Origin of the sequence: Chitinophaga sp. S165 (genome assembly GCF_003182155.1) — a bacterium.
Classification (GTDB): domain Bacteria; phylum Bacteroidota; class Bacteroidia; order Chitinophagales; family Chitinophagaceae; genus Chitinophaga.
In genome coordinates this window covers 1-57,671 of record NZ_QGTG01000008.1, presented here as the reverse complement: position 1 = coordinate 57,671, position 57,671 = coordinate 1, and the positions used below count along the sequence as shown (strand labels likewise).

At 45.6% G+C, this 57,671-nt stretch carries 47 protein-coding genes (1 of these 47 running past the window's edge); 24 read left to right on the top strand and 23 right to left on the bottom strand.

Annotation, left to right across the window (positions count from 1 at the left end; genetic code table 11):
* Together sprA and ruvA are read right to left on the bottom strand one after the other, a co-directional pair.
* Positions 1 to 4,163, bottom strand: partial view of a cell surface protein SprA gene (sprA, locus tag C7475_RS25210; RefSeq protein ID WP_110056191.1) — the 5' portion only. 3,079 nt of this gene lie to the left of the window's left edge; only the first 4,163 of its 7,242 coding nucleotides appear in the window; its start codon is at positions 4,161 to 4,163; the stop codon falls past the left edge of the window.
* Between the two features lie 38 nt (positions 4,164 to 4,201).
* On the bottom strand, positions 4,202 to 4,789 hold the full coding sequence (ruvA, locus tag C7475_RS25205) for a Holliday junction branch migration protein RuvA (RefSeq protein WP_110056190.1): 588 nt from the start codon (positions 4,787 to 4,789) through the stop codon (positions 4,202 to 4,204).
* 137 nt (positions 4,790 to 4,926) lie between these two features.
* Between ruvA and C7475_RS25200 the strand changes: the two genes are divergently transcribed.
* Positions 4,927 to 5,925 carry a beta-ketoacyl-ACP synthase III gene (locus C7475_RS25200; RefSeq protein ID WP_110056189.1) on the top strand — a complete coding sequence of 333 codons (999 nt, stop codon included), beginning with the start codon at positions 4,927 to 4,929 and terminating at the stop codon, positions 5,923 to 5,925.
* Positions 5,926 to 5,989: 64 nt separating this feature from the next.
* On the opposite strand, the gene C7475_RS25195 is transcribed toward C7475_RS25200, so the two are convergent.
* The 4 genes from C7475_RS25195 to C7475_RS25180 form a co-directional block, all read right to left on the bottom strand.
* Positions 5,990 to 7,867 carry a tetratricopeptide repeat-containing sensor histidine kinase gene (locus C7475_RS25195; protein WP_110056188.1) on the bottom strand — a complete coding sequence of 626 codons (1,878 nt, stop codon included), beginning with the start codon at positions 7,865 to 7,867 and terminating at the stop codon, positions 5,990 to 5,992.
* Positions 7,864 to 9,795: a tetratricopeptide repeat-containing sensor histidine kinase gene (locus C7475_RS25190; protein ID WP_146217646.1), complete on the bottom strand. Its 1,932-nt coding sequence runs from the start codon at positions 9,793 to 9,795 to the stop codon at positions 7,864 to 7,866. The genes C7475_RS25195 and C7475_RS25190 overlap by 4 nt, the downstream gene beginning before the upstream one ends.
* Before the next feature lie 91 nt (positions 9,796 to 9,886).
* Positions 9,887 to 10,582, bottom strand: a complete 696-nt coding sequence (locus tag C7475_RS25185) for an NUDIX domain-containing protein (protein ID WP_110056186.1) — start codon at positions 10,580 to 10,582, stop codon at positions 9,887 to 9,889.
* Between the two features lie 47 nt (positions 10,583 to 10,629).
* A complete protein-coding gene (locus tag C7475_RS25180; protein WP_110056185.1) occupies positions 10,630 to 11,124 on the bottom strand; it encodes a DinB family protein in 495 nt (164 codons plus the stop codon).
* Positions 11,125 to 11,210: 86 nt separating this feature from the next.
* Here C7475_RS25180 and C7475_RS25175 point away from each other — a divergent pair, with 86 nt between their 5' ends.
* Positions 11,211 to 11,675 carry a GNAT family N-acetyltransferase gene (locus C7475_RS25175; RefSeq protein ID WP_110056184.1) on the top strand — a complete coding sequence of 155 codons (465 nt, stop codon included), beginning with the start codon at positions 11,211 to 11,213 and terminating at the stop codon, positions 11,673 to 11,675.
* Between the two features lie 70 nt (positions 11,676 to 11,745).
* Here the strand turns inward: C7475_RS25175 and fabD are convergent, their stop codons facing one another.
* Complete coding sequence (gene fabD, locus C7475_RS25170) at positions 11,746 to 12,639, bottom strand: ACP S-malonyltransferase (RefSeq protein ID WP_110056183.1); 894 nt, start codon at positions 12,637 to 12,639, stop codon at positions 11,746 to 11,748.
* Between the two features lie 190 nt (positions 12,640 to 12,829).
* Here fabD and C7475_RS25165 point away from each other — a divergent pair, with 190 nt between their 5' ends.
* From C7475_RS25165 to C7475_RS25155, 3 genes are all read left to right on the top strand, one after another.
* The gene (locus C7475_RS25165) at positions 12,830 to 13,264 is read left to right on the top strand and encodes a hypothetical protein (protein WP_110056182.1); all 435 of its coding nucleotides are present in this window, start codon (positions 12,830 to 12,832) and stop codon (positions 13,262 to 13,264) included.
* 168 nt (positions 13,265 to 13,432) lie between these two features.
* Positions 13,433 to 13,606, top strand: a complete 174-nt coding sequence (locus C7475_RS33055; RefSeq protein ID WP_158286614.1) for a hypothetical protein — start codon at positions 13,433 to 13,435, stop codon at positions 13,604 to 13,606.
* Positions 13,590 to 14,108, top strand: coding sequence for a DUF6169 family protein (locus tag C7475_RS25155; RefSeq protein ID WP_110056180.1), 519 nt, complete (start codon positions 13,590 to 13,592; stop codon positions 14,106 to 14,108). Before C7475_RS33055 ends, C7475_RS25155 begins: the two co-directional genes overlap by 17 nt.
* Positions 14,109 to 14,158: 50 nt before the next feature.
* On the opposite strand, the gene folE is transcribed toward C7475_RS25155, so the two are convergent.
* Both folE and C7475_RS25145 read right to left on the bottom strand, forming a co-directional pair.
* Positions 14,159 to 14,746 (bottom strand): GTP cyclohydrolase I FolE, encoded by a 588-nt coding sequence (folE, locus tag C7475_RS25150; protein WP_110056179.1) that lies wholly within the window; start codon positions 14,744 to 14,746, stop codon positions 14,159 to 14,161.
* A gap of 67 nt (positions 14,747 to 14,813) precedes the next feature.
* Complete coding sequence (locus C7475_RS25145) at positions 14,814 to 15,227, bottom strand: 6-carboxytetrahydropterin synthase (RefSeq protein ID WP_110056178.1); 414 nt, start codon at positions 15,225 to 15,227, stop codon at positions 14,814 to 14,816.
* An 85-nt stretch (positions 15,228 to 15,312) separates the two neighbouring features.
* On the opposite strand from C7475_RS25145, the gene mqnB reads away from it, so the two are divergent.
* Together mqnB and C7475_RS25135 are read left to right on the top strand one after the other, a co-directional pair.
* Positions 15,313 to 15,963, top strand: coding sequence for a futalosine hydrolase (gene mqnB / locus C7475_RS25140; protein ID WP_110056177.1), 651 nt, complete (start codon positions 15,313 to 15,315; stop codon positions 15,961 to 15,963).
* Positions 15,954 to 16,739, top strand: coding sequence for a 1,4-dihydroxy-6-naphthoate synthase (locus C7475_RS25135; RefSeq protein ID WP_110056176.1), 786 nt, complete (start codon positions 15,954 to 15,956; stop codon positions 16,737 to 16,739). Before mqnB ends, C7475_RS25135 begins: the two co-directional genes overlap by 10 nt.
* 108 nt (positions 16,740 to 16,847) lie before the next feature.
* On the opposite strand, the gene C7475_RS25130 is transcribed toward C7475_RS25135, so the two are convergent.
* The 9 genes from C7475_RS25130 to C7475_RS25090 form a co-directional block, all read right to left on the bottom strand.
* A complete protein-coding gene (locus C7475_RS25130) occupies positions 16,848 to 18,125 on the bottom strand; it encodes a deoxyribodipyrimidine photo-lyase (RefSeq protein WP_233259957.1) in 1,278 nt (425 codons plus the stop codon).
* Positions 18,126 to 18,293: 168 nt separating this feature from the next.
* Positions 18,294 to 19,130 (bottom strand): aminotransferase class IV, encoded by an 837-nt coding sequence (locus C7475_RS25125; RefSeq protein WP_110056174.1) that lies wholly within the window; start codon positions 19,128 to 19,130, stop codon positions 18,294 to 18,296.
* 730 nt (positions 19,131 to 19,860) lie between these two features.
* Positions 19,861 to 20,520: a 3-oxoacid CoA-transferase subunit B gene (locus C7475_RS25120; RefSeq protein ID WP_110056173.1), complete on the bottom strand. Its 660-nt coding sequence runs from the start codon at positions 20,518 to 20,520 to the stop codon at positions 19,861 to 19,863.
* A gap of 39 nt (positions 20,521 to 20,559) precedes the next feature.
* Positions 20,560 to 21,255 carry a CoA transferase subunit A gene (locus C7475_RS25115; protein WP_110056172.1) on the bottom strand — a complete coding sequence of 232 codons (696 nt, stop codon included), beginning with the start codon at positions 21,253 to 21,255 and terminating at the stop codon, positions 20,560 to 20,562.
* Between the two features lie 29 nt (positions 21,256 to 21,284).
* On the bottom strand, positions 21,285 to 21,860 hold the full coding sequence (locus C7475_RS25110; protein ID WP_110056171.1) for a DUF4296 domain-containing protein: 576 nt from the start codon (positions 21,858 to 21,860) through the stop codon (positions 21,285 to 21,287).
* 27 nt (positions 21,861 to 21,887) lie between these two features.
* Positions 21,888 to 22,862 (bottom strand): DUF4835 family protein, encoded by a 975-nt coding sequence (locus C7475_RS25105; protein WP_110056170.1) that lies wholly within the window; start codon positions 22,860 to 22,862, stop codon positions 21,888 to 21,890.
* Between the two features lie 21 nt (positions 22,863 to 22,883).
* Entirely contained in the window at positions 22,884 to 24,146 is a 1,263-nt protein-coding gene (gene coaBC / locus C7475_RS25100) for a bifunctional phosphopantothenoylcysteine decarboxylase/phosphopantothenate--cysteine ligase CoaBC (RefSeq protein ID WP_110056169.1), read from the bottom strand.
* 80 nt (positions 24,147 to 24,226) lie between these two features.
* Positions 24,227 to 24,568 (bottom strand): DNA-directed RNA polymerase subunit omega, encoded by a 342-nt coding sequence (locus tag C7475_RS25095; RefSeq protein WP_089779550.1) that lies wholly within the window; start codon positions 24,566 to 24,568, stop codon positions 24,227 to 24,229.
* 23 nt (positions 24,569 to 24,591) lie between these two features.
* The gene (locus tag C7475_RS25090) at positions 24,592 to 25,536 is read right to left on the bottom strand and encodes an outer membrane protein assembly factor BamD (protein WP_110056168.1); all 945 of its coding nucleotides are present in this window, start codon (positions 25,534 to 25,536) and stop codon (positions 24,592 to 24,594) included.
* An 899-nt stretch (positions 25,537 to 26,435) separates the two neighbouring features.
* Here C7475_RS25090 and mraZ point away from each other — a divergent pair.
* The 13 genes from mraZ (at position 26,436) to ftsZ (ending at position 42,662) form a co-directional block, all read left to right on the top strand.
* Positions 26,436 to 26,903, top strand: coding sequence for a division/cell wall cluster transcriptional repressor MraZ (gene mraZ, locus C7475_RS25080; protein WP_089828277.1), 468 nt, complete (start codon positions 26,436 to 26,438; stop codon positions 26,901 to 26,903).
* Between the two features lie 6 nt (positions 26,904 to 26,909).
* Entirely contained in the window at positions 26,910 to 27,818 is a 909-nt protein-coding gene (gene rsmH, locus C7475_RS25075) for a 16S rRNA (cytosine(1402)-N(4))-methyltransferase RsmH (protein WP_110056166.1), read from the top strand.
* 77 nt (positions 27,819 to 27,895) lie between these two features.
* Positions 27,896 to 28,273 carry an FtsL-like putative cell division protein gene (locus C7475_RS25070; protein ID WP_233259956.1) on the top strand — a complete coding sequence of 126 codons (378 nt, stop codon included), beginning with the start codon at positions 27,896 to 27,898 and terminating at the stop codon, positions 28,271 to 28,273.
* Positions 28,274 to 28,293: 20 nt separating this feature from the next.
* Positions 28,294 to 30,399, top strand: a complete 2,106-nt coding sequence (locus tag C7475_RS25065; protein WP_110056165.1) for a penicillin-binding protein — start codon at positions 28,294 to 28,296, stop codon at positions 30,397 to 30,399.
* 4 nt (positions 30,400 to 30,403) lie between these two features.
* Positions 30,404 to 31,870: a UDP-N-acetylmuramoyl-L-alanyl-D-glutamate--2,6-diaminopimelate ligase gene (locus tag C7475_RS25060; protein WP_110056164.1), complete on the top strand. Its 1,467-nt coding sequence runs from the start codon at positions 30,404 to 30,406 to the stop codon at positions 31,868 to 31,870.
* A gap of 75 nt (positions 31,871 to 31,945) precedes the next feature.
* Positions 31,946 to 33,196, top strand: a complete 1,251-nt coding sequence (gene mraY, locus C7475_RS25055) for a phospho-N-acetylmuramoyl-pentapeptide-transferase (protein ID WP_110056163.1) — start codon at positions 31,946 to 31,948, stop codon at positions 33,194 to 33,196.
* A gap of 2 nt (positions 33,197 to 33,198) precedes the next feature.
* Positions 33,199 to 34,539: a UDP-N-acetylmuramoyl-L-alanine--D-glutamate ligase gene (gene murD, locus C7475_RS25050; protein ID WP_110056162.1), complete on the top strand. Its 1,341-nt coding sequence runs from the start codon at positions 33,199 to 33,201 to the stop codon at positions 34,537 to 34,539.
* A 56-nt stretch (positions 34,540 to 34,595) separates the two neighbouring features.
* Positions 34,596 to 35,789: an FtsW/RodA/SpoVE family cell cycle protein gene (locus C7475_RS25045; protein ID WP_110056161.1), complete on the top strand. Its 1,194-nt coding sequence runs from the start codon at positions 34,596 to 34,598 to the stop codon at positions 35,787 to 35,789.
* 26 nt (positions 35,790 to 35,815) lie between these two features.
* On the top strand, positions 35,816 to 36,910 hold the full coding sequence (murG, locus tag C7475_RS25040; RefSeq protein WP_110056442.1) for an undecaprenyldiphospho-muramoylpentapeptide beta-N-acetylglucosaminyltransferase: 1,095 nt from the start codon (positions 35,816 to 35,818) through the stop codon (positions 36,908 to 36,910).
* A 22-nt stretch (positions 36,911 to 36,932) separates the two neighbouring features.
* Positions 36,933 to 38,324, top strand: a complete 1,392-nt coding sequence (murC, locus tag C7475_RS25035; RefSeq protein ID WP_110056160.1) for a UDP-N-acetylmuramate--L-alanine ligase — start codon at positions 36,933 to 36,935, stop codon at positions 38,322 to 38,324.
* Positions 38,325 to 38,341: 17 nt separating this feature from the next.
* Positions 38,342 to 39,427, top strand: coding sequence for a cell division protein FtsQ/DivIB (locus tag C7475_RS25030; RefSeq protein WP_110056159.1), 1,086 nt, complete (start codon positions 38,342 to 38,344; stop codon positions 39,425 to 39,427).
* The gene (gene ftsA, locus C7475_RS25025) at positions 39,424 to 40,827 is read left to right on the top strand and encodes a cell division protein FtsA (protein ID WP_110056158.1); all 1,404 of its coding nucleotides are present in this window, start codon (positions 39,424 to 39,426) and stop codon (positions 40,825 to 40,827) included. The genes C7475_RS25030 and ftsA overlap by 4 nt, the downstream gene beginning before the upstream one ends.
* Before the next feature lie 143 nt (positions 40,828 to 40,970).
* The gene (gene ftsZ / locus C7475_RS25020) at positions 40,971 to 42,662 is read left to right on the top strand and encodes a cell division protein FtsZ (RefSeq protein ID WP_110056157.1); all 1,692 of its coding nucleotides are present in this window, start codon (positions 40,971 to 40,973) and stop codon (positions 42,660 to 42,662) included.
* Between the two features lie 78 nt (positions 42,663 to 42,740).
* Here the strand turns inward: ftsZ and C7475_RS25015 are convergent, their stop codons facing one another.
* Positions 42,741 to 43,121, bottom strand: a complete 381-nt coding sequence (locus C7475_RS25015; RefSeq protein WP_110056441.1) for a YidH family protein — start codon at positions 43,119 to 43,121, stop codon at positions 42,741 to 42,743.
* Positions 43,122 to 43,260: 139 nt separating this feature from the next.
* On the opposite strand from C7475_RS25015, the gene C7475_RS25010 reads away from it, so the two are divergent.
* Entirely contained in the window at positions 43,261 to 44,124 is an 864-nt protein-coding gene (locus tag C7475_RS25010) for a pirin family protein (RefSeq protein WP_110056156.1), read from the top strand.
* Positions 44,125 to 44,159: 35 nt separating this feature from the next.
* On the opposite strand, the gene C7475_RS25005 is transcribed toward C7475_RS25010, so the two are convergent.
* Together C7475_RS25005 and C7475_RS25000 are read right to left on the bottom strand one after the other, a co-directional pair.
* Positions 44,160 to 46,115 carry a KUP/HAK/KT family potassium transporter gene (locus C7475_RS25005; protein WP_233259955.1) on the bottom strand — a complete coding sequence of 652 codons (1,956 nt, stop codon included), beginning with the start codon at positions 46,113 to 46,115 and terminating at the stop codon, positions 44,160 to 44,162.
* A 138-nt stretch (positions 46,116 to 46,253) separates the two neighbouring features.
* Positions 46,254 to 47,795, bottom strand: a complete 1,542-nt coding sequence (locus C7475_RS25000) for an OmpA family protein (RefSeq protein ID WP_110056155.1) — start codon at positions 47,793 to 47,795, stop codon at positions 46,254 to 46,256.
* A 313-nt stretch (positions 47,796 to 48,108) separates the two neighbouring features.
* Here C7475_RS25000 and C7475_RS24995 point away from each other — a divergent pair, with 313 nt between their 5' ends.
* Together C7475_RS24995 and recJ are read left to right on the top strand one after the other, a co-directional pair.
* Entirely contained in the window at positions 48,109 to 49,074 is a 966-nt protein-coding gene (locus C7475_RS24995; protein ID WP_110056154.1) for a polyprenyl synthetase family protein, read from the top strand.
* Between the two features lie 68 nt (positions 49,075 to 49,142).
* The gene (recJ, locus tag C7475_RS24990; RefSeq protein WP_110056153.1) at positions 49,143 to 50,849 is read left to right on the top strand and encodes a single-stranded-DNA-specific exonuclease RecJ; all 1,707 of its coding nucleotides are present in this window, start codon (positions 49,143 to 49,145) and stop codon (positions 50,847 to 50,849) included.
* Between the two features lie 45 nt (positions 50,850 to 50,894).
* On the opposite strand, the gene C7475_RS24985 is transcribed toward recJ, so the two are convergent.
* Both C7475_RS24985 and htpG read right to left on the bottom strand, forming a co-directional pair.
* The gene (locus tag C7475_RS24985) at positions 50,895 to 51,701 is read right to left on the bottom strand and encodes an alpha/beta hydrolase-fold protein (RefSeq protein ID WP_158286613.1); all 807 of its coding nucleotides are present in this window, start codon (positions 51,699 to 51,701) and stop codon (positions 50,895 to 50,897) included.
* 105 nt (positions 51,702 to 51,806) lie between these two features.
* On the bottom strand, positions 51,807 to 53,642 hold the full coding sequence (htpG, locus tag C7475_RS24980) for a molecular chaperone HtpG (protein WP_110056151.1): 1,836 nt from the start codon (positions 53,640 to 53,642) through the stop codon (positions 51,807 to 51,809).
* Between the two features lie 557 nt (positions 53,643 to 54,199).
* Here htpG and C7475_RS24970 point away from each other — a divergent pair.
* A complete protein-coding gene (locus C7475_RS24970) occupies positions 54,200 to 57,463 on the top strand; it encodes an Ig-like domain-containing protein (protein ID WP_110056149.1) in 3,264 nt (1,087 codons plus the stop codon).
* Positions 57,464 to 57,671 lie beyond the last annotated feature (208 nt).

Here is a 57,671-nt window from a genome sequence, read left to right as displayed (position 1 = left end):
TTTGGATCATTGGAAGGTTCAGCGTGCAAATACATCTGAATACGTTTATACTGGCGCAGGTCCATATTCAGATTCTTGGATACTCCGCGGGTATCACCGTCTGCCAGTTTACATACCTGAATGGACATAGACTGTTCATTCAACTGTAACACGGTACTATTGGTGCTCACCGTATTCTGACGCACAACTCCCGGAGGCAGCACATAAGGGATTGGCTTACGGGAAGAGTTCTCTTCGATATTTACAGCGGAAGTATTGAAAGTAGTTGTTTCGTCATTCGGAATAGGATCGCCGGGTTGCAGCTTATAGTTATACTGACGCCATTGGTTACGCACCAGTTGCAGTTTAGCGAAACGAACAACCACAGAGTCCTGGAAGCCGGTCAGGAACATACGCATGAAACGGATGGACTTGAAATCAGGAATATTTCCCACCTTCTTGCTAAACTGGCTTACCGGCACTTTGAACTGGTACCAGTTCTCTATTGTTTTCTGTCCATCTGCCAGGGTCACTTCTGCAGGGATCTTATCCACAATGTAATTAGTACCTACCGTCATGTTCGGTCTCAGGTTCACGCGATACTGGAAATACTCTTCCGTTTCGTTCAGCGTATTATCCCTGTTAAGGTCTTCCGATTCTGGAATGTTGGTTGCTGCAGAGGAGTAGGTGGTATTTTGTGAAACCGGGGAGTTACCTTCCGAATTGCTGAACAGTTTATAACGTTGCAGGATCGGCGTATTGGCATAATCCCTGTAGTGCTTGTAGTTATCGGCAGACGGGTCAATCACCGCAGCCTTGTAAACATCTGAATTTGTTCCAAAGTTTGCCGCCAGCTGATCAAGATATGACTTGCGGAAAGTCAACTCATCACTATTAGGTAAACCATCATAACCAACGTCCTGATACCCACGGATCTCCGGATCGTTATCGAAAGCCTGTGTGATCTGTTGCTGGAACTTTGGAATACGCCCCCAGCGGGAAGAGTCAGTTTTATTCAGCTCCGTAGTCGGATTTGGCAACCCGTTCTCGAAGAACTTACGGGAATCTTTCAGGATATCTTCAGATACGTTACCCAGGTTAAAATACAATTGCCCACCGGTACTGTTAGCATTATCTCCCAGGAATGGATCCTGTATCCAGAACTCAATGAACTCTACGTTCTGTGTCTCGAAGTCACTGTTGTCGATCGCACGCATGATACCACCCCATTTCTTCTCAGGATGTGCCAGGCGGCCCTGTGCGTTAATGCTGTCTCTGCTGGCTACAAAATTGTAAGGGCCTCTTTCTTCCGGATAATACGCCAGATCGAGTGTACTTAGCTGGCTCTGACCGAAGTCGGTGGAGCGATTGGCAAATACTTCTTTCTGATACACCAGGCGTACACGCGGATCGGATTGTTCCCGTTCGGTAATACCGTCAGGTAATGCCGGCGATTTCGGGATCTGAAGGGTAGGTTCAATAATATACCAGGCCAGTCTTGCCCTCTGAGAGCCATAGCCGAGATCATTACTTCTGTCGGCTTCAGGGAACAGTATATTTCCCGCACTGTCACTTGCATCTTTTGGAGTAGAAGCCAACGCCCAGGCTGTAGCCGGGAATTTCAAGTCGTAACCACTCTGGGAACCTTCGAAATCATCTATGAATATCTGTCCCTGACCACTACCTGCAGCATTTACCAGTTTACTGTGCCCCGGGAACAACTTGGCCACCTCACCGGTGAACATGATATTGGAAGGGGTATTGCTCTGGTAGTTAGGTAGTTTGTTCAGGAAACGCGTCAGTCCTTTCCATTCGGAGTTATAGTTCGCGTCGAAACCTACTACCGTGTTCTTGATAGGATCTTCGCCATAGTTCACTTTCTGATAGTAAGGCCTTTCACTCATTCTGGCGATGGTAGAACCCAACGTCAGTTTATCATTTACCACATAATCGAAGCGGGTACCGAAGTAGTTCCTCACCTGCGTACCAAAGGCTGCATTGTTTTCAAACTGCACATTAATAGCTACCCCGGAGTTCAGGATACCAGCATTGATGATCTTGATACGACCCAGGTTATAGTCGATGATGAAGTCCACATTCTCACGCAGTTGCTGTCCACCGGCAGTCACCGTTACAGACCCCGGAGGAATATTATAACCTCCCAGCTGGATCTCGGACGAGTTGCTGGATTTATAGGATCCTTTCAGGATATATCGGTTCAGCTGTGGGAACTGTTGGGCCACTACTTTAATGGAGTCATACAGTACACGGTACAGGTACTGCCGTTCCAGGGCGGCATCGCCTCCGAAGGCTTTCTGAATGCCCTGGGCGAATGGTTCCAGTTGCGGGAACATGATACGCCCCGTCTGGGAATTGATGGTATAGCCTTCAACATAGTCAAACACACCATCCGGCTGCGGGTCGTTCTGGTTATTCAGCCTGTCCAGGTTCAGAATGGAGATGAGCGGTGCTCCTTCCCACACTCCCTGTGCATCCGGTATGTAACGTTTATCACTCGGTGCACGGGAATCGGTGCCCGGGTCTTTATAATATACGTCCAGTTTAAAATCCGCCCTGTTGATCTGATAAGCGCCTGTTGAATAGATGTTCTTCATCATCAGGTCCCAGATAGGCAGGTGCGGACGGGCGGAAGTAGCTTTCAGCAATTTCAGGAACAGGATACGCTGATTGGCACTGTTGGTCTGATCTGGCGGAATATCCTGTGAAAACTCACCCACCTGGTAAACACGACCATTATAAGTGTACTGGTATGCAACGGCCAAAACTTCATCCGCCTGCAATTGTTGATTGAGCGAGATGAAGCCTAACTGCCTGTTAATAGTATATTCTGTAGAGTCCAGTTTTCGGGCGAAAGTCTTTTCATATTCCTGGACGGCCTGTAGGCCCAGACCTTGCAAGCGGCTGACGACTGTTCCCGTATAACGGCTCATAGGGTCTGATATGATCTTGGAATAGAGATCATTCACCTTATTGTCCGTAAGCCTGGAATTAGTTAATACGTTAATGGAGGTATTAAAAGGGCGGTATTCTCCCAAATCCATCAAACCGACGATATCTCTTGCATTAGTCGTAGCACCTGTTTTATTGGTCACCCAAACCTCTATTCTGTTTACATAGGCCAGTGACCTGATGATCGGCAGGTTACTAACAGCGTTATTGAAAGTATCACGGAAGAACTGCCCCATCAGGAAGTGACGGTTGTCTTCGTACTCGTCTGCTCTCAGTGTAAAATCCTGTACCTGGGTACCACCCTTGATCAATAGGTTCTGTTTCTGCGACTTCTGGTTAGACAGTACAGAGGTGACCGTCAGACGACCGAACTGCAGTTGGGTTTTGATACCAAAAAGAGATTGTACCCCGGAAATAAGGGAGCTACGCAAAGGGAAGCTAACGTTACCGGCCTCTATCTTTTTGATGATCTCGTCGTCGTAACCAGTATATTCCAGTTTGATCTGGTTCTCAAAGTCAAAGGTAGACTGCGTATTATAGTTGGTGATGAGTTTCAGCTTGTCCCCTATCTTACCGGTCAGGTTCATATTGATATTCATATCAAAAGCGAAACCTCCCGTTCTACGGGCCTGTTCTGTGAGCACAGGGTTCTTGATATTCTGACCTTCATAACCGAAAGTCAACTCCAGGCTTCCCTGGGGCTTGATATCCACTTTATTACCACCGAAGATCCTGTCAAACAGTTTGCTGCCTTTGTACAATTCGGGTCCGTCTCCTTTCTGGTTCAGCGATCCGAGGGTGCTGGCTCTTTTACGCCAGTAATCCTCTTCACTCTTAGCAGACTGAAGTTTATAGAATTCGTCGAAGCTGAGATATGTTGGATTGCGGTAGTAGTGGTCGCCTATCTTTTCTGTTACTGTATATTGCTTGGTGACGGGATCATAATCAACAGTACGGGATAAGCCTGCAGGATCTTTTAAATCAATCTGATTCTTGACAGGATCTGTAATACTGGTACCGTAACGGTCTTTTATCGGAAACTTCAGCGTATCCTTTTTAACGGTATCTAATGCCGCCGGTGTGATGTTTGGTTGCCAGTATTTCTTAGTATAGTTGTTAGAATAACCCGAACGATTCCTTGCCGCAGTATCAAAAATAAACAAAGAAACAACTCCTATTACTGCAATAGCACCATAATATGTCTTTCTTGACAAGAGAAATAGGTTTTTATAGAGGTCAGGGTAATAAATATTTATAGACCTTTCAGCGACTTTTTAATGAGCGCCTCGAGGTCTTGCAATAGTGGTTCAGCTTTTAGCACTTTATTAATAGCCTGTTCGGCCACGTTTCTGGCTATTCCTAATGTGACTAATGCATTTAACGCATCTTCCTGAATTGTATTGTTTGGTGTTACAGATATTTGGTGACCGGTATCTTTCTGTTTACTGATCTTGTCTTTTAATTCCAGAATTACCCGTTTTGCCGTTTTAGCCCCGATCCCTTTTATACTTTCGAGCATTTTTTCATTCTCCATAGCGATAGCCCGTTGAATATCTTCAGGTTGCAGGGAAGATAACATCATCCGGGCGGTATTGGCCCCTATTCCTGAGACGCCTATCAATAACAGGAACATCTGACGTTCCGCTTCGTCAAAAAAGCCATAAAGCGTATGTGCATCCTCCTTGATATGCAGGTAAGCCAGCAATTTGCAGCTTTCCAATCCCTGTATGCGGGAATAGGTATTAAGACTGATCTGCACTTCGTATCCAACCCCTTGAACATCAATATGCACCATAGCCGGGGATTTATAGGACAGTTTTCCGTTGAGGTAAGCAATCATACAGGAAGATAAAGGTTTCTAATGTTTGGCAAACCTAGTAAAAATTTAGCAAGAACGGGGCAGTAAGTAACCTTATACTTACATTTACAAATTCTTATGTATTTTTACGCCTCGTTTAAAACATCTATTTTATTAATATGAACAAAATAACGGCCGCTATTACAGCGGTAGGTGGTTATGTACCTGACTACGTGCTCACTAACAAGGAACTGGAAACACTGGTAGATACAACAGACGAATGGATCGTTACCCGTACGGGGATTACAGAAAGAAGAATACTGAAGGGAGAACGTAAAGGAACTTCTGAGTTATGTGTACCGGTAGCCCAGGAAATATGCCGTAAAAGAGGGATCAGCCCGGAAGAGATCGACCTGCTGATCGTGGCCACGGTTACGCCAGACATGGTGTTCCCGGCTACTGCCAACATTGTAACTGATAAAATAGGTGCTAAAAACGCCTTTGGCTTTGATATCAGTGCTGCCTGTTCCGGCTTCCTGTATGCACTGGATACAGGTGCGCGTTTCATCGAAAGCGGACGCTATAAGAAAGTAATGGTGATCGGAGCTGATAAAATGAGCTCTATCATTGACTATACTGACCGTACTACCTGTATCATCTTCGGTGATGGCGGCGCAGGAGTGTTGCTGGAACCTAACACAGAAGGTCTGGGCGTAATTGACAGCATCCTGAAAAGCGATGGTCATGGTCGTGAGTACCTGCACATGAAAGCCGGCGGGTCAGCACAGCCTGCCAGCATTGAAAGTGTGACCAACAGGGAACATTACGTATACCAGGAAGGTAAAATGGTGTTCAAATACGCAGTAGCCAACATGGCTGATGCCGCACACGACATCATGCAGCGTAACCACCTGACCGCCGATGATATCTCCTGGCTGGTACCTCACCAGGCAAATAAGCGTATCATCGATGCTACCGCTGCCCGTATGGGTTTGCCGGAAGATAAAGTAATGATGAACATTCAGCGATATGGTAACACTACCGCCGGTACGTTGCCACTCTGCCTGTGGGATTACGAAAAGCAACTGAAGAAAGGTGACAACCTGGTACTGGCTGCCTTTGGCGGCGGATTTACCTGGGGCGCCAGCTATCTGAAGTGGGCCTACGATCCGAAATAATTTATAGTCAGGAATTAGGGATCCGGACGAACTAAACTCCGTTCCGGTCCTTAATTCCCCTATATCAGTTGAATGAAGGCAAACTATACCCCAGCCTCAGTTGCACTCCCTCTACTTCTGCACTGATATGTCCTCCCATTTTGTCCATAAAGTCCTTACAGATCACCAGCGTTACCGACATATCATCTCCCCTTCTGTATTCAAATAAGTGAGCTGCCATTTGCTGCGTAAACGATCTTACCGTAAGAATGATTTCCACCTTCACCAGGTCGTCCTCTATAGCCCTTACCTGTATCCGCTCATTACCGGCTGAAAGCTTTACTGCACAATGCAACAAACTGCGATTAATGAACAATAACATTTCCTGATCGCCCGCCAGGTAAAGACCGGGAGGTATATCCAGCATTATCTGCCGGTGATCAATATGATGCATGGCATCTTCAAAAAGCAAGGACAGATCACAGGGCGCCGGACTATACACAAACCCGGACAGCTGGGCCTTGATCCAGCGCAGGATATTATCAAAAATGATCAGCGTCTTCCGGGAAGAGATCACCGCCTCATCAATGATCTGCTGCATAGAAACCTGGTCCATATCCTTATTTCTGAACATAACAGATACGCGGATAATATTATTCAATGGCTCCCGGAAATCGCGCGCCAGAATAGCTATAAGTTTGTTCTTGAAGTCATCATGTATATTCAGCTGCTGATTCTTTTCAGAGATGGCATCGTTCATTTCCCGCAACAGGCTTTCCTGCTTGCGTAACTGCTTATAAGACCGATAACGGGCATACGTGAAACCCGCCATCAGCAACAGTACTCCCACCATAAACCCAATCAGTTGCTGGCGGCTCTTGCGCTTCATATTGGCTTTATTGATCTTCTGCTCCTGCACCTTATTACTCAACTCCCATTCATTCAGCTCCTGCTCTTTCATGAAATAATCCAGGTAGTTCATATGGTTGCTGGATTTCAATTCCAGCTGCTTTCTCACCAGTTCCCACAGGGCTCCGCCGTAATAAGCTTTCTTTGCTTCATTGCTGCCGGAAGCATAGTGACGGTATAGACTGGCAACCGTAGGTAGCATCATGTTCAGATAACCCGCCCGGTTGCCTATCGCAAATGCCTTTTCTTTAGCTGGTACAGCGTTGGCCGGATAACCGTTCTGCTTATATATGTCAATATGTTCCAGCATATCTATGGCCACTACAACCAAACCCTCCTTCAACGCCTTATCTGCCAGTTCGTTGATCTTCTGCACTGCCCTGGCGCCTTCGCCCTCCTTCATCCACTCGTCGGCTTCTAATGCCTGTATGTAATAGGCTTCCCGACTGCCGGGATATTTACGGATGATGTCGTTTGATCTTTCCAATGCCCATCTCACCGAATCCTTACGGGTACTGTCACCCTCAAAACGAATGGCATAATTGATCAGTACCAGACTATAAATAGAATCCTGCGTCAATGTTTTTCCCAGTTCCATGGCCTGGTACAAATACTGATTTGCTTCCGGTTTCATGCCATTGTAAAGATGGAACACACTGAGGTTCATGAGGACCTGGCAAATATTAGGCTGGTCACCCAGTTCCCGGTATAGTAACAAGGCCTTGAAGCTGTACTCGATAGCCTGTTCTGTATTGGCCTTCAGTGCATAAAAAATACTCAGGTTATTCAGGGCGCCAGCTAGCCCTTTTTTATCACCATGCCTGGAAGCAATATCCCTTGCTTTCACTCCATACCAGAAGCAACTGTCCGTATTACTCAGGTGGTACTGCATTCCCAGCTGGTTCAATACATTGGTGTAGCCGGCACTATCCTGTTGCTGCAACAGGCTGGTGCGCAGCTGACGGATCACATTATCCTGCGCACGGAGCTTCTTGCCGGCCAGCAGGCCTGCAACCAGGAAGAGTATAATATGTATCCATCTTCTTTTGATCATGCTTCTTTTGCGAGTGGTAAGGTGTAAGAGAACGTGCTTCCATTCACAGGATTATTCACTGCCTGGATAGTGCCCCCCATCTTATCCATAAAGTCTTTACAAATGATGAGCGCCAGCCCCGCTCCACCGTTTGTTCTGCCACGGTCCTTTTCTCTGCTGCGGTATTCGAATAAATAAAGAAGCGTTTCAGGGTCTACCCCTTTTCCTTCGTCGCTGATGGAAATGGTGGCCTGGCCTTCTTCTACAATAGCTGAAATATGTAATGTTCCTTCCGGCGGACTAAATTTCACGGCGTTATGCAGGAGGTTCCTATGTACAAACTGCAACATCTCTCTGTCGGCCAGCAGTTTCAATCCATCAGGAATATCCAGGTGTATCGTTAACTGTTTCTCAGTACAGTTATCCCTCAGGATCTCTAATGCCTCCCGGACCATAGTAGCCGGTGTGCAAACAACTGGCATGTAAACAAAGCCGCTTAACTGTGATCTGATCCAGCGCAGGATGCTGTCAAAAATATGCAGGGTATGCTGGGACTTTGTTTCCAGCTTCCGGAAAAGGGTTGTCGCCTCTTCATATCCCAGGGACTGGTCTTTCAGCAGGTCTGTAATATCAATGATGTGATTAAGCGGAACGCGGAAGTCGTGTGCAATAAGGGAGATAAGTTTATTTTTAAAGTCATCATTTGTACGCAGTAACGCGTTCTTTTCGCTGATCTCGCGATTCTTCTCACCCAGTTGACTGGCATTGAGGCGGGAACGGCGGTGAGAGCGGTTTACATCAGTCAGTAACAATACCGTCAGCACCAGCATTATGGTCAGAAAGATGATAATAGCATATCTGTTACGGCTCTCCATGGCCTTCTTATCCAACAGTTGCTGCTGGTAGTCATGCTGCAACTGTAAGGCACGCAGTTTCTTTTCCTGCATGTAATAATCGATATAATCCAGCTCTCCCTGTGTCTTGCTTTGTTCTTCTTTTTCGACAATATCCAGCATGATTGTGCCATATATATGGGCAGAATCACTCTGATTATGGCTACCGTACCAGGCATATAGCTTTGATACCACCGGCAATGCCAGTTCCCGGTAACCGCCCTTCAAAGCCAGCCTTACCATTTGTCGCTGGAAGATCAGGGAATCGGCCTGGTGGCTGTGCGCCTTGTTATAAGCCAGGTGCGATGAGCCGTACATAGCATGATAAACATATCCTTTCCTTTCGGCGTCTTCCACGAGGCCAATGAGTTTCGTCAGGCCTTCTGCTGTTGCAATTTTGCCATATATGAGCTCCTGCGCCTGCAGCATGCCAGTGTAAAGCAACAGCCGTTCATCACCGGCTCTGGTGGCCATATGCCGTGCAGCGTCCAGTGCCCGGTAGGCCCTTTTTTTATCTACCAGGTCACTGCTGCGTCCCGCACGCAGATCGCTTACATACATAAAATAGTAGTTAGCCTGCAGCGCCATGAGAATGGTATCGTTTTTTAGTCGCCGCCCCAGGTCCAGGGCCCGCTTCATATATTCGCCAGCTTCCTGGTACTGTTTTTCATACTGGTAATATACCCCCAGGTGCATACTGGTCTGGCAGATACCGGCGCTATCACCCAACTCCCTGTACAGGTTCAGGGCGTCTATGTAAAAGCGGAAAGACAGGTAGCTGTTGTCACGATAGGCATAATAGCTTCCCAGTCCGCGGTAAGCGGCAGCCTCTCCCCTGGTATACCCTTGCCTTTGGGCGGTTTCCCGTGCTTTGCAGAGGTAAAGGAAGCAACTATCCAGCTGCCGGTGCTGGAACCACCCTGCCAGCTGATTCATGACGTCCACATATCGGGCGCTGTCTGTGGCTTTGGCGGCAGCAGCCTGCAATTGACTGACAGTTGCTGTCTGGCCATATAGCATTCCCGGCCGGGCAATGTACCCGGAAAGGACTATCATGAGGTAGATGAGTACGTTCTTATTACGGAAGATGTACAATAATAAACAGATGTAGTGTAATGATTTACCGGCTTTCTTCTACAAGATACGGCTATATCTCAAACACTAGTCCTCTCCTTTTTAATTCTTCATATTTCTGTTTATCGAAACGATACAAGTGCGCTCCTTTCTTTGAGGTGGTTTTATCCTTTTCTTCCAGTTTTTCCAGCACATTCATGGACAGGATCTTCTTACGGAAATTGCGTTTGTCCAGCTCGTGCTGGTATATTTCCTCATAAAGGCTGCGTAATTGCGAAAGAGTGAACTTTTCGGGCAGCAGCTCAAAGCCAATGGGGTGAAAATGAGCATTCTCCCGTAATTTCTTTAGTGCATCCGCTATCATCTGGCGGTGGTCAAAGATCAAGTTGGGGATCTGGTGCAATTCCAGCCAATGTGCGCTGAATTGCTGAGTGGGATTGTGTTCATGCTCCCTGATGCGGATCAGGGCATAATAAGCCATGGAAATTACCCGGGCGCCTGAATCACGGCCAACATCCCCATAGCAGGACAGCTGGTCCATGTATATATTTTCCAGTCCTGTGGTTTGTTTTAATACCCGTGCGGCTGCCTCGTCCACACTCTCATCTTTCTGGAGAAAACCACCCATCAGAGACCATTCGCCCTGCATCGGGTCGACCTTTCGCTGCATGATCAGCAGCTTCAGTTTACTGTTTTCGAAACCAAAAATAATACAATCTACTGCTACCAGGTGTTGCGGTACATTAGCATAAAATGATTGTGCGCTCATTGAAATATTGATTGTCTGCCTTGTGCTGACCAGCTGCCAAGATGCTGTTATTTCCTGCCTCTTGCGAAATCGCTGTAATCAGTAACGGGAATTTTAGTAATACCGGCCTGCCTTAACATAGTTACGAGCTGACCGCGATGATACGTAGCATGATTAAATACCTGCATCAGTATCTCTATAACGGTTGATTTACAATATTGTTTCCGGGTATCGTAATAAGCCACTACGTGCCGTAGCCTGACAGGCTGCACCTGTTTTACCCAGTCTGCCAGCGCCTGCGATTGTTGCTGCCAGCGGGCGCACGCTTCTGCGAACGTGCCTTCAAAACCGGTGGAAGGCTTAACTGCCTGTTCTACCAGGTGCAAACGCTGGTACCACAAGCTTTCCACATCCCACATATGGTACGCCGTTTTACGTAAGCTTCCAAAGCTGCTGCCTGTTTCCTGGTCCAGCTGTGTATCCGGCAACTTTTTCAATACATCCGTTATCCTATTGTTAGCCCAAATGTTATAAGCTGCATAGCTGAGCAGGATATCCTTCATGGATATAATTTTAGTTACTATCTTCACCAAAATACCAAAAATTATGTCACCTGCGAGCAGGAGCAGGGAAATAATCCTGAAGGACCATGGAAAAAATTACTATAAGGGACGTACGAAAAGAAGATTGTCCGAGAATAATGGAGTTGATACAGGAACTGGCGGAATATGAGAAAGCACCTGAAGCCGTTACCGTAACACTTGCAGAATTTGAAGATGCCGGATTTGGTAAGGATCCGGTCTGGAAAGCATTTGCAGCCACTCATACAGAAGATGGAAAAGAAACTATTATCGGTTTTGCCCTTTACTATATCCGTTATTCCACCTGGAAAGGGTGCAGGCTATACCTGGAAGATCTGGTAGTTACAGAAAGCTTCAGAGGCAGACGTATAGGCCACATGTTGTTTGAAAGATTATTCGAAGAAGTAAGGGCAAAAAAACTGAAAGGTATGAACTGGCAGGTATTGGAATGGAATGAGCCAGCTATCAACTTTTATAAGAAACTAAACGCCACCTTCGACCCTGAATGGTGGAATGCCAGCATCGACTTTTAAAAGAACAGGAATTAAGGATTGAAGCTGTACAACGATCGTGTAACACCTTCAATCCTTAATTATTACTTCTTTAGCTGATCCCGTTCACCACGGCATCCTTCTGTATCTTCGCGATCAGTCCCTGTAATACTTTACCAGGACCAACTTCTGTAAATGTAGTTGCACCATCTGCTACCATTGCCTGTACGGATTGTGTCCAGCGTACTGCACCTGTTAACTGATCGATCAGGTTTTGTTTGATCTCGGCCGGATTGCTTACCGCTTTAGCTACCACGTTCTGATATACCGGGCAGGACGGTGTACTGAAAGTCGTTGTCTCAATAGCCGCTTTCAACTCTTCTTTAGCAGGCGCCATTAACGGAGAGTGGAATGCACCACCTACGGGCAACACCAGCGCTCTTTTTGCACCAGCCGCCTTCATCCTTTCACATGCTACATCGATCCCCTTAATGGAACCGGAAATCACCAGCTGACCGGGACAGTTGAAGTTGGCAGGTACCACTACCTCTCCTGTCTCAGCGCTAACAGCCGCACAGATCTCTTCTACTTTTGCATCATCCAGCGCCAGTACCGCCGCCATTGTGGATGGCTGCAGCTCACAGGCCTTCTGCATGGCAGTAGCACGTATAAATACCAGACGTAATGCATCCTCGAATGTCAGGGTGCCATTGGCTACCAGGGCTGAAAATTCACCCAGTGAATGCCCTGCTACCATATCCGGTTTTGCCGCAGGTTCAGCACATAGGAAAGCGATCACGCTGTGCAGGAATACTGCCGGTTGCGTCACCTTAGTCTGTTTCAGGTCTTCTTCAGTACCGGAAAACAGAATGTCTGATATACGGAAACCCAATATCTCATTGGCTTTCTCGAAAAGCTCTTTTGCTTTAGGATTGCTATCGTACAGATTCTTGCCCATACCCGGGAACTGAGAACCCTGTCCTGGAAAAACGTAAGCGTGTTTCATCTGATTTGGTTTACTCTACCTGACACATGCATTAATAATTCTGCATATATCTTGGTAATTGGATTGCAAATATTCATACTCTTCGTGATATATCAAAATCCGGCCTAAAAAAGCCTACCTTGCCGGGGTTGTTCAAATAACTTAAGCCTCAACTGTTTGTTGTAATTCCGGATCCAAAATAAGTACTACGATGGTAACAGGAAATGATTACACCCTTATCTCAAATAAGGAATTCAGGGAGTTCTTCCCCGCATTTGTTGAGCATCTAAAGCGTCACGATGCACAGCTTATCGTGGAGGACGTAGAAATTGCCGAAGAGGAATTATATGAATACCTCCTGGCTAAAGATCAAAAAACATATGATGAATACCAGGAGAATGGTTATGCCGCTAACGAACGCGGTGAAGGATGTTTTGTATTACTTGCCAGAAGAATTGACAGGCTGGAATATAATGTCGAGGTCACAACTAAAATAGAGGACGATGTAGAAGAGGCAATTGATCCTTATTCATCTGTATTATTATTGCGGAATACATGGAGTTATACATTGATCTTACCGGCTGTTATTGAAGATAGTGAGTATTGCCAGCGGATTTATGATACAGCGGTTGAAATGTTGCGGTAAAATACATAATGGATAAAATGAACATCGATACAAAGTACGATGCAATAATTTAATTACCAATTACTTACATAACAAGTAAGATGAGAGATCACCATTGAGGGCACACTAGGTTTGAATATTTCCCAGATAGTTTTTGTTAGCTTCGATTTATTAAAAAACAAGCTTATTATGAAAAACAAGTTAATTATGGAAGACAAAAAAGTGTACACCTCTACCGGAACAAAAATGCCTTATAATCTCCTTGTCAAAATGCAGGAAGATCAAAACCGCATAATGGAGGCTATTCATAACGGACAACCACTATCCACACTTAAAGGCATTGAAATTGTTAAACCTTTATAGCCTCACCCCCACAGAAGATGGCCACAATTTTACGGCAGTTTCCGGCTTAACATATTCTTTATACTTTGGTTGTCACTATTTAAAAGATGATAACGGTAAAGATATCAAGACGACGTCATTCGGATTTTCTCACGAGCCTCGTGCAGTGCGTAATAGGATATACGATGAAAAAATTAAAAATACTATCCAGTATGTAGTTCTTGAATTCTTTCAAAAAAATCCTGATACCGGACTTATATTTGTCTGTAATAACGCGGATAGATACGGTCGCCACAGGTATATTACATTCAGTAAGTGGTTTAAGGAAGTCGATGCCCCAATTGAAAAATTTGATTGCGGCGAGATTCATACTAAAGGTGGATTCTATACGTCATTCCTTGTACGGCCTGATAATCCTTTAAAGGAGTATTACGTAGATGCTTTTTATTTGACAATTTACGAGTATTTTCCTGGCATAAGCCAATCCGAATTTGAATCAACTGACATCGTTTTCTTCCAATAAAAAACCGTCTGGCTCTCACCAGACGGTTTATATTTCTATCTTAAACTCTCTTACTTCGTGATCAATCGCATAAACTCATTCCTCGTTCTGCCATCTTCAAACTGACCTGAAAACGCAGACGTTGTCGTTACTGAGTTCTGCTTCTGTACACCACGCATCATCATACACAAATGCTGCGCTTCTATCACCACGCCTACGCCTAACGGCTGCAACGTTTCCTGAATAGCGTCCAGGATCTGATGCGTCAGACGCTCCTGCACCTGTAACCTCCTGGAATACACATCTACTACGCGGGCAAGTTTGCTCAGACCGGTAATATATCCATTGGGGATATAAGCAATATGCGCCTTTCCAAAGAACGGTAACATGTGATGCTCGCAAAGAGAATACAACTCTATATCTTTCACGATCACCATCTCACTGTATGCCTCCGTGAACTTGGCGCCTTCCAGGATAGCTTTCGCATCCATCTGGTAACCCTCTGTGAGGAATTGCATTGCCTTGGCCACACGCTCAGGTGTCTTCTGTAATCCTTCTCTATCCGTATCCTCCCCTAATAACTCGATGCTGCTCTTGTAATGATGAATAAGATCATTCGTTATCTTTTCATCATACATTTCTATCTTATTGTAAGCCATTACTATAATTAACTTAGTCTAACAATCAACAATTCCTGAAAGTACCAGGTATGGGATATATAATCGCTTATTTACCTCCAAAGTACTCAACATAGATGCGAGGCGTCTCATACAGCTTAATGCAATGTAATGCCACGCCAGCAGGCAGATGAGGTGTTAACTGGTCCCAGATGCCTATAGCGAGATTTTCGGCAGAAGTGAATTTACCCACCATAAAATCAACATCCATATTCAGATTACGATGGTCCAGCTTCTCAACTACATAATCCTTGATAAGTACACCGAGTGTCTTTGCATTAAATACGAATCCGGTTTCCGGATCCGGCGTTCCCTTTACGGTTACGTGTAATTCGTAATTATGACCGTGCCAGTTTTCGTTAGCACATTTACCAAACACTTCCTCGTTCTTTTCCTTACTCCAAGCGGGATTGGATAACTTATGCGCCGCATTGAAGTTCTCCACACGCGTTAAATAGATCATTATTAACTCTATATTTTCCGCAAAAATACAATAATTCAACCACAACCTATCCTTATAGAAAACCAAAAGCGCCTACCTTTGCACCATGAAAATACTGGTTACCGCTGCTACTCCCTTTGAAATCCAGCCTTTTATGGACCATCTGGCCGGAAAGAACTACCAGAATTGCCAGGTAACCACCCTGATCGGCGGCATCGGCATGATGCATACCGCTTACCAGCTGGGCAGGCAGTTTGCCTTATCACGCCCCGATTTTGCTATTCAGGCCGGTATTGCAGGCTGTTTTGACCATTCCTGGGAAATGGGAAAGGTGGTGATCATCGAGAAAGAGCAGCTGGGCGACCTCGGCGTAGAAGACGATCAGGCATATAAAGACCTGTTCGACATACAGTTATGGCAGCCCGACCAACCGCCTTTCATTAATAAACAGCTCATCAATCCGCTGAAAGACATACCCTACCTTCCGGAGCTGCCAACTGCCACGGGTGTGACCATCAATACCGTCAGCGGTAGCGAACGTACCCGTCAGTTATTGGTCGACAAGTATGATCCGGGTGTTGAAAGTATGGAAGGAGCCGCTTTCCATTATGCCTGTCTCCAGGAAAAGATCCCTTTTCTGCAATTACGGAGCATCTCCAATTATGTAGAAGTAAGAGATAAAAGCAAATGGAAGATCCAACTCGCTATTAAAGAATTGAATGATACATTGATTAAATATTTTGAACGATGGAACTAACATTAGGATTCTCACCATGCCCGAATGATACATTCATTTTTGATGCGATGGTGAACAACAAGATCGATACGAAAGGTCTCACATTCAATACGCAGCTTGAAGACGTTGAAACACTTAACAAGTGGGCGATGCAGGGTAAACTGGCTGTTACAAAACTCAGCTTCGGCGTATATCAGAAAGTGAAAGACCAATATGAGTTACTCAATAGCGGCAGTGCTTTAGGCAGAGGTTGCGGACCATTGCTCATTGCTAAAAAAGATATCCCGCAGGAAAAGATCAAAGACTGTAAAATTGCTATTCCCGGAGAAAATACAACTGCTAACTTACTCTTCTCAATTGCATTTCCTGAAGCAAAACAAAAAGAGGTGCTCGTCTTCTCTGATATTGAAAATGCAGTGTTAGATGGCAGAGTAGATGCCGGTGTGATCATTCATGAGAACAGGTTCACCTATCAGCAGAAAGGTCTTGTTAAGATCATTGATCTTGGCGAATACTGGGAAAGCACGACTGGCAGCCCTATTCCTTTAGGAGGGATCTTTATCCGTAAAGATGTTCCTGATCATATCAAACAACAGGTAGATCAGCTCATACACGACAGCCTTCAATATTCTTACAAACACTATCCCGCATTATCTTCCTATGTAACTGCTCATGCGCAGGAAATGGACGAATCTGTAATGCGTCAGCACATCGATCTCTATGTAAATGATTTCAGTCTTGGTCTTGGCGATGCTGGTAAAGCCGCCGTTGACAGACTGATGTCAGTATATGCATAAAAAATAATACGCTGAAATAAAAATAGCCCACAGATGACTGGCAATTGTCTGTGGACTATTCATATCTCAATGGTTATACTTCTTCCGCGCTTCTCTTATTACGATGACCTAAGAAGCTAATGCGGCCTTATAAACTTCGAGCACTCTTTTGCGGGCCTGTTCATGTACAACCATTGGCTTCACATAAGTCAACTCCTGAAACTCAGGCACCCATTTTTTTATATATTCAAAAGAAGGATCAAAACGTTGTGTTTGTAATGTTGGATTGAACACGCGGAAATAAGGTGCAGCATCACACCCCGAACCTGCGGCCCACTGCCAGTTTCCATTGTTTGCAGCAAGATCGTAGTCAAGCAGTTTCTTTGCAAAATAAGCTTCTCCCCAACGCCAGTCAATCAACAAATGTTTTGTAAGAAAACTAGCTGTGATCATACGCACGCGGTTGTGCATAAATCCCGTTGTATTCAATTCACGCATACCTGCATCTACAATAGGATAACCTGTTTGTCCGTCACACCACTGCTGAAATTCATGTTCATTATTCCGCCATTGTATATTATCATATTCACGGCGGAAAGAATGTTGTACAACATGCGGGAAATGCCATATGATCATCTGAAAGAAATCACGCCAGATCAATTCACCAAGAAATGTTTCATTCAACTCATTGGCGCGGCCAGCCAGTTCGCGTATGCTAATAGTACCAAAACGCAGATGCAGTCCGATATGTGTCGTCCCTTCAATACCAGGCAGGTCGCGGGTCTTATCGTAGTTCTTTATCACGCTGTCCTTTATTCTGACGGATGGGAATCCTCTATCTCCTGCCATGAATCCGATAGCACGCAAACTGGGCACCTTCTTAATTTTCTGTTTGAAGAAATTTCTGAAATAGTTTTCTGTGGGATAAGCTTGTAAAGAATAATCATTCAGCAATGTTTTCCATTTTTTACTATACGGTGTAAATACCGTATATGGCTGTCCGTTATCTTTCAAAATTTCATTCCGGTCAAAGATGACCTGGTCTTTGTACTGATGGAAGCCGATATTCTTTTCCTTCAATTGCTTCGCAATATCTGCGTCACGTTTAACAGCATACGGCTCATAGTCAATATTGGTGAACACTTCCTGCACATCATACTGTGTAGTCCAGTGCTCAAACGCCTGTTGCGGTGTACCGTAATAAATATCTAATGTGCTACCAAGTTTACTGAGTTTCACTTGCAGATCTTCGAGCGTGTCATGAATAAAAGTGACACGTCTGTCATGTTTATCTTCAAGGTCATTCAGGATGTTTGTATCAAACACAAAGACAGGTACAACAGGAGCCGCAGATTTCAAAGCGTGGTACAACGCTGCATGGTCAAGCAGACGTAAGTCACGTCGCAACCAGCATAAGTTTATAGTTGGAGGCATAAGAGTGGTTAGTTTTGCATTCTCAAATAAACAATCGCAGTACAAGATAAATCGGATGGAACAAAAAAAGTGCTGCTAAAAATGTGCCACTGCCATGCAGGTTCAGTAAAGTGTAGTAAATAAGTAATCGTATATTTTTATCTATAATCCTTCATGGATCAGTTCGTGTAATATTACCGCAGTAGCGTTCCCATAACTACTTTCACGGAATGAACCGACCCAGCGGATACCGGTTACAGCATTGGTAAGAAATATTTCATCCGCAGTCTCAAGATCTGCTACCGTAACGGGCTTTTCAGTAACTGAAAAAGGAAGGTCCATCCGCAGTAAGTTTCTGCGCATTACACCACATACACCTCCTTCAGATAATGGCGGCGTGATGATCTCCTTTCCATGCACAATAAAAAGATTAGCAATTGTAGTATCAGCTACCCTTCCACATGGGTTCAACAGCACTGCTTCATTAACGCGGTGTTGTTTTGCATACATGGCAGCCATTACATATGGCAGGCAATTATTCGATTTTATATAAGAGTATTTATCGCTAGCCTTTCTCACATCAGGGAAAATATCCAACTTCAGTCCCTTTTCATTTAACTCCAATATTTGCCGGTCCAGTTCCCAACTCTGGATAATGAAATTCGGAAGGTTATTAACAGGGTCATATAGCCCTCCGTCTGACCTGAAAACTGTCAGCCTTACCCTGGCCAGCCGCTCATGACCATTCCTGCTGCAAAGCTCTGTAATGAGCCTTGTAAAATATGCTTTGGTGAACTGCTGGGGAACATCAAAATGAAGCAGGTTCAGACTGGACATCAGCCGTTCAAAGTGTAGGTCGGACAATAAGACACGTCCCTGGTAAACCCGCATAGTTTCGAAACAACCATCTCCATAACGGAAGGAACGGTTATCGGCCGTTAAGATAGGTTCGGACGCCGCAATAAATTTACCATTATAACATAGAAACCCTGATTGCACTTCGAACTCTTTAGCTTTTGATTGGACTGTTAAGGTACGGAAAATTAATGGGGTAAAAATGGGTAGCGGTTACCCGGCCTTACGCCGGATAACCGTCTTTTTTCACATAGGACAGGGGGTCTTCCCCGCTCGGCAGGGATGAACACCTGTTAATACTGACAACCCAATATTTGGATATTGCTGATTACAGAGACCTTTCCGGTTTACGCACAAAGCCTGATGATAGCCTGGACGCCACGACATGTGGCACCGTATTCTTTCATAATTAAAATGGTATAGGATAAATAGGACACTTCGAACAATCACATGACAGGAACTATACGTTCCAACCGGCACTATACGGCGCCTGTAATCATTCAGTATTCTTTTCCCTTCGGGATAGATACGTACGTGGTCATAGTTTCATCAGGTTGCTTGATTCTCTAAACGTCAGCGACAATTTTCACAATGCTATTTTAATATGTCGACTTAGATGTTGGATTTTCCTCACAGGAATTTAATATTCTGATATCGGTATCTCTGCTTTCGAATGCTGTTTACGATCTTTTCTGTTATATAAAATGCTAACAGTAATGACATCGCAAAGATGCTGATTTTGTTTTATTCTACAATAGCAAGTTAAGGGTATTGTAAATATGAGGGATAATACTTATGAAAAAATAAAAAGCTAGGAATTAAGAATTGAATGCTGAGATCTGTTACAGCTTTTCAATACTTAATTCCTGATGTATTAACTGAGTTTCATCTCCGGTATCTCTCCTTCAACAACCAGCCTTCCCGCTGTCTTGGCAACGATCTCCTCTACGCTTACCCCCGGAGCTCTTTCAAGTAAACGGAAGCCTTGCGGAGTAATATCCAATACAGCCAGCTCGGTTACCACTTTCTTTACACAGGAAACGCCCGTAAGAGGTAACGTACACGTTGGTAGTAATTTGCTTTCTCCCTTCGGATTTGTATGCATCATTGCAACGATTATATTTTTTGCTGATGCTACCAGGTCCATTGCCCCTCCCATTCCTTTTACCATCTTACCTGGTATTTTCCAGTTGGCAATATCGCCTGCATCAGATACTTCCATAGCGCCCAATACAGTAAGGTCGACCTTTCCTGCCCTGATCATGCCGAAGCTTTCAGCAGAATCAAAAAACACACCGCCTGGCAGCACTGTTACCGTTTCCTTTCCCGCATTGATCAGGTCTGCATCTATCTCCTGTTCCTCCGGATAAGGGCCCATACCTAACAACCCGTTTTCAGATTGTAACATGATAGAAATGCCTGACGGGATGAAATTGGCTACCAGCGTCGGGATACCGATACCGAGATTCACATACATACCATCGCGCAGCTCCTGTGCTATTCTTTTGGCAATGCCATATTTATCTAAAGACATAATGATTTTCAGATTTGAGGTTGCAGTAGCAGTGAGGGATCAACCCATTTTTACGGTTTTCCGCTCTATACGTTTTTCATAATTACTTCCCTGGAAGACACGGTGTACATAGATACCCGGTACATGGATATGGTCAGGGTCCAGCTCTCCCGGTTGCACCAGGTGCTCTACTTCGGCAATAGTGATGTTGCCTGCCTTTGCCATAGAACTGCTGAAATTACGGGTGGTCTTGCGGAATACCAAGTTACCCATTGTATCGCCTTTCCAGGCTTTAACGATGGAGAAATCTGCATGTAATGCCAGCTCCATCAAATACTGCTTGCCGTTGAATTCGCGCGATTCTTTTCCGGCAGCTATTTCCGTACCGTAACCTGCGGGCGTAAAAAAGGCAGGAATGCCCATGCCTGCCATCTGTATACGGGTAGCCAACGTTCCCTGGGGTATCAGGTCCACCTCCAGTTCACCGGAGAGCAGCTGACGTTCGAATTCAGCGTTCTCTCCTACATAAGACGAAAGCATCTTTTTGATCTGCCTTGTTTTCAGCAGCAGTCCGAGGCCAAAATCGTCCACGCCGGCATTATTGGAAATACAGGTTAATTGTTTAATACCCTTGCGTACTAAAGCGGCAATACTGTTCTCGGGGATGCCGCATAAACCAAATCCGCCCAGCATCAGGGTAGCGCCATCGCGGATGTCATGCAATGCTTCGTCAGCATTAGCTACAACTTTGTTCATGTTTTGGTGATGTTTTAAAAAGGGCGGCTTCAGCGCTTCGGTTTGGCCAATCTGTTCAAGGGTACATGCTTCTTTGGCGAATTGTCTTTAGGCATGGACTCAAGCTTCTTTGGCAGATTATCGAAATTGATGCCTCTCTTATTTTTCTTAACAAATGGAATTAATGTATCCTGTTCAATTGAAATTAGGCTATTATTATTAACCGGCAAAAGGTTACGCCGGTTTGTCACATACTCTTTCCGCCGCTCGTTGATGTCAAGCATGTTCTTATCATTTGACACAATTGCAAACATCATATCGTATATCACCTTGAATGCATTAGGATGCGCCTCGTAATACTGGTAGCTGTGATTGAACTGTTCGGGGGTCAGTTTATGCATATCAAGCACCTGACGAAAATATACTTTCACACGTTTCTGACGTATTGAATCATGGACAAGCAGGTTCGCCTGATCATCTGTAATACCACTATATGCGTCCGCCAGATTTAAATCCAGCAGCACATCACGCATTTGTTCTTTGGATATTACGTCCTTTGGCACTCTGTCCGCTTCCCCGCATGCCGTTATCAGCAACAGCAGGCAAACTGCAATAATTCTATACATAATTAAGTCCTTCTTCAAAAAGCAAAGCTATTTCATATTCTGGTATTTCGCCGCATTAGTGACGTCCATCTGGGCTAGCAATTGTGCGGCGCGGGATCTTTCCTGCGGAGGCGATTTGGCAAAGATCTTCTGCAGTTCATCCGCTTTGGCAGTAAAGAACGTTGCCATCAGCATAGAATTGGGTATATCCTGGTATATGGCATACAACATGTTCAGGCAGTTCATCAACGTATTGCGCCCCTTATTCATATCCTCATACATCATGTCCAGTCCCTGCCGGTGATATTGATACATCACATCATGAAAGCGGGCGAATTTCACATTTAGCAGATTGTCCTGCAACCAGTAGCGGTTCCTGTTGCCCTCGAAAGGCTTCCATCCTGAGATTTCCTTCCCGTCGGGTGCACTGGTCACTATATTCAGCGCTTTCTTGAAGAAATCATCGCCTCCCCTCGCGGCAAAAGAATCTGCATCCAGTCCCAGGATGATGTAAGTATAATAAGCCAGGATCGCAGTCAGGTTAGACGCCAGCGGATCATTTCCCACTACGCGGTTATCACTGAATTCCAGCGGTTGAAATTCTACATAACGGAATACCACGTTCGGGTCCTGCGTATTCAGGATACTGCTTAAGTATCCGGCGTTGTATACCGGCCTGGTAGCCTGTATTGTCAGGGTCGCCTTAAAAGTATTGTTGCCAAGATCTTCAGTAATATTGAGCAGGAAGTTACATTCAATGCGTTCAGCCGGCGTATATGACTCATCGGTCCACCTGCGGCCGTTCAGGAATTCCCTGATAGAATTCTGAAGGGTAGTAAATACCTTCCTGCTGGTATTATTATTTACCAGCCTGCCGGTGGTGACAGTGACATTTGCACGAAGCTCCTGTGCCTGTGCAGGCATCAGGGCCAATAAGGTTCCTGCTATTAACATGATGAGCGCAAAACACCAGGTCCTGTGTTTTGCAAACCATAAGTGGGCGTTATTTACCATTGTGATCATTCTATTATATAGAGCACGTGTTTAAACTACCAGGGGAACACTGTTATGGTGAAGGATATCCACAATAGCAGTCACAATATCCTGCGCCACCTCCAATTTTGATTTCAGCGGCAGGTCCCTTGCATCTCCTTTCTTGTCGAACAAGGTCACCTTGTTGGTGTCATGATTAAAGCCTGCACCTTTATCATTCAGGGAATTCATTACCACGAGGTCCAGGTTTTTCTCACGGAGCTTCTTTAATGCATATTCCTTTTCGTTATTCGTTTCGAGCGAGAATCCGACCAGCACCTGTTTATCGGTACGGGTAGCACCCAGCGTACGCAGTATATCTTTCGTTTTTTCCAGCTCCAGCGTCAGTGCATCTCCCTCTCCTTTCTTCATCTTTATATCGGCCACATGTTTCGGACGATAGTCTGCTACTGCTGCTGCCATTACAATAACGTCGGCCTGGGTAAAATGGGCGGCGGCGCCATTGAACATATCTTCAGCAGTAACTACCCGGATGGTATTTACAGCAGGGTTACCCGCCGACAGTCCCGTAGGACCAAGTACCAGGGTCACATCAGCTCCGGCAGCTGCCAGTTCATCAGCAATAGCGATCCCCATTTTCCCGCTGGAATGGTTACTGATATAACGTACAGGGTCCAACGGTTCTTGCGTAGGACCGGCAGTTACCAGCGCTTTTTTTCCTTTGAGCGGAAGATCGGTTTTACCAACCTGTTGTTGATCAATATGCTGTGTAGTGAGGCCGCTAAAATGTTCCTGCAGATACTTCACAATATTTTCCGGCTCCGCCATACGGCCTTCACCGAACAAGCCACTGGCCAGTTCCCCTTTTTCAACCGGCAGCTGCCGATGCCCGTATGACAACAGTTTACTTATATTGTTCCGCGTAGCGGGATGATGCCACATATCTTCGTCCATCGCCGGGGCAAAAAGCACCGGACAGGTAGCGGAAAGATAGGTGGCCATCAACAGGTTATCGCATGCACCATTGGCCATTTTGGACAGGGTGTTGGCTGAAGCTGGTGCTATCAGCATCACATCCGCCCAGCGCCCCAGCATCACATGATTGTTCCAGCTCTGGTTATCACTGATGGTTACGGGCACTTCATGTTTGGACAATGTAGCCAGGGTAAGCGGCGTGATAAAGTCGCAGGCGGACGGGGTCATCACAACTTTCACGTCTGCACCTTCTTTTACCAGCAGGCGTACAAGTGTAGCTGCTTTATAGGCAGCAATACTGCCGGATACACCCAATAATATTTTCTTTCCTTGAAGCATAACCGATGGCTATTAAGCAAAAAAGGCGGCAGAAATATGTTCCTGCCGCCATGAAGTTAGATATTTTTCAGTCAAACTACTTAACTATACAAGTCGTCGTCGTTCCTGCGGAAGTAGATCTTATCTTCCAGGAATTCCTGTGTAGCCTGGATAGCCGGATTAGCCATCCTCTCATAGAAACGGGAGATCTCGATCTGCTCTTTATTCTCATGCACTTCCTCCAGGTTATCTGTGTGGCTGGCAAATTCTTCCAGCTTGGAGTGCAGTTCTTCCTTCACAGATATGTTGATCTGGTTGGCGCGTTTCGCGATCACTGCAATAGATTCATACAGGTTACCAGTTTTGCTCTTGATCTCGGTAGTACTTTTGGTTTCTACCATCGGATTGATGCTACTGGTGAGACCTCTTTTTATTTTGCTCATTCTCCAGGGAATTATTGTGTTTATTAATTGTTTTTAGTTTCTGTTTCGGCTTTTTCAGATTTCTTTGATTTCTTCTCTGATCTGTCCGATTTTTCTGCCTTGTCAGCCGCTTTTTCAGCTTTCTTAGCTTCTTTTTTCAAACGCTCCGGTTTTGTAGTTGTATAACTTTCAAGCGTTTTGATATTGCCTTGTGCTAAGGTATAATATTTTTCGGCATCCCCCTTTAACTTACTGGACGGGTAATGGTCGGCAAAATCCAGGTATTCTGACAGCACATCATCGTAACGTTCCTTCTGCTTTTCCCAGATGCTGTTCTTGGCGTATTGGTAATAAGCCTTGATAGCCATATACTTATACTCATCGCTCTTATCCGAATCAGGGTAGTTACGCTGCAGGCTCTTAAAGGAGATGGCTGCTGCTTTGTAATATCCTAAGTTATAATATAACTCTGAGTTGTTGTATTCTTTCTTTTCCAGCTTCCTGCGGCACAGTTCGATCACGAGGTTAGCCTCTGGCACTTTATCGGAAGTCGGATAGTTGTTGATGAAGGTCTGCAGGGCAGCGATCGCTTTCTGGGTATTGGTCTGGTCCAGCTGTACCTTCGGGGACTGTTTATAATAGCAGTAAGCCTGCATGTAGTCCATTTCAGTCGCTCTCGGGCTGTTCGGGAAGTTGTCCAGGTAGTTCTTGAAGTAGAATCCTGCCTGTACATAGTCTTTCAGCTTATAGGAGCAGTAGCAGTAGTTATAATAGATAGGCTCATACTTGTCAGTTCCTTTATATACCTGGAACAGAGACTCGTACAACCCCTGGGCTGCGGTATACTTCTTTTTAGCATATAACTTGTCAGCATATGCCAGCTTGGCTTCGTAGTCTTTGCTTTTTTCAATTCTGCGTAGCTCGGCATTACAAGATACCATAGCTGTTGCTGCCACAAAGAGACTGATGTATAAAACTAATTTCCGCATAAAGAGGGCAAAGTTAAGAATTAAATGTAAATGTAAGATTGGGCAGGAATCGAAACTGTTAAAATTTTGTAAAAGCCGGGGCCGGCAGAAAGGCATTTTCTGTTCTAAGACCTCCACTTTTTACCACCGGGATCAAAATCCTCCACTTTTTACCACGAAAACCTTTCCCCCCACTTTTTATCACGGAAAAAGGAAAATGGGCCGGATCACCACTTTATATTGTGTTTTACCTCTTGAAGTCCACCTTAAAGGCATGGATAAAGCATATATAAGGTATGGCAAAGGCATATTTCTGATACCGGAATAGGTTTACACTGTTTTAAGGTGTAAACCCATTTCAGGACTATACAACAAGCTTTATACAAGCTTTATCTTACGTTCATCCTACGTCTTTGAACGTAAGATGAACGTAAGTTAAGCCTTGTATGACCCTTATATAATCCTGGTAAAATGAGGAAACAATTGGAACGGGATTAAGCCCGGACTATACCGGGATTAAAAAGATTATCAGGCTTTCGCGTCCTGAACGGATTCCAACCTCTAGAGTAGAAATCATACTAAAATAGTTATTAATCAACATTTTACGAGAAATAAAACATATATTGATAAAATATTATATAAAGCATACATAGATATTATTTCGTCGTCGCCAGATGGTATAAAAGCCCCCTCTACAGAATGGCTACTAGGTTACAAACACAAAACCCACACTTATAAACACATTATTAACACAATATCCACATCAATTCACACTGATTGCACAATAAAACTCACACAATCCAATATTATAGGCAAAAATCCACTGTGGAAAAAATTTATATTTCATTTTTTCGTTAGAGAGTGGGAAAAAGTGTTATTTTGTGTTAGAAAATGTTTTTCAAGGACTTTCGCCCCCAAGTATGACAGGCTTTCTCGGTGAATATGAGGCTACGCTGGATGCAAAAGGGCGCTTTCTACTACCCGCTGGCTTTAAAAAGCAGCTGGCAGAGAGCGCAGGGGAGCAGTTTGTACTGAACCGGGGGTTTGAAAAATGTTTGTCTTTGTATCCCATGAATGAATGGCAGCCAATTTTCGAGCGTATCAGTAAGTTGAATGACTTCGATCCGAAAGTTAGGGAATTCCGGCGCTATTTTCTGAATGGAGCTACAATATGTGAACTGGATAGTGCAGGAAGGTTATTGGTACCGAAGAACCTGATGTCATATGCCTCGCTTGAAAAAGACATTGTACTGGCGGCGGCAACCAACAAAATAGAGATCTGGGATAAAGGTAAATACCAGGAGTTCTTTGAAAATTTCTCACCAGGATCATTTAGTGACCTGGCCCAACAAGTAATGGGAGGCGGAGATAATAATATTTCGATTTAACCGAGTATGGAAGAAGGTTCAGCATATCATCTGCCCGTGTTACTGCAGGAAGTGATCACAAACCTGCAGATACGCCCCGACGGTGTATATGTAGATGCCACTTTTGGTGGAGGGGGTCATTCCAGGGCTATCCTGGAACAGCTAAATGAAAACGGCAGACTGGTCGTATTTGATCAGGACGAAGATGCATACAACAACCGGATAGATGACCCCAGGGTCACCTTCGTTCAACAGAACTTCCGGCACATGCAACGGTTCTTGAAATTATACAAATCTGTCCCGGTAGATGGAATTCTGGCTGACCTGGGAGTTTCTTCCTGGCAGTTTGATACAGCAGAAAGAGGATTCAGCACCCGCTTTGATGGTGATCTGGACATGCGGATGGATAAGCGTACCACGCAAACAGCCGCCGCACTCTTACAATCATCTACCGAAAAACAACTGCAACTGATCTTCCAGGAATATGGCGAAGTAACGAACGCCAGGACCCTTGCAAAGATCATTGTAACGGAACGCAAGGCAAGACCAATGCGTACCATTAGTGAATTCAAATCTGTAATTCAGCCGATAGTAAAAGGCAATCCACAGAAATACCTGGCACAGGTTTTCCAGGCACTGCGAATTGCTGTGAACGATGAACTTGGCGCCCTGAAAGACATTCTGACACAGTCAGCGGAAGTGCTGAAACCAGGCGGTAAACTCGCCATCATCACTTTCCACTCACTGGAAGACAGACTGGTGAAAAACTTTATGAAGATGGGACAATTTGAAGCACAGGAAGATACTTTCTCCTTCGAAACACCCCCGAAACTCTTCAAGTTAGTGACGAAAAAGCCGGTTACTGCCAGCCCCGAAGAGCTGAAGCGCAATACAAGGTCCCGAAGTGCAAAACTCCGGGTAGCCGAAAAATTATAAGACTGATTATGAATCCGCTATGCCAATGTGCTTGTTTGACAACAGGTAACATTGGCTTAGTAGCATAAATAACAAAAGTGTTGCAGGAAGAAGAAGCATACATATCAGAGCTTGACGAAACCCCGGAAGAACAACAACCGGAACAGCACGAACACAAGAAGGAATGGCGACTCCGTATCAACTACAGGGCCATTACGCAGAACATGCCCTTCATACTGTTCCTGTCTGTACTCGCGCTGATATATATCGCCAACAGTCACCTGGCAGAAAAAAAGATCCGGCGCATCAACAAACTTGGCAGGGAGATCAAGGAACTCAAATGGGAGTACCTCAACGTAAAAAGCGAATTGATGTTCCGTAGTAAAATGAGCGAAGTAGGCAAAGCAGTAGATCCCCTGGGACTAAAACCGCTTAGCTCTCCGCCACAGAAAATTGAACTGGAGAAAAAGGAATAACCTTTTATACATAACAAACAGTGGAAGTAAAGAAAGACATATTGTGGCGTGTGTATCTGTGCTTTATCGGCATGGGACTGTTTGGTGTGGCAATCCTCGTAAAAGTGTTCATGGTACAGAACATTGAGGGCAACTACTGGCGCAGCATGGCCGACAGCCTGCACACCCGCTACGTTTCCCTGGACGCTGACCGCGGCACTATTTACTCGGAAGAAGGCAGAATGCTTTCCACTTCCATTCCTTACTTCAACCTGAGGGTGGATTTTGCTGCTGATGGCCTGAAGGAAAATAAAGGAAAGATCTTCAAAGACAATGTTGACTCATTGTCTATCCGTCTTTCCGGCCTGTTCGGCGATCATACGCCTGCTGAATACAAACGTATCCTGCAGGACGCATACAAGAACAAGGACAGGTACTTCCTCCTGAAAAAAGATGTACAGTTTGTCCAGTATCAGGCAGTCCGCGACTTTCCCATGTTCAGACTCGGAAAGAACAAAGGCGGCCTGATCGCAGAAACAAAGAACAAACGCATCAACCCCTTCAAACTATTGGCTAACCGTACAATAGGATTGTCAAGGGAAAATGCTCAGAACGTAGGTCTAGAAAGGACCTACGATAACTATTTAAGAGGCGTTACCGGTAAAAGACTGATGCGCCGTATCGCCGGTGGAACATTTGTTCCCGTGGAAGGATACGATATCGAACCTGAAAACGGACGTGATATCGTCACCACCATCGACGTCAACATGCAGGACATCGTAGAAACAGCGCTCATGAACATGATGGTGAGCAATGAAGCGCAACACGGCACCTGCATACTGATGGAAGTGAAGACCGGTAAGATAAAAGCTATTGCCAACTTAGGCCGCCAGCCCGATGGCAGCTACTGGGAGGACATGAACTATGCCTTACAGGTGGGCGAACCAGGTTCCACCTTCAAACTGGCTACCGTGATCGCTGCACTGGATGACCAGTACGTTTCCATGAACAACCAGGTGAACCTGAACGAAGGCCGCTGGCAAATTGGAAGGAGAACAGTGTTTGATTCCGAACCTCACCCCGGACAAACGAACGTAAGCATCAAACATGCTTTCGAACTGAGCTCCAACGTGGGAATGGCAAAGCTGGCCATGCAGTGTTACGCAAAAAGGCCCAATGACTTTGTGGCGCATCTGCGTAAGCTTAAACTGGACAAAGCCACCGGCATCGACCTCGTAGGTGAAGGCAAACCCGTGATCAAGAATACCAAATCAAGGACATGGAGTTCCACCACCCTACCCTGGATGGCCTTTGGATATGAAGTGTTAATAAGTCCGTTGCAAACCGCCATGTTGTATAACGCAGTGGCTAACAACGGCACCATGATGAAGCCTTACCTGGTAAACTCCATCATGGAATATGGTCAGCCGGTGAAATACTTTGACCCGGAAGTAGTACTGGACAGTATCTGTTCACAAAACACCTTAAGGCAGGTGAAGCTCATGCTGGAAGGTGTAGTAACTAACGGTACCGCCAGATCGCTCTGGTCGCCATATTACAAGTTTGCCGGTAAGACCGGTACCGCCCTGGTAGCAAATGGTAAAGAGGGTTATGCAAAGAAGATCTACCAGTCTTCATTTGCAGGGTACTTCCCGGCCAACGACCCGCAGTTCACCTGCGTAGTGGTGATCAAGAACAAACCGGAGGCGGCAAAGTTCTACGGAGGTGCAGTAGCAGGACCAGTGTTCCGCGAAGTGGCAGACAAGCTGTACGCGATCGCGCTCGAAAAACAAAAGCCAATGCGCGCTACCCTGGCAATAGACACATTGCTGGCCTTTAAAAACGGACAGGGACGCGAATGGAAAACAATATTGAACAAACTGAACCTGCCAATGCAGGGGAATGTGAACAACAGCAGCTGGGTAAGCGCAAAAGTGGATGATAAGAAGATCACTTTTGCAGCAGTACAGCAAGTGAAAGGCGGAGTGCCCAATGTAACAGGGATGGGATTAAAAGATGCACTGTACCTGTTGGAAAATGCGGGATTGCGTGTGATCATCAAAGGAGCAGGTAAAGTGACAAACCAGTCAATACCAGGGGGCTCCCAATTAGAAAGAAATCAGACAATCGTAATAGAACTGAGCTAAGAGAATGAAGACGCTGCGTGACATACTATACAATGTGAGCATCCGTGAGGTACACGGCAGTACTGATACTGCTGTTAACTCGCTGAGCATAGACTCCCGGGCCATTGGTCAGGGAGACGCCTTTATTGCAATTAAAGGCGTACATGCGGATGGTCACCTGTTTATAGATAAAGCCCTTGCACAGGGCGCCGCAACGATCATCTGTGAAGAACTGCCGCAAAACCTGGCAGAAGGTGTTACCTATGTGCTGGTCAACAGCAGCGCTACTGCTGCCGGTGTCATTGCAGGTAACTTTTACGATAATCCGTCTCACAAACTGAAACTGGTTGGCGTAACAGGTACCAATGGTAAAACTACCATCGCTACCCTCCTGTTCCGCCTGTTCAGTAAACTGCGTTTCCATTGCGGACTGCTGTCTACCGTCCAGAACCAGATCGGCGATAAGGTCGTTCCGGCCACACATACAACACCCGATGCTATTCATCTCAATGCCTTACTGGCCGAGATGGTGGATGAAGGTTGCGAATATGTGTTTATGGAAGTCAGCTCCCATGCGGTACATCAGCAACGTATCGCCGGACTGAAATTCACCGGTGGCATATTCAGCAACATCACGCACGATCACCTGGATTACCACAAGACCTTTGATGAATACATCAGGGTGAAAAAAGCCTTCTTTGACGGACTGCCGGCTACTGCCTTCGCACTCACAAACCTGGATGACAAGCGGGGTAATGTAATGTTGCAGAACACACGCGCAAAGAAACAGTCATACAGCCTGCGCACAGTAGCTGATTTTAAGGGTAAGATCCTTGAGAACAACCTGACAGGACTGATCATGACCGTCAATGAAAAAGAAGTGCATTTCCGCCTGATAGGTGAATTTAATGCATACAACCTGCTGGCAGTATATGGCGCCGCTATATTACTGGGACAGGATAAAGACGAAGTACTGCAGGCACTCAGTGACCTGTCAGGCGCTGAAGGCAGATTCGACTATATCATGTCCGCACAGGAAAAGATCATCGGTATTATTGATTATGCACATACACCTGATGCACTGCTGAATGTACTGGCCACTATCAAGAACCTGCGCAAAGGCAACGAGCAGGTTATTACAGTAGTAGGCTGCGGCGGCGACCGCGATACGGCTAAACGCCCCGTTATGGCAGCAGTTGCGACAGAACACAGCGATAAAGTGATCCTCACTTCTGACAATCCACGCTCGGAAGATCCGGTAGCTATCATTCATCAGATGGAAGCCGGTATACCAGTACATCAGAAGAAGAAATCACTGTCTATCACCGACAGAAAAGAAGCCATTAAAACGGCCGTCAGCCTGGCAAACCCGGAAGATATCATCCTGGTAGCCGGTAAAGGCCACGAAAAATACCAGGATATCCAGGGAGTGAAACATCCTTTCGACGATAAACAGGTGTTACGTGAAATGCTGGAATTAATGGGGAAATAACAACAATGCTAAGACAACTAACGAAACCGGACCTGTAAGTAACGACTACAGGCAAGACTGAGACTAACTAACTATATGCTATATTATTTATTTAACTATCTCAAATCATTAAACTTCAGCGGCAGCGGGATGTTCCAATTCATCACCTTCCGTGTTACAATGGCATTGCTGCTGTCGTTAGCGATTTCTTTGCTGTTAGGTAAGAGCATCGTTCGTTACCTCCAACGCAAGCAGATCGGGGAAACCATCCGTGACCTCGGACTTGCAGGAGAGAACTCCAAGAAGGGTACCCCTACGATGGGTGGTCTCATCATCCTGTCTTCCATTCTTGTTCCTACGCTCCTTTTCGCCCAGATCAAAACCGTGTACGTATGGCTGATGCTGTTGTGTACTGTATGGTTAGGACTGATCGGGTTCCTGGACGACTATATTAAAGTCTTCAAGAAAAATAAAGAAGGTCTGGCTGGTAAGTTTAAAGTACTCGGACAGATCGGTCTGGGTATCATTATAGGCAGCACTCTGTATTTCAACGAGAACGTAGTGATCTCCCGCGAAATCATCAGCGGTAATAAACTCGCTTCTTATGAAAGAGATGTGCACCACAAAGAAAGGGTTACAAAAGATGGTCACCGATTCGTGGATGTAAAAACACCGATCACCACTATTCCTTTTGTAAAGAATCATGAGTTCAACTACGCCAAACTGATATCCTGGATGGGTGAAGGTGCAGAAAAATATACATTCATCCTGTACATCCTGGTAGTAATAGTGATCATCACCGCCGTATCGAACGGGGCCAACCTGACGGACGGACTGGATGGACTGGCAACGGGCGTTTCGGCAGTGATAGGTGTGTGTCTTGGCATCTTTGCTTATGTATCGGGTAACATCCAGTTTGCGGAGTATCTGAACATCATGTACATCCCTAACCTGGGTGAGTTGTCCATCTTCATTGCCGCCTTTGTAGGTGCGTGTGTGGGCTTCCTCTGGTACAATGCTTATCCGGCCCAGGTATTCATGGGTGATACCGGCAGTCTTGCGCTGGGTGGCATCATTGCTTCCATCGCCATTATCGTAAGGAAAGAATTACTGATACCTATCTTCTGTGGTGTGTTCCTGGTAGAGAATCTCAGCGTAGTGCTGCAGGTGTCTTACTTCAAATACACCAAAAAGAAATACGGAGAAGGCAGGCGCATCTTCAGGATGTCTCCCCTTCACCACCACTACCAGAAGCTGGGATATCACGAAAGTAAAATTGCAACAAGGTTCTGGATCATTACCATTATCTGTGCAGCAGTATCTATAGCAACGCTGAAAATGAGATAAACATGCAAAAGAAACTCATCATACTCGGAGCCGGCGAAAGCGGTATCGGTGCAGCCCTTCTGGGCAAGCAGCAGGGGTATGATGTATTCGTGTCTGATGGCGGTGCTATAAAAGACATCTACAAACAGGAACTGGCGGTCAACCATGTTCCGTTTGAAGAAGGAAGGCACTCATGGGACCTGATCCTGAACGCCGATGAGATCATAAAAAGTCCGGGCATACCTGAGAAGAGCGAGTTAATGAAGAAAGTGCGTGAAAGACAGGTGCCTGTGATCTCCGAAATAGAATTCGCTTACCGGTTCAGCAAGGACAGCAAGGTCATTGCCATCACTGGTAGTAACGGCAAAAGCACCACTACTGCGCTGACGTTCGACATCTTCGAAAAAGCAGGACTGAAAGCAGCAATGGTGGGAAATATCGGCCTTAGTTATGCAAGGCAGGTAGCCACTGCACCGGCGGATTACTATATCGTGGAAGTGAGCAGTTTTCAGCTGGACGATATCAGGGAATTCAAACCGAATGTCGCCATTCTGCTAAACATAACGCCGGATCACCTGGACCGTTATGACTACAAAATGGAGAACTATGTGGCGTCAAAATTCCGCATAGCGATGAACCAGGGACCGGAGGATTATTTCGTGTATTGCATGGATGATCCCGAGATCATGGATTATTTAAGGAAGCAAACTATTTATTCAACAACAATACCCTTTACTATCATGGAACCATTAAAGCAAGGAGGATTTATGGCAAACGAACAGGTGAACATCCAGGTGAATGATGAGCCAATGATCGTATCAATGTATGATCTTGCGCTGAAAGGCAAACATAACTTGTATAATTCAATGGCAGCGGGTATTGCAGGACGCACCATGGACATCAGGAAAGAGAAGATCCGCGAGAGTCTTACCTCTTTCAAGAGCCTGGAGCACCGCATGGAGTATGTAGCTACTGTGCGCGGAGTGGATTTCATTAATGATAGTAAAGCAACCAACGTAAACTCACTGTGGTTTGCATTGGAAAGCATGGAGAACCCTGTAGTCCTGATCATGGGAGGTGTGGACAAAGGCAACGACTACAGCGCTATTCGTGATCTGGTAAAAGAAAAAGTAAAAGCAATCATCTGTCTCGGTGTTGACAATGCTCCTATCCAGGAAGCATTATCCAATGATACACCGGTGATGATAGATACACGCAATATGAAGGACGCTGTTCAGGCAGCATTCCACCATGCAGCGAAAGGAGATGTAGTATTGCTCTCCCCTGCCTGCGCCAGCTTCGATCTGTTTAAGAACTACGAAGACAGGGGCAAGCAGTTCAAGGAGGCAGTCAAAGAACTGTAACCGGCTTATAGTCTGAAAATAATACACTCAGACTACAAGCGCCAAAAAAGAGGGAAATGGACGTACTTCATAGGACAAAAGGAGACAGAGTGATATGGACGATCGTGATCTTCCTGTCACTGGTAAGCCTGCTCGCTGTTTACAGCGCCACGGGATCGCTGGCGTATCGGGAACAGGGAGGTCATACGGAGTACTATCTTTTCAAACAGCTGAGTGTACTGGCAATGGGGCTGCTGATCATCTATTTTGCACACATGGTGAATTATACGATTTACTCACGTGCGGCACAGATAGGGTTTATAATCTCTATACCATTACTGATCTACACACTGGCATTCGGACACAACATCAACGATGCCAGCCGTTGGATACGGCTACCAGTTATCAACCTGACATTCCAGACATCGGACGTGGCCAAGCTGGCTATATTCATGTATGTAAGCAGACAGCTGTCTAAACGTCAGCATGTTATCACCGATTTCAGGAAAGGCTTTTTGCCTATCATTATTCCGGTGAGTATTATCTGTGTGCTGATCATGCCTGCGAATATGTCCACAGCATTGCTGCTGGGCGCCAGTTGCATGATACTGTGCTTTATAGGCCGGGTACCTATCAGGTTCCTGGCTTCAATGGTCTTAGCTGGAGTGGTGTTAGTACTGATGATGTTTGCCATTGCGAAGCTGACAAATATGGAGATGCGTACGCAAACATGGGTTAACAGGTTCGAACATTTCTTTCATGAAGACAATGCAGAACAACCTTACCAGGTGCAACAGGCCAATATTGCGATTGCAGGTGGAGGCGTACTGGGAAAGGGTCCTGGCAACAGCACACAAAGAAATTTTCTTCCTCACGCATATAGTGACTATATATATGCAACTATTATCGAGGAGTATGGTATCTTTGGCGCCTTTTTGATATTGATGGCCTATATGTTGCTACTGTTAAGAAGCATCCGCATATACAGAAAATGTCCTTACGCATTTGGTGCATTTCTCGCAGTAGGTCTCAGTATCACACTTGTAATACAAGCGCTTACGAACATGGCGGTGAATGTGGGATTATTCCCTGTAACAGGGGTCACATTACCGCTGGTAAGTATGGGAGGTTCTTCCGTGATCTTTACCAGCCTCGCCATCGGAATCATACTTAGCGTATCACGCAATGTAGAAGAGTTGGAAGGTAAGAGAATTGAACAGGAACGGATCGCAAAGGTGATGGAAGAAAACGGTATGCAACCAGCAGCTTAAAAGACTTAACGCAAAAACAATAAATGATGCAACGCAGAATAATCATAGCAGGTGGCGGAACAGGAGGACATATCTTCCCGGCTATTGCTATTGCCAATGCGTTGAAAAAGATAGATCCGGAAACGGAGATCCTTTTTGTAGGCGCCAAAGGAAAGATGGAGATGGAGAAAGTGCCGCAGGCAGGCTACAAAATAGAAGGACTTGAAATAGCCGGATTTAACCGTAGTAACATGTTGAAAAACCTGTTGCTGCCATTCAAAGTAATTAAGAGCCTGGGACAGGCGCGCCGCATTATCGAACGCTTCCAGCCGCAGGCTGTGGTGGGCGTTGGCGGTTATGCCAGCTTCCCTATTCTGCGGAAAGCGCAGAGCAAAGGCATTCCGACGCTGATACAGGAACAGAACTCCTTCGCCGGTAAAGCCAATATGATATTAGGTAGAAAGGCAAAGAAGATCTGTACCGGATACGAAAGCATGGAGAAGTTCTTCCCTGCCGATAAGATCATATACACCGGCAATCCGGTGAGAAATAATATCACGCAGTCGTCCGTAACAAAAGAAGACGCATTGCAACACTTCGGACTGAAGAGCGGCAAACAGACCGTATTCGCAGTAGGTGGCAGCCTCGGGGCCAAAGCTATCAACGAGGCGTTGCATCCGCTGCTGTCCAGCTTTGTAGAAAAAGATATCCAGCTGATCTGGCAAACAGGTAAGCCATACTTTGAAACAGCAAAGAGCGCAGCGGCAGCATATGCATCTCACGTGAAAGTGTTTGAATTCATCAACCTGATGGACTTTGCCTATAAAGCTGCAGACGTGGTGATATCACGTGCAGGCGCACTGGCCATTGCTGAGTTGTGTGTGGTGAAGAAACCGGTAATATTCGTACCATATCCCTTTGCAGCAGAAGATCATCAGACCTTCAACGCGCAAAGTCTCGTGAATAAAAAAGCAGCCCTCATGATCAAAAATGATGATGCGGCCGCACAATTGGGTACAACGTTATTCAGTCTCCTGCAGAACAAAGCACTGCTGGAGCAACTGCAGGAAAATATCGGCAAACTGGGTAATACCAATGCTGATATGGTTATCGCAAAAGAAGTAATGGGATTAATAGGGTAATCAGTAACACGTAATTGAAAAAATGGATCTGAACAAAATACAACGCGTATACTTCATCGGAATCGGTGGCATCGGCATGAGCGCCATTGCACGCTTCTTTAACGAGAAGGGTGTACATGTAAGCGGTTATGACCGTACCGAGACTGCGCTTACCCGCCAGTTGGCCGAAGAAGGCATGCAGATCCATTATACTGACGATGTGAAGCTGGCAGATAAACAGGCTGAGTTAGTAGTGTACACTCCTGCTATTCCAGGCACCCATTCAGAACTGATCTGGTTCGTTCAGCAGGGATATGAAGTAGTGAAACGCAGTGACGTATTACAGGAGATAACAAAGAACCTGTACGCCATCACAGTAGGCGGTACACATGGTAAAACCACTACCTCCACCCTGATCGCACATATACTCAGGCATACCGGTTATGGCTGTAACGCTTTCCTCGGAGGTATCAGCGCCAACTATGACCGTAACTTCTGGAGCAGCAACAAACAGGTTGCAGTGATAGAAGCAGATGAATATGACCGTTCATTCCTGAAACTGCATCCTGATGTGGCAGTACTGACCGCTATCGATGCAGATCACCTGGACATTTACGGAACAGAGAAAGAAGTACAGGAAGCATTTATACAATATACCCGGAACATCAAGGCGAAAGGCACATTGGTGGCTAAACTGGGTTTAGAACGCGCTGATGAACTGAAGGGCGATAACCAGCTGTGGTATCACCTGGATGACAGCAAAGCGGATATATATGCTGCCAACATACAACCAACAGACGGCGGTTACTTCTTTGATGTGATACAGAAAGACTGGAAACTGACTAACATCTACCTTCCTGTCGGCGGTACCCACAACATCGAAAATACAGTAGCAGCTATTGCGGTAGCACACCTGCTGGGCATTGAAGAAGATAAGATCAAAGCAGCTATCGCTGACTTTAAAGGCATCAAACGCAGGTTTGAATACCTCGTGAAGAACGACTACCAGGTGTATATCGATGACTATGCACATCATCCGGAAGAGTTACGCGCACTGATCACCAGCGCACGTGCCTTGTTCCCCGACAGAAAAAGTATCGTACTGTTCCAGCCGCATTTGTACACACGTACACGCGACTTTGCGGATGGTTTTGCAGAAAGCCTGTCGCTGGCGGATGAAGTGTTGTTACTCCCGATCTATCCGGCCAGAGAATTACCGATAGAGGGAGTACACAGCGAAATGATAGCAAAGAAGATCAGTAAGCCCGTTCAAGTGATACAAAAAGAGGACGTCTTACCCTGGATAAAAGCGAACAGCGCTCCGTTATTCATCACAGCAGGAGCGGGAGACATTGACCAGTTCAGGGAAGCGGTACAGGAAATATTGAATGGAAAAGGCATCATAGACAATGAAGAAGTAAAGAAGGACGCATAAAAAAAGTATAACACCCAATGCAAACCAAAACCCGTAAAGTATTAAATCGAATCGGCACCACGCTGATGTGGCTGGGCGTACTGGCGGGCTTTGTTGTCATCCTGGTAGCAGCAGTCAATGACAAGAACGATGGTAAGTGCACAGGGATCGTTGTGAAATTGCAAGGCGATGACGCTAACTTCTTCATCGAGGAAAGAGACATTAAAGCACTGATAGCAAAAGACAAGGATTTAAACCCTGTCGGCAAGCCTATCAAGAATATCAATACAGCTAACCTGGAAAGGATCGTATCACGTGATCCCTGGGTAAAAAATGCAGAGATATTCATTGACAACCAGCGTAAGCTGAACATAAAAGTAACACAGCGGGAACCAGTAGCGCGTGTATTCACGACAACCGGCAACAGCTTTTACTTTGACAGGGATGGAGACCGCATACCGGTATCTGCCCGTTATGCCGCCCGGGTACCAGTGTTCACAGATTTTCCGACAGACGCTGTAAAGCTGAAAACGGCAGACAGCACACTGGCAGCAGGTATCATGACACTGGGCAATTACATCATGGAAGAGCCTTTCTGGTCTGCACAGATAGAACAGGTAGTGATCACTCCGGGGCGCGAGTTTGAGATCATCCCGAAATTAGGCGACCATGTCATCGCTTTCGGAGATGGGACCGACGTAGACAAGAAGTTCAGCAAGCTGCTGGCGTTTTATAAAGAGGGACTGAATAAGGTGGGCTGGAACAATTACGCAAGGATTAATGTTGCTTATGAAAATGAGGTAGTATGTACGAGAAGGAATGGTGAGGAGTTATCAAGAAAACTGGCATCTGCAGATAGTGCACGCATTGCCGGAAATGATTCCTCTGCGAAATTCCTGATACACCACGATGAAGTAACGCAAGCAGAAACAACATCGATGATGAAGACACCTGCAAAAGTGGTAACACCGAAGCCCGCAAAGGCTAAAGTAACAACACCTAAACAGGTAGCTTCAAAGGCCAAGGCACAAAAGAGTGCGGCGCCCGCTAAACCGGGACCGAAAGCAGTGTATAAGCCGGTTAAAAAATCTGTCAACACAACAAAAAATAATAGAACGCCATGAATCAGGAAGCTCCCATCATTGTAGGTCTCGACATTGGAACTACAAAGATTGCTGCCATCGCAGGAAGAAAGAATGAATACGGGAAACTGGAAATCCTGGGATTTGGTAAGGCCCCGTCTTTCGGTGTTCAGCACGGAATGGTGCTGAATATTGATCAGACGATCAAAGCTATTCGCCAGGCCCTGGAAAACTGCTACGCTTCTAATCCGAATCTCGAGATCAATGAAGTATATGTTGGTATTGCAGGACACCACATTAAGAGTCTGCAAACACGCGGTGATATTGTAAGAAGTGATACCGACGCTGAAATTTCGCAGAAAGACATTGATCAGCTGATCAATGACCAATATAAAACTGTGATTCCCGCCAGTGATCAGATCATTGACGTGATACCACAACAGTATATCGTGGACAGCCTCCAGAACATCACCTACCCTATCGGTATGTCAGGTGTTAAGGTCGGCGCTAACTTCCACATCATCACCGGCGATAAGAACGCTATCCGTAACATCAACCGTAGCGTGGAAAAATCCGGTCTGAAAATACATGACCTGGTACTGCAGCCACTGGCGTCTGCAGCAGCAGTGATGTGTGATATGGACTTCGAAGCAGGTGTTGCTATCGTAGACATCGGAGGTGGTACGACAGACCTCGCCGTGTTCTATGAAGGTATCCTGAAACACACAGCCGTAATCCCTTACGGTGGTGAGAACATCACCAACGATATCAAGAACGGTCTGGGTGTATTGAAAACACAGGCAGAACAGATGAAAGTGCAGTTTGGTTATGCATTGGCTGATGAGGCTAAGAATAACGCTTACATCACTATTCCTGGTCTGCGTGGTCAAAGCCCGAAAGAAATATCTGTAAAGAACCTGGCACACATCATACAGGCACGTATGAGTGAGATCATGGACTTCGTGGTGTATCATCTGAAACAGATCGGTATGGACAATAAAATGCTGAATGGCGGTATTATCCTGACCGGTGGAGGTTCTCAGCTGAAACATCTGATACAGTTAACTGAATATACTACCGGTGTTAGCGCACGTATCGGTTATCCGAACGAACATCTGGCGAGCGGTCATATCGACGAACTGACCAAGCCAATGTATGCTACCTGCGTAGGTCTCATCCTCAAAGGTTACAATGATTATGAGAACGATCGCAGAGCACTGGAAGATAATTATGTAAAGATCAATACCAGTTACCTGGCTAAAGAGCAGGCGGCAAACGCAGCTGCGCTTGAAGAAGATTCCTGGGAAGACGACGAGCCCACTGTTGAGCAGATACAGGAAAGGAAAGTAAAAGAACGGAATGCTTCGCTGAAAACATTCCTGGACAGGATGAAGACAAAGATCATAGACATGTTCACGGAAGAAGAAGATGCGAAACTTTAACAGGGTATTGTCGGTATATGGCGCAATTGTTGCAGCCATAAACGATTTAAAAATCAAGTAATTAATAACGGGATAATTAATAAAGTAAGAAAGATTGTGGGCATTATTAATTATACTAACTAACCCATAAAAGAGATAGAGTCATGATACATTTTGATCTTCCCAAAGAAAAATCTTCCATCATCAAGGTGATAGGCATTGGTGGTGGTGGGAGCAATGCGGTGAACCACATGTTCAACCAGCGCATTGAGGGTGTGAATTTTATCATCTGCAATACCGATGCACAGGCTATTGCAAACAGTCCCGTGCCCAACAAAATACAGTTGGGACCACATTTAACACAGGGGCTGGGTGCTGGCGCCAATCCACGCATCGGTGAACAGGCGACGGAAGAGTCCTTTGAAGAAATCAAAAAGATCTTAGAGGTGAATACCAAGATGGCCTTCATTACTGCAGGCATGGGTGGTGGTACCGGTACCGGTGGCGCTCCTATCATTGCACGTATATGTAAGGAGCTGGGTATTCTTACGGTGGGTATTGTTACAACGCCCTTCTCTTATGAAGGGAAAAAAAGGATGGCGCAGGCAGATGAAGGTGTCAGCAGATTGAAAGATTATGTTGATACGCTGCTCATCATCTCCAATGACAAGCTACGCCAGAAATTCGGCGACCTGAAATTCAAGGCTGCTTTTGAAAAAGCAGATAACGTGCTCGCAACCGCAGCAAAATGTATCACCGATGTGATCAACTCAACTGGTCAGATCAACGTGGACTTTGCCGACGTTTGTACCGTTATGCGCAATGGTGGCGTGGCCATTCTTGGTGCAGCTACTTCAGAAGGCGAAAACCGTGCACAGAAAGCGATCGAAGAAGCACTCACTTCTCCATTGCTGAATGATAACGATATCCGTGGTGCTAAATGGATTCTGATCAACATTTCCTCTTCAGAAGGTGAGTTTGAACACACCCTCGATGAAATGGATACGATCCAGGCATACGTACAAAGCCAGGCTGGTGAGGATTGCGACGTGATCCTCGGTGTTGGTTATGATTCCACCCTCGACCGCAAGTTGGGCGTGACGATCATTGCTACCGGTTTTGAACAGAAACCGATCCAGCAGGTAAAAACGACCCCACAGGATCCTTCCCAGGAACAGCCTAAGATTGTAATGCAGCTGGGCCAAGATGGTGATGAAAAGAAAATGAATAATCAGCAACAGACATTATTCGTTGAACCGGCGGACCTGATGGCGCCCCGCCTGGTAGAACCTGTGGTAACTCAGCCTGCAACAACCTTCACTCCTCCTGCCCCTCAGCAGCCGGAAAGGCAAAGCTTTACGCTCAATGTTGAGCCGACAGCTGCCGCTACCCAGCCAATGGCAGGTTACGGAACAAGTGTAAATGTAATACAGCCTAATCCTTCAGCCGGTGGCTACCCTGCAGGACCTGCATACATCTACATAGAACCGGGAACGAATGCTCCTGCTTCCCCTGATGTTCCGGAAATGAAGATCGTATTCAGAGAAGAAGACCAGGCACCGGAAACGCCTTCAGATATTCAGCTGCAGGCTTTCGAAGAACAATTGGAAGAACAGAAACGCAAACAGGCGGAACGCGTGGCAAAACTGCGCAGCATCAGCTTCAATGTGAAAGGCATAGACAACAACACAGAAATAGAAAACGTTCCTGCTTACATCCGTCGTAATATCAACCTTGATAACGGCGCAGGTTCTGCAGAGAACTTCTATTCTAACTATACTATTTCCGACGGTCAGAATAACCAGGCAGAAATCAATACGATTAATACCTTTTTAGATGGGAAAAAACCCGATTGATCTATTCGGACGTTTGATTGTTTTTTAGTTGTGTTAAAGAAAAGTCCTCCGGTTCCCCGGGGGACTTTTTTTATACCTCTAAGCACTCTCTATCAGATAGACGATCAGCAACACACTCACAAGAAATATAAACGCCGTCAATAAAGTAATAAGCAAAGATGAATGATTATAAGTCCCTTCCTTAAGCTGTTTCTCCGTACGCCTGTACCGGATATATGAGAATATCGTGGTAGCTGCACCCACCGCTACCAATAGTATCCCTACAAGCGCAGAAATCCCCCTGGAATGGATTGCGTACTCCTCCCCCAACACCAGTGAGATCTGCTTCACAAAAAGCGAAAATTTGACCACTACAAAGCCAAATGCCATTATTCCAATACTTGTTCTGGTCCAGGCAAGCAGGGTACGTTCGTTTGCCAGGTGATCGCTCGGGTTGCCCTTCTTTTCATATTCCGCCATAATATTAATTTGTATAAAAGATACGCTAAAATCAACTACCGGCATGCAGCACAAAAAGGCTGAATGCGTGTAAAAATCTATCCACCCTTTGCCTTAATCTATCCATTCTTTACCCACCCCTTCCTTCGTAAATTTGCATATGCAAAAGACAGTAAATAAGGTTGTAAACAACCATCCGGTAACAGGCTCTCTGAGTGATTATTACTTCTATAGTCCTTTGCCTTATCAGGACGGCAAGGCAACGGACCCATTCCTGTTATTACATCACCACGGACCAATGACATTACCTCCCTTTAACAGCGGAATGCCATTCGGTCCTCACCCGCACAGGGGATTTGAAACGGTCACCTGGATCATCAGCGGGCACGTAGTACATAAAGATTCTCACGGCTATCATAGCAGGATCGATGCAGGCGGCGTACAGTGGATGTCGGCAGCAAGAGGATTGATCCACAATGAATATGTGGAAAAGTCCTTTAAGGAAGAAGGCGGCGATCTGGAACTTATACAGTTATGGATCAACCTGCCGGCTAAATGGAAAATGAACCCGGCCAAATATACCGGCTTGCAGAAGGATGATATCCCTGTGGTAAAGACAGATGATGGCAAGGTGCAGATAGCCATCGCAGGAGGCAATTGGAACGGCCATAAAGGCGCTATTAACTCTCTCACGGGGGTGAATGCCCTGTTGATAAAAATGGAGCCGGAAAGCAAGGCAGATATCGCCGTAGCAGCGGGCAGAAATGTACTGTTCTATGTGTTACGTGGAAATGTAACAGTGAATGGAGCTACAGCCACAGACAGGTCCCTGGTGCTCTTCGACAATGAAGGAGATACTATCAATATCACAGCCAGCAGTGATGCAATTATCCTCTACTGTGATGGAGAACCGTTAAATGAGCCGGTTGCCTGGCACGGTCCGTATGTAATGAATACACAGACCGAAATTATGGAGGCGATGAGAGATGAACGAATGGGTAAGTTCGGATTCTATATAGACTAAAAAAGCAAAAGGCCAGCGTTAAGCCGGCCTTTCTGTTAAGAATGTATGATCCGTCGCAATTGCAGGTTCGTGACCGGCGATACCACCAACGGATACTTTTCGATTGTTACGTAGCTGGAATCCAGTCCGAAACCACGCTCTTCGGATAAGCTGATCTTTTTCAGGAAGAAATACATACGCATCACCAGACGCTCGTAGAGAGGCAGATCATTATCGTGCGACAGGAACTTCTCCATGACGATGAACTGAAAATCGCCCACCACATTGTTCTTACTTAGTGATTCGTACCGGCTGGTAATGTTCACTTCCTTGTTACGCACCATATCTTCCACCACCATGCGGAACATCAGGTTAATACGCTGTTCCACTTTAAAACCGAGCCTGAATTCAACCCTGATCACTTCATTCGGAATGATCGTCTGTACGGAATATTCACTCAGATAAGGCTCATCCACAACGTCCACATGTACGAACCAATAGATGTCAGCTCTTTTAGGCTTCTTGTTCAGGATGGAATAGATGATCTTATGTTCGATCTCTTTCGGATTATCGGCACTACTCATATACACCAGGTGAGTGGCATATTTAGGAATAGTACTGTCGTTACTTAACTCCTGGATCACCGGAAGATGATCTTCAAGCCGTACGAATTCCACGTACCGGTTCTTGATCTTCCTGGATTTAAACCACACCATCATGATCAGGAAAAGAATCCCTGCCACGATCACGGTAACATAACCACCGTGCATGAACTTCACAAGGTTGGCAAAAAGGAAGGAGAATTCAAGCGTAAAAAAGGTCACCAGGTATATCAGGATCAGGCTTAGCCGGACCCTCCTTGTATATAGATAGAAAGCGAACAGGCAGGATGTCATCAGCATGCAGATGGTGATAGACAAGCCATAAGCCGCTTCCATGGCAGTCGATTCTTTAAAGATCAGAACGATGGCTACACAGCCTACAAATAACATGGTATTGATGCCCGGTATGTATAGCTGTCCACGCTCTTCTGTAGGATAATTGATCTTTAATTTAGGCCAGAGGTTCAGTCGCATTGCTTCCGAAATGAGGGTAAAAGACCCTGATATCAGTGCCTGGCTGGCAATGATGGAAGCCAGGGTGGCAATCAATACGCCGAAGATGACAAACCATTCAGGCATGATAGCAAAGAATGGGTTCTGGTCTTTCGGTATGATCTGTCCTTTCTGTGTGAGGAGCCATGCGCCTTGTCCCAGGTAGTTGAGGATCAGACAGGCTTTTACGAATGTCCAGGAAACCCGGATGTTACCTTTACCACAGTGCCCCAGATCGGAATACAGGGCTTCAGCCCCGGTGGTACAGAGGAACACCGCTCCCAATATCATAAACCCGCGAGGGTAGGTAGTTAGCAGTTCGATGGCATAATGTGGGCTGAAGGCTTTGAATACAGCCACATCATCAACGATGTGGGATAGCCCCAGTACTCCCAGCATTGAAAACCAGATCACCATGATGGGGCCAAACAGTTTACCGATAGATACGGTTCCGAACTGTTGTACTACGAACATTAAGGTGATAATGGTAAGAACGATCTTTACAATTGTCCACTGACTGAGGTCTTTGAATACTTCAAGTGTGCGTAAACCTTCGATGGCAGATGTAACAGTAATAGGTGGTGTAATGATCCCGTCGGCAAGTAGGGCGGCTCCTCCTATCATCCCGAAGATAACGGCCCATTTGGCATGTCGCCTGACAAGGGCATATAAAGAGAAGATCCCGCCCTCCCCTTTGTTATCGGCCCGGAGTGTCAGGATCACATATTTAATAGTCGTTTGTAAAGTCAGGGTCCAGATGATACAGGATATACCACCGATTATCAGGAGGTCGCTTACGGGGTTATTACCTACAATTGCCTTGAAAACGTATAACGGAGAGGTTCCAATGTCACCGTAGATAATACCTAAAGCTACCACTAAACCGGCCAGGCTTACCTTGTTAAAGTCTTTTCTCACGAAATATGTATTTAATAAAAAAGCCACCAAAGTTAGGTGGAATTGCGGATATGTACAAATAATGAAAAATCCGCGCATTAAAAAACCCCGTCTCGGTTTGCACGAGACGGGGCCTTATATCTTCTTAGTGAGACACTATTAGTTAGCTGGAGCTAAATCAACAGTAGAAGACTCACCAGGAGTGTTTTGTTTGATGAAGCGACCGCGATCGATACCTTGCTTGTCAGCCAGGTAGTCGATAACTGCATCAACTCTTCTGCTGCTCAGATCAACACCACCTTTTTTACCTTTAGCACCAGCGTGGCCAGTAACCAGGATGTTACAAGATGGGTTAGATTTCAGTGTGCTAGCAACTGAAGCCAGGATAGCTTCGTTGTCAGTAGCAACTTTAGTAGAGCTACCTTTGAAAGATACGCTAGGCAGAACCAGTGTGTTACAGTTTGGAGCTACAGTCATGTTCTTGCAGCACTCAGGATCTGGGCATTTACCAACACCATCAGCGTCAACTGGCTGGCAGTAAGTTGGAGTAACCAGTTGTTTATCCTTGAAGTCAGGAACACCGTCACCATCTGTATCTTTTGCTACACCGTGAACATCAACTGGAGCACCAGCTGGTGTGTTAGGCTCACGATCAAACTGGTCAGTAACACCATCACCATCAGCATCAGGCAGTACCGGAGTAGGCAGCTTCATGTGACGAGGTGCGCTCAGTTCGTTGTAAGCGTAATTCAGCGGATTTACCCACCATAATGGCTCAACGCGTTTAGAGCTGTTACCCAGGTTGAAGTTCAGACGAACGCTGGTGTAGCTGAAAGCGTCTTTGTGGTTGCTAAATGGAGAGGAATAACCGTCCAGATAGTCATCAAAGTACAAAGTATATTTCTCTTCGATACCGATGTTGAAACGTTTAGAAACTCTGAAAGCGATACCAGTACCGAAATCAGCACCATGACGCCACAGTTGGTTGTTGTCTTTACGACCGATGTTACCTCTGTTACCCTGAGATGGAGCGTTCTGCTCGTAATCTCCGTCCAGCATGTTTTTCAGCTGATCTTTGATGTCTTTACGAGGAGCAGAGAAGTTGATCTGGTCGAAATCGTATGGCTGACCATTAGCACCTAATGCATCAACGTCAACGTCGATCAGACCCAGGCTGTAACCACCGAATACATACCAGTTGATCTTAGGCTGAGCCTTGTAGAACAGGATGTTGCTCAGGGAAGCCATCAGATCTAATGACAGCTGGTGAGAAGCTGTTTTATAGTTAGCTACGATTCCGCTGGTACCAACGTATGGAGCCCATGCAGTGCTATTGTTAGTGATAGCAGGTCTTAATCTGTAGTCCAGACCTTTATCGAAAGCGCCGGTATACTCAGCCCTTACGGAGATTGTGTGACCCAGTGATTTTCTCAGGGAAACACCACCACCAAAACCTGGTCTAGCTGGAATAGTACCATTGATCAGGTGAAGACCACCATGGAAACCTAATTCCCACATATCGCGAGGTTTCGCAGGGAAGTCATACTGGTGGTTTGAAAAATTGTTCTGTTGTGCCTGTCTAGACGCTGGTACTTTACTTGAATCCAGGGCATCATAAACAGGGGTAACTTGTGCAAAACTGGAGGACGCCGCTAGGAGACTCATAGCGCCTGCCAGTAATAAGTACTTTTTGCTTGCCATAATTGTTTTCTATTTAAAAACTGTTAAAAATTTACTAATAACCCGTTTTTTTACCCAGCAAAGGTAAAATTCTCAGATGAATATTCAAATTTTTGTTACAATATTATTTTCATTGATAACTAGTTAACTACTAGTGTTTAGGTAAAACAAATGTTATACCTTAATTTGCTTTGGTATATAACTAATAAGCATATTTGTTATAACTAAAACAAAGTAATGTTAAAGTTATGTTACACCCATATATACAAATTAGGGGCCAAATTGTTAAAATTTGACATTTTAAGCATAGCTTAGCAATCTTTTTAAAGCACCTATGGACGAAATTAAACACCTGATCAGTAAGGAATTACAGGATTTTGAAAGCAAATTCGCAGACGCTGTAAAAAGTCATGTCCCCCTGCTGGACAGGATCATGCATTACATCGTTAAGCGTAAAGGCAAGCAGATCAGGCCCATGTTCGTGCTTTTATCTGCCAAACTCTTTAATAATAATATACAGGAAAGCACATACAGAGCCGCTGCCTTCGTAGAATTGCTGCATACAGCTACCCTTGTTCATGATGATGTCGTAGACGATGCCAACGAAAGACGCGGCTTCTTCTCTATCAACGCACTGTGGAAAAACAAGATAGCCGTATTGGTAGGTGACTATCTGCTGTCTAAAGGATTACTGTTATCAGTAAGCAATAATGAGTTCAAGGCCCTGAAGATCCTCTCAGAAGCCGTAAAAGAAATGAGCGAAGGAGAACTGCTGCAGATCGAAAAAACACGTAAGCTAAATATTAAAGAAGATATATACTTCGAGATCATTCGCCGGAAAACAGCCTCCCTCCTCGCCTCCGCCTGTGCTGCCGGCGCCTGGAGCACTACCAACAACGATGAAACCACCGAACAAATGCGCCTCTTCGGTGAAAAGGTAGGGATCGCCTTCCAGATCAAAGACGACCTTTTCGACTATGGCTCAGATAAAATAGGTAAACCTACAGGTATCGATATACGGGAAAAGAAAATGACGCTTCCGCTTATTTATACACTGGAACATGCCACACCCGACGACAGAAGACGTATTATTAATATCGTCAAAAACCACAATACCGATAAAGACCGCGTTGCTGAAGTCATCGAAATGGTTAAGAAATCAGGGGGAATTGAATATACACAACAGAAAATGTTCCAGTACCGCGACGAAGCATTAGCCATCTTACACAGCTTTCCTGATAATAATATACGGACCGGCCTGGAAACATTGGTAAGATATACCACAGACCGTACTTTTTAAACAATAAAAACTTATCTTCCGAGAACAGAAAAAATTTTCAAACAACTTTAGATACTAACTCAGGATTAATGCAAAAACGCTGGACAGTCCGATCTTATCAACCAAAACAGGAAGCATTGCTCCAGTCGTCTCTACGCATTCATCCTTTGCTATGCAGGTTGCTGGTACAACGGGGTATGCATACCTATGATGAATCACGCCTGTTCTTCAGACCGACTCTCATGGACCTTCACGATCCCTGGCTCATGAAAGACATGGACAAAGCAGTCTCCCGTATCGAACAGGCCTTCTTCAGAAATGAAAAGATCCTTGTTTTCGGAGATTATGACGTGGATGGTACCACCGCCGTAGCTACTGTGTACGACTTTCTGCACACCCTCTACAGCAATATCGAGTTCTATATTCCTCACCGCTATAAGGAAGGATACGGCATCTCCACCCAGGGTATAGAATATGCCCGCGATAATGAATTCACGCTCGTCATTGCATTGGACTGCGGCATCAAAGCGATCGATCAGATCACCTGGGCCGCCAACAATGGCATAGACTTCATTATCTGCGACCATCACCTGCCCGATGCTATATTGCCGCCTGCTGTAGCCATCCTGAATCCGAAACAATACGACTGCCCTTATCCTTATAAAGAATTAAGCGGTTGCGGTATAGGCTATAAACTGATCTCCGCTTTCGCACAAAAAAGAGGTGTACCCGACGAAAAGGTGCATAATTACCTGGACCTCGTGGCCACCAGTATCGCTGCCGATATCGTACCAATGACTGGCGAGAACAGAGTACTGGCTTTTCATGGATTAAAAAAGGTCAACTCATCTCCGCTTCCCGGTATACAGGCGCTGATAGAATTAAGTGGATTAAAAGAACAACTCACCATTTCTAATCTTGTATTTGTGATCGCACCCCGTGTCAACGCGGCCGGTAGAATGGACGATGCAAGAAAAGCAGTGAACCTGTTCGTGGAAACAGACAAAGAGAAAGCGATGGAGATCGCTAAAGTACTGCATGCCGATAATTTTGACAGAAAAGAAGTTGATGGTAACATCACAAAAGAAGCTGTTGAATTACTCCAGAACGATCTCACGCTCCAGGATAAAAAATCAACCGTTCTTTATAAACCAGACTGGCACAAAGGCGTAGTAGGCATCGTTGCTTCACGGTTGATTGATAAATACTATTACCGCCCAACTATTATTCTTACACTAAGTAATGATAAAGTAGCAGGCTCCGCACGCTCTGTTACCGGTTTCAACGTGTATGAGGCAATTCACCAATGTAAAGAGCTGCTCGAAAACTACGGAGGTCACTTCTATGCAGCTGGTATGACATTGAAACCTGAAAACGTTGCTGCGTTTCAGAAAAAATTTGAGGAGGTTGTTGCCACTACCATCGATCCCGACCTGCTCGTTCCGGAAATAGTGATCGATACTGAAATACAACTGAAAGATATCACCCCCGCATTCTTCAATATTCTTCGCCAGTTTGAGCCGTTGGGACCAGAGAACCTGCGCCCCGTTTTCCTTGTAAGGAATGTAACAGATAGTGGTTATTCAAGGCTGGTGAAGGATGAGCACATTAAGTTCTCCGTAAAACAAGGCAGATCACCCAATGCATTAACGGGCATAGGATTCTACATGTCCGAAAAATTCCACATCGTGAGCAGTAAACAACCATTTGATATGGCCTTTACCATCGATGAAAATGAATGGAACGGTAAAATGAACCTGCAATTGAAAGTGATTGACATCAGAGCCCACCACTAAGTAACATTACTTATCACGGCATCTTTTCAAAAGATACATCAACAGTTATTTTTTCTGTTGTAATAGCCATGTATATAAAGCATCGTCAGCATATGCGTCTGTCCATGCATCATGCCCGCCGTTGGGTTTTTCAGTGTACTTAACCAGGTTGCTGCCACATTTTTTCAGCGCATTTACCATATCTCTCGAACCCGCTACACCAACTGTCTGATCATCGGCATTATGGAAAGCCCATACCGGCATTTTTGTCAATACACATGCCTGCAATGGTGTACCTACGCCACAAATAGGAACAATAGCTGCGAATTTCTCAGGACTGGTCTGCGCCCAACTCCATGTACCAAACCCTCCCATACTTAATCCCGTTAAATAAACACGCGAGCTATCCACATGATATTTCTTCAATACTTCCTTGTACAATTGTTGCAAAACGTCGGTGTTCCACCAGTTAGCAGTACATTGCGGTGCGATCATCACAAACTGTTTTCCTGCTACCACTTTGGCTAAACCTACTCTCCGGATGATATTGATATCTGTACCTATCTCCCCCACTCCATGAAGGAAGATCACTATTGGCCATTTATAACTCTTTTTTTCATTGTAGGTATCTGGTATATAAAGCAGATAATCGTCGATATTACCTCCTTTATAATCCATAGTCTTTACAGTAATACCGGGAGTTTGCGGGTCAAACACATCTTCCTGGGGAGGATTCGGTGGATTGGGAACAGTATCTATCCCATTGCCGCCACCAGGTATAGCAGCGTCATTTCTCTTAGAGCAGGCTACCATATTACCTAAAGTAACAATCAGTAGCACATACGCAAATCTCTTAATTATTCTTCTTTTCATATGTGTGCCTGAAATGAAAAAATCCCGTCTCATTCAGCATGAGACGGGATTCTGGTTGTTATTTTCCTACTATAAATCTACTAATTTATTTCCTTATTCAGGCACTTAATTTTTCTTTTCAGCACTCATTAATTCCACACTTCTGTTCACAAAAGCTGTAAGGTCAGCACCGGTCAGCAGGTTCTGTGATAATAATGCCAGATCCGCCAGGTTACGTACCTGTTTCTGTTGCTTATCGTTATCATTTTCATCAAGGATCTGCAGATAGATCGGATGGTTTGCATTGATCGTCATGTTGATCTCATCAGGCATATTCGCGTACCAGCTCATACCACTTCCCCCTACTGCTGCCATATCTTTCATACGACGCATAAACTCCGGACGTGTAACGATTACCGGCTGTGCATCTGCACTCAATCCCTTTAATTCAACCTTCACATGCTGCTGTGGAATATGCTCGAACAACTCCTTCAGTTTTGTTTCCTGATCAGTTGATAATACACTTTCTGATTTCTCATCTTTATCCACCAGGTTATCTGCAATATCAGCATCAACACGGGTGAATTGCATACTATCCCATCTTGGTTCCATATTGTTGATGAACGCAGCATCCACAATAGTATCCAGCTTCACGATCTTATAACCTTTGTTCTTTGCAGCCTGTATGTAGCTATCCTGCTGCACTGCATTAGTTGCGTACAATACTACCAGCTTCCCGTCCTTGTTAGTCTGCAATGCAGTTGTTTCCTGCTTGTATTCTTCCAGTGTATAGAATTTGCCAGGCTCCGTGATATCTTCCATGATCAGGAATTTGTTTCCTTTCTCAGAGAATTTATCATCGGTCATCATACCATACTTAGCAAACAGACCGATTGATTCCCATTTCTCTTCAAAGCTCTTACGATCATTACGGAAGATCTCATCCAGTTTATCAGCTACTTTCTTAGTAATATAAGAGCTGATCTTTTTCACGTTCGGATCTCCCTGCAGGTAGCTGCGGCTTACGTTCAGTGGAATATCCGGACTATCTATCACACCATGCAGTAACATCAGGAATTCCGGAACAATATCCTTCACTTCATCAGTCACAAATACCTGATTGGAATACAAACTGATCTTATCTTTCTGTACTTCGAAACTCTTGCTGATCTTCGGGAAATACAGGATACCCGTAAGATTGAACGGATAATCCACATTCAGATGGATCCAGAACAATGGCGCTTCTGCATATGGATACAGTTCTTTATAGAAATTCTGATAATCTTCAGGTGTCAGGTCACTTGGCTTCTTCGTCCATGCAGGGCTGGTATTGTTCAACTGCTTGTCTGCAAATTTTACAGGCACTGGCAGGAACTTACAGAACTTCTCCAGCATCGTCTGAATGCGATGTTCATCCAGGAACTCTTCGCTTTCCTCATTTATGTGCAGCACGATGTCAGTACCACGGCTTTCTTTAGTGGTTTCTTCCAGTACATATTCAGGGCTGCCATCACATTCCCAGCGCACGGCCGGTGCTTCTGCTTTGTGTGATTTTGTGAATATTTCTACCTGGTTACTCACCATGAAAGATGAATAGAAACCCAGACCGAAATGACCAATGATATTAGCGCCATCTGTCTGACCTTTATATTTATTCAGGAATTCTTCCGCACCGGAAAAAGCTACCTGGTTGATATATTTATCCACTTCTTCAGCGGTCATACCTACCCCCATATCAGAGATAGTAAGTGTCTTGTTCTCTTTATCCAGTTTTACTGTAATCTCCGGGGTGCCCAGCTCACCTTTAAACTCTCCGACACTAGCCAAAGTTTTTAACTTTTGTGTAGCATCAACCGCATTACTCACCAGTTCGCGGATAAAGATCTCATGGTCTGAATAGAGGAATTTCTTAATAATGGGGAAAATGTTCTCTGTCTGAACACGTATTGCACCTTTCTGCATGGGTTGAAAATTTTATTTTTTTCCTGACAAAGGATATGCCATCAGACATTTAGCTGACAAAGTGTCCGGCAGATAGTTCAAAGAAGCCGTTTTTGGTACTCTTCCGTCTTCTCTGCTTGGTCTCTGCTAGTTCTCTGCTTGGTCTCTGCTTCGACTCTCAGGACCTTTATATGCAGAAATGTCACATTTTGCCTGCCTCCGGTAAAATGGGACGGCCGGAGGACAGAAAACCAATGTTCAGGTCCACCCATGCGTCATGGATGCGTCGTATATGAAGCATGTATACGCCATGTATAAAGCGTACTTCAGGTATCATCCCGGTGAGTCCAAAGGCAGAAAACCAATGTTCAGGTCCACCCATGCGTCATGGATGCGTCGTATATGAAGCATGTATACGCCATGTATAAAGCGTACTTCCGGTCGTCCGGCTTAACAAATAAATCATATAGATGCCCCCTCAACTCTAACACAAATATTGTAGCTTTAATATCCTGACCCCGATGACTGTTGAGATGAATGTTTTTACCCGACACCCTCAATTCTAAACCTCTATTTAAATGAAAAGACCTTTACTCCTTTTCTTTGCTGCGGTTTGTTTTGCCAATACCCAGGCACAGACCCAACCCGCTGCACAGACACTGCCTTATCAGCAGACTTTCAATGCCTTATCTCCCTCCTCCACCACCTACCCGGATGGCTGGCAGGGATGGACGCTGTCCGGTTCGCCTTCAGGCAACTTTAATGTCCTGGCACCGGCATCCGACAAGGCACTCATTACAGGCAGTGCCTCCAGTACTACCAACGGCGTTTATAATTACTCCGGAAAACTGGGCTTCCTCAATAGCGGCAGTGTGGATAACTCGCTCGTCCTGGCATTGAATACCGTTGGCCAGACGAATGTTTCTCTCCAGTATGATGTTATGACGCTCCGTAACCCGTACGACGGCACAAGCAACACCCGCATCAACGAAGTGACCTTACAGTACCGCGTTGGAACAACCGGCAACTTTACAAATATCACAGGTATCGAGTATCAAAGCGGTACCACCCAACAAACCGGATCGGGTGTAACTACCCCGCAGGATTCTGCCCACCGCTCGCTGGTCCTGCCAGCTGCCTGCGATAATCAGCCGGTCGTACAGCTGCGCTGGGTGAACCGTCAGATCAGTGGCGCCGGCTCCCGGCCTTCTTTTGCCATTGACAACATCGCCGCCGGCAACGGAGGTGCTGATACCACCCCTCCTGCCATCGACAGCCTGTTCCCTGCCAATGGTACCACAGGCGTATCGCCCGCCGCACAACCTTCCATATTCTTCACGGAGAATATCAAGGCCGCCAATGGCGTAGTAGTGTTGAATAACATCACTGCCGGTACCCAACAGGTATTCCCCGTGAATAGCAGCGCAGTCATCATCGCCAACAAGACACTCACCCTGGCGGTGAATCTGCAACCACAGCAGAGCTACTACATCACCGTAGACGACACTGCTATCACAGATCTCAGCGACAATGCATTTGCGGGCATTAATGGCAGCAATTCCTGGACATTCACAACCGGCACACAGCAGTTGTCGTTCGATTTCAACGCCTGTATTACCGGAAGTATCACCGGTGGCTTCAAACAGTATAGCGTAACCGGCGCTCAGAAATGGGATTGCACCACTTTCGGACAGAACGGGAACGGTGTACAGACCAACGGATTCAGCGGTGGTCCGATAGAGAACGAGGACTGGCTCATCTCTCCGGCTTTCGATCTGTCAGGTTTTGACTTCCCGCTACTGGATTTTGCCAGCCGTACTGCCTTCTCCGGCCCTGCACTTCAACTCGTAGTGTCCACCAACTATGACGGCGTCAGCAATCCGCATACCGCTACCTGGTCACCGGTAAACGGTCGTTTCCCAGCCTTACTGTCAGATACCTGGACGGTTTCAGACAGTATCAATCTGGCAGCCTTCAAACAACCTAACGTTTATATCGCCTTCGTATATGCCTCCTCTCCAGCCATCGGCGCCGCCCGCTGGACGCTGGATAATTTTAATATCACTAATAGTACTGAGGCGCCTAAACCATCCCTGGACCTGAATACCAGCAGTATAGACTTTGACTACGTGCCCGCAGGACAGGTGTCGGGTCCGTTACCGTTTACCTTCCAGGCAAATGATTTTACGGATAGTCTGATACTTATATCATCCGCAGGCTTTACCATAGCAAAAGACAGCAATGGCACATATACACAGTCGCTGACCTATGTCCCGGATTCCCTGAACGGCCCACGTACCGTGTGGGTAAAATTCCAGCCTGCTGCTGCCGATCAGAACTATACTGGTACCATCACCTTCGATGCCGATAGTATTCACGTTCCGGATATTCAGCTTTCCGGCACCTCCCTCCGATCACTGAAAGTCGTGAACTGGAATATTGAATGGTTCGGCAGTCCGGCACAGAACCCGGCTAACGACAGCCTGCAACAGGCCAATGTGACCACCATCCTCAAAAAGCTGGATGCAGACATCTTTGCACTGGCAGAAGTAGTGGATACTGCACGTTTCAGAGCAGTGGCCAGCCAGATGCCTGGTTATAGTTATATCATCTCAGACTTTGGTTCTTATGCAGATAGTGTTAAGGACGCCGACTACGTTTCCGCCCAGAAACTGGCCTTCCTGTATAAAACGTCTGTTATTAAAGGATTGAGCTCTTACGGTGTATTACGCCGTGGTGGTAGTAGTGATGCCTATTATAACTGGTCGTCCGGCAGGTTCCCATTCCTCCTGGAAGCCCGGGCTAAGCTGAATAATGACAGTGCAACGATCCGCTTCGTATTACTGCACTCCAAAGCCAACACAGGCAATGCGGCCGATAAGATCGAATCTTGGCACAGACGCAGGAATGGCGCGCTTGAACTGAAAGACAGCCTGGATGCACAGTATCCTACAGCCAATCTGGTGGTACTGGGCGACTTCAATGATGCCTTCGACAAAACCATTACCACCGAGCTTGCACCGGATACCACGACTTCTTATATCGACTTCATAAATGACAGTGCGCATTATAAACCATTGACCCTGCCGCTCAGCCTTCAGGGTAAGAAATCCACCGCATCCTTTAATACGGTGATAGACAATGTGCTAGCTTCGGATGAAATGGCGCTGAGCTACCTGCCCGGATCTGCCCGCGTGCGGATCGAAGTGGAAAAACTGGTGAACAGTTACAGCAGCACCACCACGGACCACTACCCCGTGCAGACGAATTACAACCTGCACGTCCTGGCCCATCCGGCGCCGCTGGAAGACTTCTCTGCAACAGTTGACACAGGAGACGTCAAACTGACCTGGAGCACCCCTTATGAGCTGAATACAGCCTATTTTGTAGTACAACGCTCCCGTAACCAGCAGCAATATGAGTCAGTAGACACGGTAGACGCACACGGAACTACATCACTGCCAAACAGTTATGTAACCTACGACACCCGTGCCTGGCTCGGCGTTTCTTATTACAGGCTGAAAACAGTGGGACTGGACGGAACAGTCAGCTATAGCAGCAATGAAAGGGTGATAGTTACACTTAAAGATCTGATTAAGAAACTTTTCTGGTGTATCTTTGGCCGCCAGTTACAGGTATACCTGGACATAGAAAGACCCGGACAGGCAATATTGCAGCTGGTTGATATGCAGGGAAGAGTGAGACAGACAACGATCACGACTGTAAATAAAGGACGGAATATCAAGACATTGGATATAGGCAATTTGTCTAATGGTGTTTATATCCTGCGCATTCAAAGCAAGGAAGGCATCCAGACAAGCAAAATACTTGTTAACCACTGATCTTTTTGAAAAAGCCATTTTGATTCCAGCCGGCCTGTAGTACTACAGGCCGGCTTTTTTAAGATCAGCACTGAAACAGGGCTGTTACCCCCATAAACAACGCTATGGGTTCGGTTAAGTATCGCTTATGTATCGCTCATCCTACGTTCATCTTACGTTCATGAACGTAAGATGAACGTAGGATGAGCGATACATAAGCGATACTTAA

Coding starts and splice junctions, on each gene's coding strand:
- ruvA (WP_110056190.1), bottom strand. CDS start 4,789: ATGATTGCTTACCTCAACGGAAAACTGTCCTATAAATCCCCGGCTATG.
- C7475_RS25200 (WP_110056189.1), top strand. CDS start 4,927: ATGAACAAAATAACGGCCGCTATTACAGCGGTAGGTGGTTATGTACCT.
- C7475_RS25195 (WP_110056188.1), bottom strand. CDS start 7,867: ATGATCAAAAGAAGATGGATACATATTATACTCTTCCTGGTTGCAGGC.
- C7475_RS25190 (WP_146217646.1), bottom strand. CDS start 9,795: ATGATAGTCCTTTCCGGGTACATTGCCCGGCCGGGAATGCTATATGGC.
- C7475_RS25185 (WP_110056186.1), bottom strand. CDS start 10,582: ATGAGCGCACAATCATTTTATGCTAATGTACCGCAACACCTGGTAGCA.
- C7475_RS25180 (WP_110056185.1), bottom strand. CDS start 11,124: ATGAAGGATATCCTGCTCAGCTATGCAGCTTATAACATTTGGGCTAAC.
- C7475_RS25175 (WP_110056184.1), top strand. CDS start 11,211: ATGGAAAAAATTACTATAAGGGACGTACGAAAAGAAGATTGTCCGAGA.
- fabD (WP_110056183.1), bottom strand. CDS start 12,639: ATGAAACACGCTTACGTTTTTCCAGGACAGGGTTCTCAGTTCCCGGGT.
- C7475_RS25165 (WP_110056182.1), top strand. CDS start 12,830: ATGGTAACAGGAAATGATTACACCCTTATCTCAAATAAGGAATTCAGG.
- C7475_RS33055 (WP_158286614.1), top strand. CDS start 13,433: ATGAAAAACAAGTTAATTATGGAAGACAAAAAAGTGTACACCTCTACC.
- folE (WP_110056179.1), bottom strand. CDS start 14,746: ATGGCTTACAATAAGATAGAAATGTATGATGAAAAGATAACGAATGAT.
- C7475_RS25145 (WP_110056178.1), bottom strand. CDS start 15,227: ATGATCTATTTAACGCGTGTGGAGAACTTCAATGCGGCGCATAAGTTA.
- mqnB (WP_110056177.1), top strand. CDS start 15,313: ATGAAAATACTGGTTACCGCTGCTACTCCCTTTGAAATCCAGCCTTTT.
- C7475_RS25135 (WP_110056176.1), top strand. CDS start 15,954: ATGGAACTAACATTAGGATTCTCACCATGCCCGAATGATACATTCATT.
- C7475_RS25120 (WP_110056173.1), bottom strand. CDS start 20,520: ATGTCTTTAGATAAATATGGCATTGCCAAAAGAATAGCACAGGAGCTG.
- C7475_RS25115 (WP_110056172.1), bottom strand. CDS start 21,255: ATGAACAAAGTTGTAGCTAATGCTGACGAAGCATTGCATGACATCCGC.
- C7475_RS25110 (WP_110056171.1), bottom strand. CDS start 21,860: ATGTATAGAATTATTGCAGTTTGCCTGCTGTTGCTGATAACGGCATGC.
- C7475_RS25105 (WP_110056170.1), bottom strand. CDS start 22,862: ATGATCACAATGGTAAATAACGCCCACTTATGGTTTGCAAAACACAGG.
- coaBC (WP_110056169.1), bottom strand. CDS start 24,146: ATGCTTCAAGGAAAGAAAATATTATTGGGTGTATCCGGCAGTATTGCT.
- C7475_RS25095 (WP_089779550.1), bottom strand. CDS start 24,568: ATGAGCAAAATAAAAAGAGGTCTCACCAGTAGCATCAATCCGATGGTA.
- C7475_RS25090 (WP_110056168.1), bottom strand. CDS start 25,536: ATGCGGAAATTAGTTTTATACATCAGTCTCTTTGTGGCAGCAACAGCT.
- mraZ (WP_089828277.1), top strand. CDS start 26,436: ATGACAGGCTTTCTCGGTGAATATGAGGCTACGCTGGATGCAAAAGGG.
- rsmH (WP_110056166.1), top strand. CDS start 26,910: ATGGAAGAAGGTTCAGCATATCATCTGCCCGTGTTACTGCAGGAAGTG.
- C7475_RS25060 (WP_110056164.1), top strand. CDS start 30,404: ATGAAGACGCTGCGTGACATACTATACAATGTGAGCATCCGTGAGGTA.
- mraY (WP_110056163.1), top strand. CDS start 31,946: ATGCTATATTATTTATTTAACTATCTCAAATCATTAAACTTCAGCGGC.
- murD (WP_110056162.1), top strand. CDS start 33,199: ATGCAAAAGAAACTCATCATACTCGGAGCCGGCGAAAGCGGTATCGGT.
- C7475_RS25045 (WP_110056161.1), top strand. CDS start 34,596: ATGGACGTACTTCATAGGACAAAAGGAGACAGAGTGATATGGACGATC.
- murG (WP_110056442.1), top strand. CDS start 35,816: ATGCAACGCAGAATAATCATAGCAGGTGGCGGAACAGGAGGACATATC.
- murC (WP_110056160.1), top strand. CDS start 36,933: ATGGATCTGAACAAAATACAACGCGTATACTTCATCGGAATCGGTGGC.
- C7475_RS25030 (WP_110056159.1), top strand. CDS start 38,342: ATGCAAACCAAAACCCGTAAAGTATTAAATCGAATCGGCACCACGCTG.
- ftsA (WP_110056158.1), top strand. CDS start 39,424: ATGAATCAGGAAGCTCCCATCATTGTAGGTCTCGACATTGGAACTACA.
- ftsZ (WP_110056157.1), top strand. CDS start 40,971: ATGATACATTTTGATCTTCCCAAAGAAAAATCTTCCATCATCAAGGTG.
- C7475_RS25015 (WP_110056441.1), bottom strand. CDS start 43,121: ATGGCGGAATATGAAAAGAAGGGCAACCCGAGCGATCACCTGGCAAAC.
- C7475_RS25010 (WP_110056156.1), top strand. CDS start 43,261: ATGCAAAAGACAGTAAATAAGGTTGTAAACAACCATCCGGTAACAGGC.
- C7475_RS25000 (WP_110056155.1), bottom strand. CDS start 47,795: ATGGCAAGCAAAAAGTACTTATTACTGGCAGGCGCTATGAGTCTCCTA.
- C7475_RS24995 (WP_110056154.1), top strand. CDS start 48,109: ATGGACGAAATTAAACACCTGATCAGTAAGGAATTACAGGATTTTGAA.
- recJ (WP_110056153.1), top strand. CDS start 49,143: ATGCAAAAACGCTGGACAGTCCGATCTTATCAACCAAAACAGGAAGCA.
- C7475_RS24985 (WP_158286613.1), bottom strand. CDS start 51,701: ATGAAAAGAAGAATAATTAAGAGATTTGCGTATGTGCTACTGATTGTT.
- htpG (WP_110056151.1), bottom strand. CDS start 53,642: ATGCAGAAAGGTGCAATACGTGTTCAGACAGAGAACATTTTCCCCATT.
- C7475_RS24970 (WP_110056149.1), top strand. CDS start 54,200: ATGAAAAGACCTTTACTCCTTTTCTTTGCTGCGGTTTGTTTTGCCAAT.